The following is a 57671-nucleotide window of genomic DNA, read 5'->3' as shown; positions in this document are numbered from 1 at the left end:
AGCTCTGTTTGCTTTCTCAACATCCCTGTGATGCTGTTATGGCTCATCATTGAAGTGGATAAACGCATGATTTTATCTCCTTACCTTACTGCGGCCAGCAAAGTGTCAAACAGTTGTTTAGCGGTGCTAATCAGTTGTGATGAGGCGTTGTAAGCTTGTTGGAAGCGCACTAAGTTGGCTGCTTCTTCATCTAAGTTCACACCTGACACGCTATCGCGCAGATTTTTGGTTTGAGACAGAATGGCCGCGCCAGACTGTGCTGTAATTTTAGCCTCTGCCGTTGTCGTACCTACCATTTCGGTAGTGTGTGCATAGGCATCTTGATAGCTCATATCACCTTTAAGCGTTGGCTCACCTTGCAACGCTGTTAAACGAAGCGCGTTGCTGTTGTCACCAAAACCGTCTGTATTAAAGTTCACTTTAAAGCTATCACCAACGACAGGATTACCTCCTAGACGGAATTGAATACCCCAGTCAGCAGGCAGCATGTCTTGCTCAACCCCTTGGGTATAAGTTCCCGTATGCAGCACAGTATTTGTGTTAGGGTCACGCACTTCATAAGTTAAAACATCGTTGGTCGCATTAATGGCGGTATAGCTGACCGACAACCCTTGAGGTAAAGACTGGACGCTGCCGCCCTGATACATTTTGAACGTACCATCAAGCTGATCAATAAAAGCGTAGTCGCCTGCAGCTGCGCTATTAGGGCTAAAGGTTGGATCTACTGAGTTAGAGCGGAATGTTTCTGCCGCAACTAAACTACGTAGCTCACCAGAGCCTGTGTTGGCTAGATGTGGTTCAAAGCGTAAAGGTGAAGCAATCGCAAGCTCTTCTGGGCTGGTGATATCTCTCTCTATCTGACCCGCTGCGTAGCGAGCAGGCTGAATCAGAAACTGGTCGCCCTTTGCCACACGCTTTGCTGCATCAGAAGAAAGGTATAGATCAAAACCATCAACCGTGATTTTTAGCTCATCACTCACACCATCGTTTCGGTTCAATTCAGCAAGTGTGACTGTGTTGCTGTAAGTCACCGGTGTGGTATTTTTCTGAAAACGTACAGGGTTACCCTCTGCATCAACAATCGAAAAGGTGTCACCACTGATCGCCTTTAAGACATAATCTTTGTCTGTTAATGCTTTAGTGTCTGTAATTTCTACGCTAAAACGAATATTGGTACTTGGGCTATTATCACGATAAGCGGATACACGCCCCTCCATCAGTTCAAGCTCATTCACATCACGGAAGAAGTCACCGCCGATCTGGTTGTTCAAATCAATGCCCAACTTATGCTGGGCGTTGAAAGTATCACCAATAGTCAGTGCCAAGCGGCCAATTTGGTTTTGGGCATCAGACAGTAGTTTGTCACGAAACTTCAACATACCGCCCAGCTCGCCACCACGGATTAATTTGGTAACATCTTTGTCGCCTTTGACATCGTTAAACACGATGCCAAGTCTCTGGATATCAGAGCTCAGAGGCTCTGCAGAAAGCTCATAGTTTTTGTTGTTAACAACTAGCGGAAAGCCTTCACCGATAAAGACAGAGTAAGTGCCATCAGCAACTTTAGTTAAGCTAACATCCACATACTCACTTAAACTACGCAGCTGCTCATCTCGCGCATCACGCAGGTCATTTGCAGGCAGGCCGTTGCTGCCCTCTGCTTCTATGATTGCAGTGTTAAGCTCTGCAATATTAGAAGAAATACGATTAATTTCAGAAACCGTGCCTTTAAGCTGCACGTTGACACTGGTTTGCATATCATCAAACCGTTCTTGCATCAGGTTAAAACGCTGAGACAGTGCATCACCTTGCGCTAACACCATATTACGCAATGGCATGTTGTTAGGGTCGTCAGCCAAAGATTGCATGGCTGCGAAGAATTCATTCAGCGCATTACCTGGAGAGGAATCAGCATCAGACAGCAAGTTATCAAGCTGTTTGGCATAGCCCAGCATCATCTCACGCTCTTTTGCCAGACTGGTGTCATTACGCAATTGAGTCACCATGAACTCATCTACGATTCGACGAACAGTGTCAGTACGTGCGCCCTGACCAAAGTGACCATTCCCCATTGAGATAGAAGGATTCGTCGCTTGGATAGCGTCTTGGCGGCTATAACCGTCGGTATCAACGTTAGCGATATTGTGGCCGGTTACACCAAGATTGTTTTGGTTAACGCGAACACCTGTGCTACCAATTTTGATCAGTTCTGACATTTTTTGCTCTCCTCTCTCTAAGCATCAGGCTTAACGCCAATCGCTATCCTTGGTTGCCTGAGCTCGACAGCGCCAACTGCATAGTTGGACTGCTGAGAATACGTTGAATTTTCTGGGCATAAGCTGGATCAGTTGCGTATCCAGCATTTTGCAAGCCTTTGGTAAATGCAACAGGGTCTTGTGCCTTATTCAGCGCTTGGGTGTAACGAGGGTTCGACTTTAAAAACGAAGCGTAGTCATTCAGACTTTGTTCGTAATTGTCGTACGCTCGGAAAGCCGCTTTTTCTTTCTTGGCCTCACCACCTCGATACTCTAAGGTTGAAACCACCGCTTTCTCACCCTGCCAACGGCTATCAGCTTTGATGCCGAATAAGTTAAAGCTGTTTTTGCCATCTTCGTTACGAATCATGTAACGTCCCCAGCCTGTTTCCAGTGCTGCTTGCGCTAACATCACTTCAGGCTTAACGCCCAAGGCTTTTGCTGCTTTTTCAGCGGCTGGCAACAAGGTTTGTACAAACTCTTCTGGTGAAGAGAAACCTTGCTCTAACTTTTCAGCTTCGGCTAACGCTTGCCGTTTCTCTGCCCGTTCAGCGGCAAACTTCTCCCGCCACTGCTGCATTACTTCTGGGTCAAATCTTGATGCTGGAAAACGGCTGCCTCGTTGTAGCATCTCCTGTATGGAGGTTGGCGCTACCGCTCTCTTTGTACCCTCAAGATTACCTTCTGTATGACCCTTTACCGTACTTGCCTTTGCACTATCTTCTGCAACATCTATGCCATACTGCTTACTCAATTGACGAACCAATACATCAGCCAAACCAAAGGTGCCACCTTTAGTGATCGACATACTCATCTGCTCATCGAACATTTGCTGATAGAAACGTACTTGTTCGCTGTCAAAAATGCCGTCTTTAGATAACATCTCATTAGATTGACGAGCATTTTTCATAATCATTTGAACCATCATCGCTTCGAACTGACGAGCGACCTCTTTCAGCGCTTCAGGGTCATCGTCACGGGCACCTTTTTTCAAAGACTCAAGCCCCTGTAAATCAGTCGCCACTCGCGCCTGATCATACCTGCCGTTTACCATTGAACTGTTCATCATTATTTGGGTGCCTCGTTTAATCTGTTTTTACTGTTCCCTAAGTTGCATAGTCATAAGTGGGAACGGCAAACAATCCTTAGTGGATTGCTAATTACATTGAGATAAGCAAGATTAATGCCCAAAAACAAAAAAGCGCCCAACGGGCGCTTTCTGTGCGATGAATTTTAGTAGAGAAAAAAGAAACTAGATCACAACCAACTCCGCTTTTAATGCACCTGCTTGCTTTAAGGCTTCTAAGATTGCCATTAAATCGCCAGGTGCAGCACCTACTTGGTTAACAGCCCGTACAATTTCGTCTAAGGTCACGCCAGGCGCAAACTTAAACATCGTAGAATCATCAACCTGAATATCAATGGCCGTGCTTTGCTGAACAGCTGTATCACCGCCTGCTAGAGGATTAGGCTGAACCACTTGCGGCGCTTCTTGGATCGTAACGGTTAAACTACCATGAGTGACCGCAGCTGGCGCAACTCGTACATTTTGCCCAATCACAATAGTGCCTGTGCGTGAGTTAATAATGATTTTGGCCGACTCTTCTCCCGGCTGCACCTCAAGATTCTCTAAAACAGATAAGTAGCTTACACGCTGAGAGGGATCACGCGGCGCACGCACACGAATAGAAACAGCATCATAGGCCTCGGCAATGCCGCCACCTAGCACTTCGTTGATACGCTCGGCAACACGCTTGGCTGTTGTAAAATCAGCTCGGTGCAAATTAAATGTAATACTGTCACCGCCATAAAAGTTATGAGCAACCGTACGTTCAACACTGGCACCGTTAGGAATACGACCAACACTTGGTACGTTAACTTGTACACGCGAACCGTCTGCGCCTTCAGCACCTAAACCACCCACAACCAAGCTACCTTGAGCCACAGCATAAGTGTTGCCATCAGCACCTTTTAACGGTGTCATCAGCAATGTACCACCACGAAGGCTTGATGCATTACCAATCGAAGAAACGGTAATATCAATTTGCTGACCCGGTTTAACAAAGGGTGGCAGCTCTGCATGAACAGTTACCGCTGCGATATTCTTTGACTTAGGATCAACACCCGCTGGCAACGTGATACCGAACTGGTTCATCATGTTGGCAAAAGTTTGGTTGGTGAAAGGTGCTTTGTCACCAGTACCACTTAAACCTACGATCAAGCCATAACCAATTAATTGATTCGAACGTACACCATCAACATTGGTAATATCTTTTAGGCGCTCTGCACTGGCAAAAGTTGACCAAAAAACGGCAACGACTAGTAAAATTCTGCGCAACATACTTTACACTCCTGCGGACAAGCGCCTAAAAAGGCCACCAACCACTGTTGAAGAATCGGGTTAACCAACCTTGACTGGTTGTATCCGCTAGATCACCTGTACCACTGTAAGTTAAACGAGCATCAGCTAACTTGGTAGATAGTGCAGTATTCTCTGGTGAAACATCCTCAGGGCGTAACAAACCACTCACTCGAATCACTTCAGAGCCATTGGTTAGGTTCAGCCACTTTTCACCTTTTACAAACATCAAACCATTAGGGTAAAGCTGATGCACAGTTACTGTGATGCTGCCTTGTAAGCTATTACTTTGCCCTGTTGAACCTTTACCAGAAAATGCAGTGTCATTTTCAATAGAAGTCTCTAAATTAAATGGCTGCTGCCCCAAAATAGTAGGGTTAGCTATGGTCGCTGAGTTTGACTTTGACAGCGCCGCATTAGTCGACTTTTTCGACTTTGTGGTTTCCGTCAGCATGATGGTGATCACGTCACCTACTCGGTAAGCTTTACGATCACCATACAGCGTCATACTGTAATTCTGTTGATACAGTGAACCATTTGCTGCAGGTGGCGGTGCAATATGGCTAGGCTGCACCGGAGCATAAAAAGGGTCATCCGGTTTAACCATTGATTCTTTCTGACATCCCGCCAATGCCAAAAATAGTCCCAAAACCATAACGCGTTTAAACTGCAACATAATCTGTTCCTACCCTATCGCAGTTAAGCCTAAGCAGGCTTAACTTAGATGAAGTTCAAATTAAATCAAGACTTAAAGTGTCTGCGTCAAGTTACGCAACATAGAGTCTGCTGTGGACACAACCTTCGAGTTCATCTCATACGCACGCTGAGTTGAAATCATATTCACCAACTCTTCTACCGCGTTAACGTTTGAGTTTTCAAGCATACCTTGCTCGGTTGTACCAATACCTTCATTTCCCGGCACATCAACAATCGGCTCACCTGAGGCGCCTGTTTGGCGATACAAGTTACCACCAAAAGATTCTAAACCCGCAGGGTTTACAAAGTCTGCCACTGTGATTTGACCAATTTCATTTTCTGCCGTTTCACCCGGCAAGCGTACCGACACAATACCATCACGACTGATACTGACCGACTGGGCATTCGCTGGCACCTGAATTTCCGGCTCTAACAAGAAGCCCTGTGCGTTGACGATTTGCCCTTCAGAGTTCAATTGAAACTGACCATTTCGGCTATAAGCCAAAGTACCGTCTGGCATCTGAATTTGGAAAAAACCACGACCATCAATCGCCATATCCAAAGGCTGCTCAGTAACCTGCAAACTGCTATCGGTATGCATTTTTTGCGTGGCAACTGTACGCACACCCGTACCCAGTTGCAAACCGGATGGTAGCTGAGTATTCAAAGATGATTGAGAGCCTGGCTGGCGCACTTGCTGATATAGCAAGTCTTGGAAAATTGCCCGCTCTTTTTTGAAGCCAACGGTACTCACGTTTGCTAAGTTGTTTGAAACAACTCGTAGCTGAGTATCCTGTGCACTCAAACCCGTTTTACTTACCCACAATGCTGCATGCATGATCTTATCCCCTAATACCTATCATTATTCGACTGACTCAAGGCGCTAGCGATTAGCCCATACGCATAATGGAAGCTGCTGCGGCTGAGTTTTCATCAATGGTTTTCATCATTTTGGTTTGCATTTCGTACTGACGTGTTAACGACAAAATGTGTATCAGCTCTTCTGCGCCATTCACATTACTGGCTTCTAAAAAGCCTGACTCAACCCGCACATTGGCATCCGCAGGTGCAGGCTGGCCATCTCGCAAACGCATCAAGCCATCTAAACTCTTTTCTAAAGTGGCTTTTTCAGGGTTAACCAACTTAATTCGGTCAACTTGTGCCAGCTCATTCGGTGCAGCGCCTAAAGGCTGAACCGTGATGACGCCGTCAACACCGATTTCAACATGTGCCGCTGGTGGAATAACAATAGGGCCGCCCTCGCCCATCACAGCTAAACCTTTGCCGGTTCTTAATACACCGTTGGCATCCATTAACAGCTCTCCCGATCGGGTATAAGCTTCATCACCTGTCGGCGACTGAACCGCAATCCAGCCATCGCCCTGAATGGCAATATCCAGAGAGCGGCCTGTTTCAATAAAGGCACCACCATCCATATTAGTAGCGGGGCGCTCACTTAAAGAAAAAGCTCGAGTGGGAAAGGATTCGCCAAAAACAGGCATCGCACGAGCCTGTTCATAATCAGCTTTAAAACCCGTGGTATTAGCATTCGCCAAGTTATTGGCACGAGCCGTTTGCGCCAGCATGTTATTTTTGGCGCCGGTCATCGCGATATAAAGCGCTTTATCCATAATATTGACCTCAATTTGCCTTAAGCAGGTTTCCGGTTGCCGCTTTTTCACGACAAAACGGAAAAGGGCTTGCATCTACCTAAGTAAATGCAAGCCCTATGCCAAAACAAAAAATAGTCAATAATTATCGTAGATTAATGATCGTTTGAGTGACTGTATCTGCGGTTTGAATAGTCTTAGCGTTCGCTTGATAATCACGCTGCGCCAGAATCATTTTCACAAGCTCTTGAGACAAGTCGACGTTCGAATCCTCTAAAGCTTTAGACTGGATATTACCAGCCACACTCACACCTGGTGCATTCACAACAGGGTCGCCTGAATCATTTGATTGACGCCATGCTGTACCACCAATTGGCGTTAAGCCCTGCTCATTACGGAAGGTCGCAATAGCCACTTGACCAACTAGGCGCGTGGTGCCGTTAGTGTAACGGGCATTCATTACACCTGTTTTATCAACGTCAATACCTGCTAGCTCACCTGTAGCATAACCATCTTGCTTCAGTGCTGTTGCACCAAATGCACCAGCAAACTGAGTAGTGCCTGCTAAGTCAATTGTAAACTCTTGTGGATCTTTAGAACCGTTCTGGTTCAAACCAGTATCCCGTGGCGTCCAATCTTTAATGGTAATTTTCGGCAGAGGCTCTGCTAAAGCACCAAACTCTGTAAAGTTGAAAGAGAAGTAATCAGGGCTATTAGTATTGCCATCCGTTACGCGCTCACCATCAACAAAGGCGTGCATCTGCCAGCGGTTATCAGAGCTTTCAGATTCTAAAGCAGACAAAGTATCCACAACGGCAGACGCACTGACCGCACCGCCTTCGTCATAGTTCACTGTCAGCTCATTCAAGGCATCTAATGCCAATTTATAAGTGCCTTGCTCTTCTGCAGTTGGATTCGGATTAATGAAGAAGTCTGAATTATTATCCCATAAGGTACTGGTCGCAGCTGGCATTACAGTGCCATTCATCAACGCGGTTAATGCCGACTTCATATCCGCCACAAAAGCTTCCACATCCGCAGGGCCACCTGTAAAGCCAGCAGGGTCTACATTATTGGCTTTAATTGATTCTTTTAGTGGATCTGTAACAGTAGCTGCATTCAACAGTTTGCTTCTGGCAATACCAGATATTGCATCAATATTGCCATAGGCAATATTCTTACCACTAAGAGATGAACTGCCCTCAAGAGCCGCGATAGCGCCGTCGAATACCTCCTTGTCAGCACCACCAACAGAGTTTGATGTCAGGCTTGGCAGGTAGTCTGTGAGTGAATCATAAGCCGCTTGGTAATACTCTTTAGTACGTCCAGATTCAGAGCTGATTAAGTTTTTCAGTGTATCGTGAATGTTCTGTAACTGAGCCGCTCGCTGAGCATCTGTAGCACTTAAATCATCGTAGTCAGCATTGGCAATAGGGTCATTTGTTGCCGCATTGCCATCTGTGTCGCCATATACTGATGTGTTAAAAGAACCACTACCATCAGCGTTCACGGTCACACCATTAAAGCCGCCTTTACTTAAGATCGCTGTAATGTCGCTATCAAGTGTCAGCGCTGCATTCTGGTTGGAATCACCAACAAAGCCTTTGCCACCTTGCGTATCGTCTAGCACATTATTGCCAAAGCGAGCAAAACCAATCATCGCTTGTAAGGCGCGAGATTGATCACCGTACTCTGGCTGATAAGGTGGTTGCTTAACAAAATACTGTGTCAGCGTATGCGAGTTACCTAGCGAATCATAAATAACCGCTGGGTAAAGATGAGTGTATGTATCTGAGTCATTTTCATCAAACACATAATTACTTGGTGGCTCTTTGCGCGAATCCAAATTAAATGAAATATCAACAGCAGAGGTCGCTTTAGGCTCAATATTCGCCACAGGAATATAAAGATCACTAATGGCACCAACTTGAATAGAATCACCGTTCACGGATGCCGGAAAACCTTGTACTCGATTACCTTCATTGGTAACAACGTAACCACTTTTATCCATGCCAAAAGTACCAGCACGGGTATAAGTATCCATGCCGTTATTTTTAACAATGAAGAAACCGTTGCCATCAATCGCCATATCAAGGCTATTTTGCGTAAACGAAGTGCCGCCTTGGGTAAATTGCTGCGAAATATCAGCAACTTTTACCCCGTGACCGGGCTGAGCCTGACCAGACATTAAGCCACCCTTGGCATAGATATCCGCAAACTCAACCCGAGATTGTTTAAAGCCAACAGTACTGGCGTTTGCCACGTTGTTACCGATTGTTTCAAGGCTTCTATTTGCCGCTTGCAGACCTGAAACACCTACGCTAAATGCTGCCATTATCTATCTCCTTGAAACCTTAATCAGTGAAACTCTTGTACATCAGCTAAGCCGATAGAACCGTGACCGGCTAGATTTAATGTAATCTGACCACCTGTCCCCATTGTCACGCTATCAACATTGACGTTAACACTTGAAGCTAAGCCTGTTGCGTTACCATTAACCGCCGCAGAGGCTGAAATAGAGTAAGTACCTGCTGCTGCTGGCTGCCCCTGCGCATCTAGCCCATTCCACTCGAAAGGTACTTTTCCTGCAGGATAGCGGCCATCAGAAGTCTGATAGTCACTCAAATCCAACGTCTTAACGACTTGCCCTGTCGAATCTAAAATATGCGCCACAACATCACGGCTGCCTTCAGGCAAAGACAGGGAGCCCGACATACCCTCACCTTCTTTAGCCATAGCGGCACTGCCTTCAATTTGAACTTTGCGCCCAACCAAAGCTGAGGCTTGCAGTGCTTGACTCGACTTAAACGAGTTCACCAGGCTGTCATTTGACTGATTAAGGTTTTGAATACCTTCAACCATAGAAAACTGCGCCATCTGCGCGATAAATTCAGTATTACCTTGTGGACTAATTGGGTCTTGGTTTTTAAGCTGTGCCATCATCAACTCTAAAAACTCTGTTTTACCCATTGCGCCTGGGTCACTGGTCGCTTTGGCCGTTGCCTTCTTAGCATCAACGCCATACTTAGCCCAAAAGTCACCGCTAGTATTAATATCTGTCATGATCTGCCACCTCGCCTATTACTGACCCAACGTCAATACACGCTGCATCATCTGCTTAGCGGTATTCATGACTTCAACGTTAGTCTGAAATGAACGTGAAGCAGACAACATATCTGTCATCTCTTCCACGACGTTCACATTCGGGTAAAACACATAGCCTTCTTCATTTGCCATTGGGTGATCAGGCTGGTAACGGCGCTGTAACGGCGCATCACTCTCAACAATACCCAGCACCTGAACACCTTCGCCCGCGGTATCACGTGGGTCAAAGCTGGTTACAGGGGTGCCCGGCTCGCCTGACTTATAGTTCTCTAGCATAGGTGCAAATACCGCCTTACGTGCTCGGTAGGTTTGATCCACACTACTGCTCACACTTTCAGCATTTGCCATGTTACTGGCGGTGGTGTTCAAACGCAGGGTTTGAGCACTCATACCACTACCAGCGATATTAAAAACTTTACCCAATGACATAATTATTCACTCCTCAGCGCTTTAGTTAGACCTTTGAACTTGCTGTTCAAAAAGGTAAAACTAGACTGAAATTCAAGAGCGTTACGGGCATATTGTGCCTGCTCAATATCGGTTTCGACGGTATTGCCATCAATGGAAGGTTGTAATGGCACTCGATACTTCAAGCCACTTTCCATGCTGACAGCTTCTGCCGGAATATGCCGATGGCTGGTACGATTCAATTCCATACGATCACGTTTCTCATACTCACCACGTAAGATCCCCTGAAAATCCAGATCACGAGCTTTAAAACCCGGTGTATCTGAGTTTGCGATATTGTTCGCCAATATCTCTGAACGCTGACTGCGAACATTTAAGGCCTCAGGATGAATACCTAGTGCATTTTTGAAACTGATTGCGGTCATGATCTGCCCCACCATTAACTTTAGACTTATATATACAAAATACATGCCAATATAAAAAAGCCTTTAAAATCAAGGTAGATAGAAACATGAGATCTAGATAAAAAGCTCAAGCGGAAGGGGATTGCCGCTTTTACCAAGGCTTTCGTTTAGGCATAAAAAAAGCGCTGCAAAAGCAGCGCCAAAGTCTATCAGGCACAATAGAGGAAAACGTTTAGTCCAGTTCGCGCAAAATCTCACGGGCGATGATCACACGTTGAATTTCGCTAGTACCTTCATAAATAGAAGTCACACGTACATCGCGCGCAAAACGCTCTAGCGGATACTCCTTCACATAACCATTACCACCCATCAGCTGTAATGCGCTGTAACAGGCGGTGTTAGCTTTTTCAGAGGCGTAAAGCTTTGCCATTGAAGCTTCTTTGGCAAAAGGTAAACCTTGTTCTTTTTTCCAAGCAGCATTCATCAGCAGTAAGCGCGCAGCTTCAAGCTCAGTGTAATGGTCTGCCATCATCCACTGTAAACCTTGGAAGTTCGATAACGGCTGATTAAACTGCTGACGCTCTTTGGTGTAACGCGCAGCATAGTCCATTGCAGCACTACCAATACCCAGTGCCAATGAACCAATACCAATGCGGCCACCAGCCAGCTCGGCAACTGCGATACGGAAGCCATCGTTCAGCTTGCCCATTACCGCTGAATCCGGCACTCGGCAGTTATCAAACAGTACTTCATTGGTGGCAGAGGCTTTTTGCCCCATTTTATCTTCGGCCTTGCTGATTTTAACGCCAGGATTATCAGCATCCACTAAGAAGCAGCTAATGCCTTTACCTTTAGGTGCATTTTTATCAGTTACAGCCCAAACCACAAAAACACCAGCGTATTCTGCACTGCTGATCCACTGCTTCGCACCATTGATGATCCAGTCATCACCGTCACGAACCGCGCTGGTACGCATAGCAGAGGGATCTGAGCCTGCGTTCGCTTCACTCAAACAGAAGCTACCTGCGGCATATTCACCACTGCAAATTTTTGGAATATATTTCTGGCGCTGTGCTTCGTTGCCAACCACCTGAATCACTTCCGCCACCATATTGGTGACTGACATGGTGACAGCAGTAGAGGCACAAGCACGGGCAATTTCAGTCATTGCTAAGCTGAAGGCTACGACACCTGCTTCGGTGCCACCATACTCTGCTTTTACGTTTAACCCCATAAAACCCAACTCAGCGAGTTTTTTGAGGTTCTCTAATAGGATTTCTCGACCACCAGTGTGATCAAGTTCAGCGGCAACAGGCTCTAATTCAGTTTGGGCGAACTTACGCGCCATATCCTGAATCATCTGTTGTTCTTCGGTCAGTGCCATATGCATTGTTGATATCCTCAAGAACCGCTGATTAAGCCATGCGAATCGCGCCATCAAGGCGGATTACTTCACCATTAAGCATCGTGTTTTCGATAATATGACAAGCCATTGCTGCAAACTCAGCAGGTTTGCCTAGGCGTTTAGGGAAAGGTACGGCTGCACCTAAAGCCGCTACAGCTTCATCAGGAATGTCACTCATCATTGGGGTTTCAAATACACCCGGCGCTAGTGTCATCACACGGATACCGTGACGTGACAATTCACGCGCCAATGGCAGTGCCATACCCGCAACACCTGCTTTAGACGCGGTGTAAGAGGCTTGGCCCACTTGGCCATCAAAAGCCGCAATTGAAGCGGTATTGATAATAACGCCACGCTCGTTATCCGGTGCTTCTGGTGTGTTTTTCGCCATCGCTTGTGCTGCTAGGCGGTTCACGTTGAAAGTACCAATCAGGTTAATATTGATACCTTTTGTGAAAAGCTCTAAAGACGCTGGATTTAGATCACGGTCTAAAAGCTTCTGTACCACCACAATGCCTGCACAATGTACAACACCGTTTAATGCACCAAAGGTATCAACAGCAAGATTTACGGCACTTTGTACATCTTCTTCTGAAGTAATATCAGTGACGATAAAGCTGGCTTGAGCACCCAGTTCAGCTGCTAATTTAATGCCCGCCTTGTTGATGTCAGCGATCACAACATTAGCACCTTGCTCGATTAAACGACGCGCTGTCGCTTCACCTAGACCTGAACTACCGCCTGTCACTAGAAAGGTTTTACCTGAAATTTGCATGCTTATCTCTCAACTTTATCGTCAAATCATGAAGGGCGAAGGCAGGGGTGAGTATGCTTAAAATAACCACCCTGCCGTTCAAAGATCACCTTAAGCTTGTCTATGCCAGATCAGATCAAATCTAAACAAAGCAAGCTCAAGTTTTGCTTATGCGCTTGCGACTTCTTGCTCTGCTTGTTTACGCAAGATAAAGCGCTGAATTTTACCACTTGGTGTTTTAGGCAGCTGATCAACAAACTCAATTTCACGAGGGAAAGCGTGTGTTGATAGACGCTCACGCACCAGCTCTTGAATCTCTTTAACCAGTGCGTCAGAAGCTTCATACCCCTTACGCAATACCACGTAAGATTTGATGATATGGCCACGTTTCGCATCAGGTTTACCCACTGCGCCACTTTCAGCAACCGCTTCATGCTCTAGCACTGTGCTTTCAACATCAGCAGGGCCAACACGATAGCCTGCGGTTGTGATGATATCGTCATCACGACCACTGAATTGGAAGCAACCATCTTTATGTTCAAACACCATATCCCCTGTCAGATAATACTTACCGTGGAATGGTTTTTTCTCTTGCCAAGTGTAGCCTTGGAAGAAGAAGGCCGGAGAGTTTTCCATATCAATGGCAAACTGCCCCTCTTCACCTGCACTCACTTCATTAAAGTTTTCATCAAGTGCCACTACACGATAGCCCGGTAACGCGTACCCCATTGCACCAATGTGTACATTGTGGCCAAGCGCATGATGGTTACAGCAGGTCATACCTGTTTCGGTTTGACCGTAGTGATCCATTACCGGACAACCCATCACATCGCTGATCCAGTTCACCACTTCAGGGTTTAAAGGTTCACCCGCTGAGCTGGCACGACGTAGAACTAAATTGGGTTTCAACTCTTCATGAGCATCACTGGCCATCATCATGCGATAAGCCGTTGGTGCAGCAGCCAAGTTGGTGATTTTATATTTCTCCAACATGGCATAAGTATTCTCAGGCGTAAAACCTGCCTCGTTAAAGTGGGTTGCAACCCCCATGCACAGAGGACCTGTGATGGCGTAATACAGACCATAAGCCCAACCTGGGTCCGCGACATTCCAGTAGCGATCACTTTGCTCAAGGCCAACGGCATAACGCATATACATATAGAAAGCGGGTAGCGCTTTCAAAGGCACGGCAACCCCTTTGGATTTGCCCACTGTGCCTGAGGTAAACATCTGTAAGAAAGGCTGTTCTGCATCAACAATAACAGGCTCAAACGTTTCTGATTGCTCAGCCATAATGCTAGCAAAGTGTAAATCACCTTTAGCCGCTGCATTGGCTTGATCAGCGCAAACCTGTACCACTGTTGGCAGGTTGTTTACTTGATCAAATTTGCTACGGTTGTCAGCATCAGTGATGACAACTTTAGCGCTGCACTGGCTGATACGATACTCAATGGCTTCATAACCAAATGCTGTGAATAGCGGCTGATACACCGCACCAATGCGCCATGTGCCCAGCACAACCACCAGTAATTCAGGGGTACGCGGTAACATACAAGAGATACGATCTCCTGCCTGTACTCCCTGTGATTTTAGAAAATTAGCAAACTGCGCTGATTTTTTCTGTAGCTCTGCCCAGCTATGAGTTGAGCTTTTTCCGTTCAAACCTTCGTAATAAAGTGCAATCTCATCGCCTTTTCCGGCTAGCACTTGCTTGTCACAACACTCGATACAGGCGTTGTAACCATCGGTGGTATTGCCGATAAAGTTGGCATCCACTTGATCCATTGAAAACTCAGCTACAAATGCAGCATAGTGATTTGTTGTTATCATATAAGGTCTCCGAAAGCCCACTGCCTGAATTATTATTTTTAAACCGGCCTAAAGACGTTTACGTTAACGTCATTATCAATCCTTAAAAAAAGCCCTTGCTAAAATAACTAGCAAGCGCTTGGTTTTATCACAATTTAGCCATCCTCAACGATCTGTGCAAGCCCTTGAGGCGAGTTTTTACAGAAATAAAAAAGGCCTACCGATTAGATAAGCCTTTAAATATTTGCGATTGGTTGATTTATTTCAATTTAATCCGATCAGCGCAGACAGTGCATTCGCAAGATCGTCAGGTGTTTTTTCGCCCTCTGCGTCATACCACTGAACAGTCCAGTTCAAGGCACCAAGCGTAAAACGGCGAATCAGAGGGGTATCTCCTTTAAGTACGCCTTCTTTGACACATTCATCGATCACTTGCTGCCAAAGTTGCTCGTAATGGTCACGCATACCAATCAATACTGAGAGCGAACTCTCTGACAGACTGCGCCACTCATATAAGGCCACCACATGGGCATTTCTATCATTGAGCAAAGTACTTAAGTGCGCGCGTGCCAAGGCTCTAAAACGTGCTTTTGCCCCTTGAACATCTGCCAGTGCAGCGTCTGCAATCTCGATGGCACTTTCCATACCATCTTGAATAACGGCACACAGAATTTCTTGTTTGTCATTAAAGTGATGGAAAAGGCTGCCAGACTTAATGCCCATAGCATCTGCCAGCATACGTACCGTTGTACGTTCGTATCCCTGCTCGAAAAACAGCCGCGCAGCAATAGCTACCAGTTCCTTGCGTCGTTTTGAATTATTGGGTAGAGTCATCTTAAATCTAGCGCTTGCTCGGTTTTTGAATTAATTGTAACAAATTAACCATATTCTACCTTTGGGGGTCAAATAGAATGACTACCCGTTCAGGTAACTTGCCAAGTACTTGCGCATTAAACCTTAATAAAAGTTGCAAAAATCAACTGAAAAAACCAATGGTAAACCGATAGCTTAATCACTTTTGCAAAGGGTCATGATCATGAAAGAAGATGCTGTAGTTATTGTTTCTGGTGCACGTACGCCAATGGGCGGCATGATGGGTAGCCTAAGCACCCTAACCGCACCTGAGCTAGGCGGCGTAGCAATTGCTGATGCCATTCGTCGTGCTAACCTAACCCCAAGTGACATTCAAGAAGTGATCATGGGCTGTGTATTGCCGGGTGGTTTAGGCCAAGGCCCTGCGCGTCAAGCAATGATGAATGCCGAAATTCCTGTTTCAACAGGTGCAACCACCATCAACAAGCTGTGCGGCTCAGGCATGAAAGCAGCGATGCTGGCACACGATCTGATTAAAGCAGGCACCAATGACATTATGATCGCTGGTGGTATGGAAAGCATGAGCAATGCACCGTACCTAATGACTAAGGCGCGCGCAGGCTTCCGCTTAGGCCACGGTGAAGTGAAAGATCACATGTTCCTTGATGGTCTAGAAGACGCACGCACAGGCAAACTGATGGGCATTTTTGCTCAAGAAATTGCTGACGAGCGCGGCTATACCCGTGAAGCAATGGATAACTTTGCTATTGGCTCTCTACGCAAAGCAATGGCGGCAATTGACGCGGGTAAACTGAAAGCAGAAACAGCACCTGTTACTGTTAAAGGCCGCAGTGGCGATACGGTGGTAGTAGATGATGAGCAGCCACACAACGCCAATATCGACAAAATCCCAACCTTACGCCCTGCCTTCAAAAAAGATGGTACCGTAACTGCCGCAAACTCTAGCTCTATCTCTGATGGTGCATCTGCGTTAGTCCTGATGCGCGAATCAGAAGCAGAGAAACGCGGCCTAAAACCAATGGCACGTTTTGTGGCACATGCCACTAACTCTATGCAGCCATCAGAATTCACTTTAGCGCCCATTGGCTCTATTGAAAAAGTATTGGCTAAAGCAGGCTGGAGCATTGACGAAGTTGATCTATTTGAGATCAACGAAGCCTTTGCAATCGTGACTATGCTGGCCATTGATGGCCTGAATATTCCTGCAGAGAAAGTAAACATTTACGGTGGTGCTTGCGCACAAGGTCACCCGATTGGCTCAACAGGCTCTCGCGTATTGGTTACGCTGTTGCATGCCCTGCAACAAGAAGGCAAAAAACGCGGTATCGCGTCGCTCTGCATTGGTGGCGGTGAAGCCACAGCCGTTGCGGTTGAGCTGATCTAAAGTTCAAGCGCACAACCTACATCAAGGCCAGCATTGTGCTTCAATGCTGGCCTTTTTTATATCTGCTTTGTACAGTGTCAAGACTTGAGCTCCCATAATACGGCGTTGATATGAATATTGTTTTTCGTGCAGATGCATCAATAGAGATTGGTTCTGGCCATGTGATGCGCTGCCTGACTTTAGCCGAGGCACTGCGCCAACAAGGGCATCAGTGTCATTTTATTTGTCGCGCACACTTAGGCCACCTAGGTGCTGTTATTGAAGGTAAAGGTTTTCCACTTTCTCTGTTACCTATTGCTGCCTCGCCCTTCTCCGTTGACCCTAAGATTGAGCATAATGCCCATGCAAACTGGTTAGGTGCCTCTTGGCAACAAGATGCCGAGCAATGCTCAGCCACTTTGATCCAACTATTTGAAGGAGAAAAACCAGATTGGTTAGTCGTAGATCACTACGCACTGGATTATCGTTGGCAACAGACTTGTAAGCCCTACTATCAGAAGCTGATGGTGATTGATGATCTGGCTGATCGGAAACATCTCTGCCAACTGCTGTTAGATCAAACCTATGGCCGTAACCCAGTCGACTATCAAACCTATGTACCGAGCGACTGCAAGCTATTAATAGGGGCTGAATACGCTGTCTTACGTCCAGAGTTTACACAATGGCGCAACTACAGTTTGCAACGTCGCCAGCAGCAATATCAACAGGCTCAGCCTATCCAACAACTGTTGATCAACCTTGGTGGTGTGGATAAAGACAATATAACAGGTCAAGTCTTAAAGGCATTGGAAAACAGTACCTTAGATCAAGCCTGTAAAATAACCGTAGTAATGGGCAAAACAGCGCCCCACCTTTTACAAGTACAGCAGTTTGCTGCATCTTCAAAGTACTCAATTACCGTATTAAGTGCGGTAAGCAACATGGCAGAACTGATGGCGAATGCCGACTTCGCTATTGGAGCAGCAGGTAGTACTGCTTGGGAGCGCTGTACTTTAGGATTACCTACACTAATGATTATTTTGGCCGATAATCAAAAGTTAATCGCAGCACAATTGCAAGCAGCTCAAGCCGCATGGAGTATTGAAGCACAAGATTGTCATCAGTTGACTCACTTTTGGTCATCAATTGATGGTCAGGTGTTGATCAACACAAGTTTGTCCGCTCAAACCGTAGCCGATGGTTTGGGTGTGGATAAAATAGTCGAAGAGATCGATCCATCAATACTGAAGAGTTAAAAGACAGGGCGCCCATGATAGAGAAACAAGCAGTAACCGTTCGCCCATTAGAGCAAGAGGATTTGGCTTTAATATTGGATTGGCGTAATCACCCTGAAGTGCGTCGCTATATGTATAGCCAGCACCCTATAAAACCAGAAGAGCACCAACAATGGTTTTTGAGCTGCCAAAATAATCCAGAGCGCCACCCTCTGATTGTTGAACAAGAAGGTAAGCCATTTGGCTTTGTTAATTTTACCGAACATAAGAATCGAAAAATTGCTGACTGGGGTTTTTACTTAGCCCCTGATGCAAAAAAAGGCGTGGGCAGCCTGCTGGGCCAATCGGCTTTGAACTATGCCTTTAACACTTTAAAACTACATAAAATCTGTGGTGAGGCATTGGGTTTTAATGACAAATCAATTCGCTTTCATTTAAAAATGGGCTTTCGACAAGAAGGCTTGTTAAAAGATCAGTTTTTTGATGCACAACAATCCCAGTTCCACGACATTGCTTGTTTTGGCTTATTAGCCTCAGAGTGGTCGTCACAGTACTCAACACCGGAGCACCCTATTTAATGTCTAAGCAGCCTGCAATTACCATCGCCAATCGACGTATTTCAGCGGCAGATACGCCTTATGTCATCGCAGAACTATCCGCCAATCATAACGGCTCTATCGAAACCGCTTTTAAAATTATTGAGCAAGCCAAACTCGCAGGCGCGGATGCCGTTAAATTGCAAACCTACACTGCCGATACCATCACGTTAAATTGTGATCGACCTGAGTTCAAAATTGAAGGTGGGCTTTGGGATGGCCGCAGCCTATATGAGCTTTATCAAGAAGCACACACACCTTGGGATTGGCACAAGCCCCTGTTTGACCATGCGGCTAAACTAGGCATCACAATGTTTAGCTCGCCCTTTGATCACACAGCGGTTGATCTGCTAGAAGATCTTAATGCGCCCGCGTATAAAATAGCCAGTTTTGAGGCGATTGACCTACCCTTGATTCGCTACGTTGCGCAAACGGGCAAACCCATGATCATCTCCACAGGTATGGCAAACTTAGAGGAAATTGCGGAGGCAGTAGACACGGCTAAAAGCGCAGGCTGTCAGGAGCTAGCAATATTGCATTGCGTCAGCGGTTATCCGGCACCCGCAGAAGACTACAATTTGCGTACCATTCCTGACATGATCAAGCAGTTTGGTTTGGTCACAGGCTTATCCGATCATACTCTTGATAACACCACTGCAATTACCAGCGTTGCTCTTGGAGCCTCTATTATAGAAAAGCACTTCACGCTTGACCGTAATGGCGGAGGCCCTGACGACAGTTTCTCTTTAGAGCCTGCTGAGTTAAAAGCACTTTGCCAGAATAGCAAAACAGCTTGGCAAGCTTTGGGACAAGTGGATTATGGGCGCAAATCAAGTGAAGTCGGCAACGTACAGTTCAGACGCTCGCTCTATTTTGTGGCAGCATTGAAAGCAGGTGAAATCATTCAGCCGCATCATATTCGCAGTGTACGCCCAGGGTATGGCGCTGCACCTAAATACCTTGATCAACTGATAGGCAAAAGAGTCTGTGCCAATATCGAAACTAACAGCCCTGTCAATTTAGACCTGATAGAAAACTAAGCTTTAAAGCCAAAATAAAAGCCCCGTTGTTGGTCTTAATCAACAACGGGGCTCAAACCACAGATCTATTATCAGACTTACTCTAAACTTTAAAGCGACCTACTTTCTGGCCTAACTCATGGGCAAGCTGTTCTAAAGTTTGGCTAGTTTGAGCAGCTTTACCTACCGCATCCGAGGTAATATGAGACTCGGTAAAAATTTGCTCTAAGCTTGCAGTCATACTCTCTGTACGCTGTGCTTGCTCTTGTGTCATCCGCGTCATATCACTCGACATCGCGTGTAGGTCTGCAACTGACTCATTTACATTAGCAAGGCGCTCATCTGACTGACGAATAGCTGCAATACTGCGCTTCGCCATCTCTCCGGCATCATTAATAGCCTGTACTGCTTGCTTAGCCCCTGCTTGTAATTGATCAATTTTCAACTCAATCTCTTCTGTTGATTGCTGAGTTCTACTCGCTAAAGTTCTGACCTCATCCGCAACTACAGCAAAGCCTCGACCACTTTCACCTGCTCGTGCCGCCTCAATTGCAGCATTCAATGCCAGTAAATTGGTTTGTTCAGCAATGGCTTTGATCATGTCCAAAACATCGCCAATTTGATCACTTTGGCTTGCTAAGGTATTGATCACCTCTGCTGTTGTTTGCACATCTTTTACTAAGGCTTCAATATCGTGACGCACTTGCCTAGAAATAGAAGCGCTTTGACCTGTTTCGGTACGAATCTTGTCCACATTTTGCAGGGTATGCGTAATACTGCTACCAACTTCGGCAACACTATCGGCAATATGAGCCACTGCGGCAGTTGCCAGTTCAACGGCCTGTTGCTGGCGGCTAGAAGCATCTGAGGCTTGTAAATTACTGTGATGCATCGCATCAACTACCCCCGTTGTATGCTTAGCAACAGATTGCACATCGCCAACAATTACTTGAATGGCATGTACAAAGTGATTCACTTTCTCCGCCATTAAAGCGATTTCATCACTACCTTTCACACTGATACGACGCGTCAGGTCACCCTCACCCTCTGATAGATCAGACAATGCATCCGTTAAGATATTCACACGGTTCAAAATACGAACCGATAAAACAAATACTAATACAACGGTTAAGACTAGAGCACTGACCAGAGATACTATAGTCATCTGTTCAACCATATCGGTTGAAGCATTTTCAATATGATTCTCAGTGGCTTGGCGTGCGCCATCATTGTGAGACTGAATAGCATCTAAACGGGTTTGCAGGTCAGCAACGGTTTTACTAGCACCTTCAGTCAAACTGGTTTTAACTGAGTCAATGCTGTTTTTCGTCAGCGTATTAAAGCCTGACTCCATTTTTTCAGTATTAGATATTACCGTATCACGGCTAACGCCCAGCACAAAACGGCCAATCTCAGCGCCGCTTGGGCTAATAGGCTGCTCAATTAACATCACACGGGGATGACTTTTTGCCGCGGCAATCACACGATCAAGTGCAGCACCTTCGCCACCTTGTGCCATAAGTTCTTTAACGAGTTCGTTCTTACGATCTAGGTATCGGGTCATGCGCTTGCCAAAGCTATCGTAATAACCGGCAAAAACCACATGTCCACTTTCATGCGCCATCTTTACATACTGAGTAAGCTGTGGTGTATCTCGATCCCAGATTGCTTGAGGAGCTACGGCTGCCAGCAGCACAGCCATATTGCGTGAGGTGTCTAATAATGAGTTTTCAAGCAACTTTACCGTTGCCATTTTCTCTTGATCGAGCTGCTGTTTAAGATTTGCAGCCAGTTTAACCGATACGCCTTCAGCCATTTCATTGATACGGCTGTTTACGCGATCACTGGCATGACTCAATTCTGTTGAAACTTTTCCATTTTCTGCACTTAACTTAGCACTAACTTCTTGTACCAAATTATGGCCACCTGACCGAGTCAGAGAAACAAAAAGTAATGTCTGCACCACGGCCAAGACAACCGTTGTGATAATTACAGGGCGTAGCAACTTGCTACCTAACGCAAAAGTTTGATTCGACATCATGACCTCAACAGCTTTTGGCCGTCAGCATCAAAGCAAGGGTATTTTACTTCGAGCGGTTTATTATTTTTCTCTGATGAGGCAACGCGACACCAGACCTTAGTTGAAGAATAATACTTTCGTCGTGCAATAAAAACTAATCAATAGAGTTTTTATTTCTATTGAGTGTTTTCCTCTAATACAGCTTCTAAAATAGACCAGATAAACCAATGTTGCTTATTTAAAAAGAACATCTTACGGATAGCATAAATAAAAGAGGCTTTCGCACAGGTAAAAGTTGTCATCTGACCGACAGCTCACCATAATTAAGCGCAACAGGATATTTCTCAGCAACAACAGAATGGTTGTTCAGGATGCACTCAAATAGAAAGAATAGCGCTCACTTCTTTATCAATGCCGCCACAGTAGCAGCTGAATTGAGCGTTGTATTAACGGAAGCTAAGAACATTTCTCTTGAAGCCATGAATGCCAAAGCATTAGTAGCAAGAGCGGGAGACAATGTTAGAACCTTCAAACCCATCACAGACTTTATGGTTGAGCTAGCCAATGACACCATTTGGCTTGTAAAAGAGATCAACCGTGAAGCCCTAGTGTTGTCGCGCACCTCACTTGCTGAGCTGCACAGCTCGGATGCACACAATCGTTTTAAGCGCGCACAACAAAAAGCCAGCTTAGCCCCCTATGGCGATACCATTGATACTATTGCTGCCGAGGCATCCAACACTCATCATCAACAAGCGATGCAACTACGCCGGCACATGCGCAAATTATTTGAGTTATTAGATGAAATTGAATCCCGCATGCTTGCCGCCAACGTGGTAACAGCAACCTCAAGATTAGAGGCTGCAACTGCGGCTGACAGCTACCAAGCTAGCCTAGAGGGGATTGTGATCAAGCTCGAAAAAGCCGCTAACCGCATTAAACATATTGCCAGCAAATGCCGCCGCTCTCTTGAGCGTTAATCGGACAAGCAAACTATTCAGCAGCACGGATACGAATGATGAAAGTTGTCAAACTACATGAAAGTCGCAGCCATGAATGGCTGGTGTTTGGTCGAGATGAAGAGCGTCCAAGCAAGATCATTGATACCAACCAATATATGATCAAAACCACCAATCATGCGATCATGCTAGATCCGGGTGGTATTGAGCTATTCTCCGCTATGTTAGCGGCGGTTGTACATCATGTCCCGATTAACCAGATTACCCATCTGTTTGCCTCACACCAAGACCCTGACATTATCTCCTCTCTTGGTTTATGGGATAAAACACTGCCTCATGCTGAACTATATGCCCCTTGGTTATGGGAAGGCTTTCTACGTCATTTCGGCTGTAACAGCATTCGTTATAATCCATTGCCAGACGAAGGCAAAAGTATTCGTTTAGATGAAGTTGAGCTACAGTTTATTCCTGCACACTATATGCACTCTTCTGGTAATTTCAGTGTCTATGACCCACAAGCCAAGATTTTGATGAGTGGAGATATTGGTGCTGCATTGCTGCCTGACAATGCACCTTTATTTGTTGAAGACTTTGATGCCCATGTGGATAAAATGCGTCTATTCCATCAGCGTTGGATGCCATCAAATCGTGCCAAAAAAGACTGGGTACGTCGTGTACGCCAGCTCGAAATTGAGTATTTAGCACCACAGCATGGAGCGATATTCAAGGGTCGAGATGTACAGCGTTTCTTAGATTGGCTAGATGAGCTAGAGGTAGGAACTGGCGTATCAGCCAGATAATCCACAAAATCCATATTGTGTATAAGCTATAAAATTAAGCCCACATCTGTGGGCTTAATCATTTTAAGTGCTCATTAAGCACTGGGATACTTGTTGTTACTATTGGGCTGCGTATTTTGCTGATCAAGCAACCGCACCAAAGAGGTCATGCTCATCGCTTCGTGATAGACAAAGCCTTGAACCAAATCACAACCTGCTGCTTTAAGTAAATCAAGGCTTGGCAAATCTTCTACACCCTCGGCAACAACTTTCATCCCCATCTGGTGTGCCATATCTGCTAAGGCTCTAATCATTGTTTGATCGTCGTGGCTTCGACGAATCTCTTTGATAAAACTACGGTCAAACTTTAGCTCTTTAACAGGGAAGCGCTTAAGATCATTCAAGGTCGCATAGCCAATTCCGAAATCATCAATGGCAATACTCACCCCTAAATCAGCAAGTTTTTGCATCACAACAGAAGTAGCTGCTAGCTCATCAAAGATCAAGCGCTCTGTAATTTCAAGCTCCAAGTATTCTGCGGGGAATCCTGTTTCGTTCAATATCTGCGCTAAACCAGAAACAAAATCAGGCTGCATAAACTGCTTCGGTGAGATGTTGACTGCAACCTTTACAAAGCCAACCTCTGACATCTGTAATACCGCCAGCCTACAAACCTCTCTCAATACCCAGTGACCAATGTGCTGAATCAAGCCACTTTCTTCAGCTATTGGGATAAAAACATCCGGCATGATTTGGCCTTTTTCTGGATGCTGCCAGCGTAATAGTGCCTCCGCACAAACAATACGATTACTTTTCACATCAAACATAGGCTGAAAAATAACCTCAAGCTGTTGATTATCAACGGCGCTATTAAGGTCTTGTTCTAGCTGCATCCGTTGGCTAGCAAGTAATTCCATCTGCTCATCATAAACAGCATAGTTATTTTTATTGGCCGCCTTCACGTAGTACATTGCCGAGTCAGCTTGATGTATCAGTTGCTCTTGGCTTTGCGCAATATCAGGATAAGTACTAATACCAACGCTTGCACCAATATAGATCTGCTTACCTTTAATCTCTATTGGCTGCATTAAATCATGGACAATTTTACCTGCCAGCCCTTCTAACTTGTCCCGATCAAATGCAGGTAGTAGGATCGCAAACTCATCACCACCCAAACGTGCCACCGTGTCAGTATTTTTGACCAATGCCTTCAAATTATCGGCTACATGCTTCAGTAGCAAATCACCATACTCATGACCATAGGTGTCATTTACGGGTTTAAAGCCATCTAAATCAACATACAGTAGCGCCACGCCCTGTTGAGAAGCATCTGACTGTAAAAGCGCCTGAGCCAGTCGATCCCAAAAAAGGCGTCGATTGGGTAGTTCTGTTAGAGCATCATAATTAGCCTGACGATGGATTAACTGTTCTGCTTCCTTACGCTGAGTAATATCACTGAAGACACCTACAAAACGCTCAATCAAGCCATATTCATTATGAATAGCGACTATAGATAACCATTCAGCATAAGCTTCACCAGATTTTCTACGATTCCATATCTCCCCCTGCCAACGTCCATACATCAGCAGCTCGCCCCACATTTTCTTGTAAAAGTCTCGATCCTGCTTACCTGAACTGAGTATATTAGGGTTCTGATTGACCACGTCATCTGCGCTATAACCCGTAATTTGTGTAAAGGCAGGGTTTACCTGCTCGATCACGTTGTGTTTATTTGAAATCACAATGGCATCATTAGAGGTTTCAAATATCTTGGCATACAGATTTAGGCTACGCTGAGCATTTTTAATTGCCGTAATATCGTGCAACGTAATGACCCAATGCTGGCTTTCATTCAATGACAAACGTGCCACATTCATTGCCACTATAAGCCGCTGACCAGACACTAAACGTATTGGTTTCTCTAAACCTAAAAGCTCTCCTTTTTCTCTTAATAAACAACGATCTGGCTCATTTAGTAAGAAAGCGCCTTCGTCAGTTCTACAGTTAAAAATAGAAGCACCAACCTGAGCCTTATTAGGAAAATAAGTGGCTGCTGTCGTATTAATAAACTTCATTTTGAAGTCATCATCCACAACGATAACCGCATGCAAGACTGTATCAAGTACTTGCTGCAAGTAGCTTCTAGAAACTGTAATCGAGCCAAGCCTATCCATCATCTCATTAAAATGATGCGCTAAGCGGGCGACTTCATCGGAAGACTCTATTTCAATTCGGTACGAGAAATCACCTTGCTGTGCAAAACGTGTCGCCTCTAATAGCTGCTCTAACGGCTTTCGAATTCTTGATGCAGTTTGATAGGCCAACAACCCAGCAATAATAATCCCCAAGGGAATCAGTACATATTCAATATGAGTGCTATTTTTTGTAATCGCCTGCAACTGGTTTAATGCCTGAGCACCATTGCTATTTACAACCTTATTGGCTGCCTCTAATAGCTGTTGCATCCTCTGCTGTGCCTGCTCGTATTGATTACGCTTCACATAGAAGGTGTTGAATACATTAATAATACGCGCATAAAGTGTGCGTACTTCACCAAGCCCATACCCCATTTCTGTCATATCAAGTAGGTAGCTCAGCTCAGAATCTGCTTGAATAGCCTTAATACGCCTCACCAATTGATTTTCTAACTGCAATAAACGATTTGCGTCATACAATTCTGAACGATGCAAAGGTGAAGCAATGAACAAGCTCAGCTTAAGTAAATCACGCTGCATTAATAAGGTATCTGGGTAACGCTGACCAGACACGCTACCCAACTGCGCAATTAGAGACTCGACTTGGCCTTCTAAAACACGTTGCTGTTGTATTAGCTCTCGATATTGGTTAACAACCGATAGCCCCAAAAATGAGACCTCATCAAACTGTTGATCAATAGCCTCAATAGAGAAACTTTGTTTAAAGGGTATAAGTTGTGTCAGAGAAGATAGTTGGCCTAGATGCTCATTGAAAAGCTGTATCGACTGAACCATTACCTTGCTCGGGTCGTCAACACTCGGGTTTAAACCAGAAGTAACTCCTGAGTTAAACTGTGAAAAAGCCGTCACCAAACCTTCGGCGGATGCTTGAGCTGGCCTATACAATGTCATTAAGCGTTCGGTTGCTTCGCGTTTCTGACCCTCCTGAGCCAAAATCAAGCCACCTATAATCAGTAAAATACCTAAAATGGCTGTTAAGCCGATGTAAAGCTTGTACTGTAATTTCATTGTTCAGTAGCCGCCCTAATCTTAATATGCAGTAAGATCATCCCTGAGCAATGCGCAATATCCATGCCTTTTATTGTTGACCATCAGTCTAACAACAGTGCCTATAAAGAAGTACAGACCTAAATCAATGTATGGGATTATCAATGTATTACGAATATCACTTTAATTCAGGTTTTGTGAGCTAGTACTCATCGTCTTAGCTGAGTTTTTCTTATTCATAGTTGTATCAGTTTAATTACAGCCATCCTCTTTGAAAGCAGCAATAATCAAGCCATTCACCACCTGTCAGATTTTATTTACAGACAAACTCTCTTCATTCAAGCCGTTAACACTTAATTTTTAGGTTTAGCTGCCTCAATTAGGGCTAGTATTGAGCACTATTTTGTGGCGAAAAGCGCGCATTTGATTTTATTAACAGGAGCAGATGCATCATGTTTGAGCAAGTTAAAGCGATTCCGGGCGATGCACTATTGGCTTTAATGGTAGCCTTTAAAAACGACCCTAATCCAAACAAAATCGACTTAGGGGTTGGTGTCTACAAAGATGACACAGGTAACACGCCAATATTAAAGGTTGTTAAACAAGCTGAATCATACTTACTGGCCCATGAACTCAGCAAAGGCTATATTGGCGCAACGGGATCACCAGAGCTGGCTCCTTTATTACAAAAACTGATGTTAGGTGAAAATCATCCGCTTATTGGTTCCGGACGTATCGCTACCGCTCAAACACCAGGAGGCACAGGTGCACTACGAGTTGCAGGTGATCTAATCAACGCGGTTAAACCTGAAGCCAAGATCTGGGTTAGCGACCCTACCTGGTCTAACCACTTTCATGTTTTTGCAGGCTCAGGTGTAGAGGTACGTACTTACCCTTATTACGATGCTCAGCGTAACGCTCTAGCAATAGACCAAATGTTAGCCTGTATAACCCAGATGACTGCTGGCGATGTTATTCTATTGCATGCAAGCTGCCACAATCCTACTGGGATTGACCCAAGCTTTAGCCAGTGGCAACAAATTAGCAAAGCAGTTGCTGAGCGTGGTGTTGTTCCTTTAATTGACTGTGCTTATCAGGGCTTTGGCGAAGGCTTAGAAGAAGACGTACAAGGTCTGCGTTTATTGGTTGAGCAATGTCCAGAGGCTTTGATTACTACCTCTTGCTCAAAGAATTTTGGCCTATATAACGAACGCGTAGGTGCGTTAAGTGTTATAACTGAGACATCAGAAGCCAATCAAAAAACCATGAGCCAAGTGGCCAACTGTATTAGAGCGAACTACTCAAATCCTCCCGCTCATGGTGCAGCAATTGTATGCACTATATTATCTGACAATACCTTGCGCCAGCAGTGGGAGGCTGAATTAGCAGAGATGCGTGACCGTATTCGTTTAATGCGTACGACACTGGTTAAGCATCTAAAAGAGATCAACTGTAGCAGAGACTTCAGCTTTATTGCTGAGCAAAAAGGCATGTTCTCATATTCAGGTTTAAGCAAGGAAGAGGTGCTTTTCCTACGCGAGCAGCATGGCATCTATGCCGTTGATACTGGTCGTATCAATGTTGCGGGTATCAATGCGAATAATATTGAGCGGCTAGGTTTCGCAATCAATCAAGCGATTCAGCTTTAGCCTAAAACATTTAAATACCTGAACAAAAGTACTGCGATATTTTCCGGCCAATGGCCGGAAGGCATGAAACGCTTTTAAGTGTCGAGCTCAAGCTCTTTACATAGCCTCAATGAAAGAGCTTGAGTTGATGTCAGTTTAGCTGACCATCAGCTGAGCAGCTGATGCTTCTGGTATCACACCTTTAAGCTCACTAACCTGCACAAATTGCTTGAAGTCTGCGGGCAACATCGGTTTGGCAAACAGATACCCCTGCCCCTCATCACAACCCTGCCCACGTAGTAGAGCAAACTGATCCAGCGTTTCAATACCCTCAGCAATTACCGGAATATTCAAGTTACGACCCAGCTGTAATGCCGCCGAAATCACAGCCACTTCTTCATCTGGGCTTAAATCTCGCACAAACTCTTGAGCCAACTTCAAGCGCTCAATTGGTAGCCGATGCAGATAACGTAACGACGAGTAACCCGTACCAAAGTCATCAATTGAAAAGGTGATGCCCAAACGATTTAAAGCGCGCATGGCATCTTCTGCCAAAGAGATATCCTGCATCAGTACTGTTTCGGTAATTTCAAGTTCTATATAACAGGCAGGAACAGCGCTTTCCTCTAATACACGGGCAACACGTTCAACAAACCCTGTATCTAACAGCTGTAATGACGAAACATTTACACCAATCTGACCAAAAGCCACACCCTCATCCAACCAACGTTTTGCTTGTTTACAAGCTTGCACTAAAACCCAGTCACCCATTTCATGAATAATACCCCGCTCCTCTGCAACGGGAATAAACTGTGCAGGTGATACCATACCTCTTGTAGGGTGATGCCAGCGCAACAACGCTTCACAACCGATGACTCGCTCTGTTAACAAACTGACTTGCGGTTGAAATACCAAAAATAGCTCGTTATTCGCTTGCGCATGTTCTAAATCTTGCGCCAGAGCATTCGCCTCTGCGACACGCTCTGTCATCTCTTGTGTATGGAAGCAATAGCGCCCACGCTGTGTTTTCTTCACCTCAGACAAAGCAACATCAGCATGCTCCATCACCTCATCCACCTGACAAGAAGGTGCTGTATTCCAACTAATCCCTATACTAGCAGAGGAGTGAATGTCATTGCCCTCAATGCGCAAGGGAGTAGCAATTGCATCTAATATTTCTTGTGCCAGTGCCGCCAAATCTGAGCGGTCATAAGGCTGCTCCAACAGAACAGCAAACTCATCACCATCCAAGCGACCCAACACACTAGAGGGTGGTAACAAAGTGCGTAGCTTTTGCGCAATATGGCGCAATAGCTGATCACCAATACGGTGTCCAAGCGTATCGTTAATTGTTTTGAAGCGATCTAAGTCAATAAAAAATAAAGCGAATGACTGCGATGCGCTATTCAGATTATTCACTGCACCTTGTAGGCTAATTTTAAAGCGTTCTCGGTTAGCAATACCGGTTAAATTATCGAAGTAAGCAAGCCTAAGCACTTCATCTTCTGCTCGTTTGCGCTGCGTAATGTCCATGATAGAACCACAAAAACGAATAGGTTCATTGCGCTCGTTCCATAAGGCCTGACCACGCATACGCACCCAAATCCATTCATTTAGGTCATTTTTTAACCGATACTCAATATCCAAAGGTTGTTTAAAGGCCAGATGTTGATCAATGGCCTGCTGTACTTTTTCTTGCTCACTAGCATTAATGCGGTCTATCCAGTGATTAATACCTTTATGCACAAGCCCATCTGAACTGATGGCATAAGAGGACAGTATTTCTTGAACCCTAGGTGCAAGATAAATCTCATCAGACAACAGATCCCAGTCCCAAATACCATCGTTGGTTCCTCGAATAGCCAGCTCAAACCTCTGCTCACTGTTACGCAGTGCTTGTTCGACCTTTTCGCGATGTTTGACCTCTAAACGCAGACGACGAATCCAGTACATACCAAACAGCATCATACATAATGCAATAATACCCCCAGTAATAGAGGCATATCTGACCACCAGATCTAGGCTTACACCATCTGTTCGATCAGGATAAAGCCAACGTCGATGGATTTGATCCCTTTCCGCTTCCGTAATCTGTAGCAGCCCTTTCTCAAGCACAGTAGCCAAAATAGGCCAATCTTTCCGGCTACCAAAGCTCACTGCATAATGAAAGTGAGTATCGCCAACCACTTCTATATTGCTGATACCCTCTGCCTTGATATGGGGCCAAGCACTGGCAACAACTGAGATACCAGCATCAACATTACCCGCCGCAAGTGCAATGACAACATCTCTTGAGCTTTTTAGTTCAACAAGCTGAATATCAGGATAATTATTTTTAAGGTGTGCATTCATCGCTGTGCCGCGAATCACCGCAACACTTTTCCCAGACAATTGATCTAAGCTGTCATACCGAGGTGATGTTTTTTGCACCAGTATTTTATTTGCAAGAAAGGTATAAGGCTGGGTAAAAGACAAGTAATTTGCACGCTCATCTGTATAGGAAACCGCAAATACAACATCAATTTGCTTATTTTTCGCCGCCTGCAATACCGCACTATATGATGGGAAATAGACTGGCTCGAAATGAATGCCAATTCTAGACTCTAGTAGGTGTAAAAAATCCATTGCTACGCCACGATAGCGACCCGACTCATCCTTTTCCATCGTATGGGGCGGTACATAAGCAACACCTAAGCGCAAAGTGCCACCTTGCTGTAAAACCCACTTAGCCTCATCGGTTGTCAGTGTATTAGTTTGCAGGTTATCCGCAAAAGACAACGAGCTAAATGTACTTAACAGCACTAGCTGCATCACTATTTGTAGAACTTTGAACATCAAACACACACCTGTAAACCAGCACTTCGCAACGAAATAACACATTTAGCCACAGAGTATTACAAATCTACTAGTGCCAAGGCTATGCGGCAGGTCAAACATAGAAGCAAAAAACTGCATTCCACTCAGCAAGCAGTCTCACACTTACAGTATTAGCATGGAAAAATGATGACATTTATCATGCAAAATGACATTAATCTTCATTAGCTCAGAAAAAAACTAGCCTTTACGATTATTTTGACTAGGCTCTATTGACAATAAATATGGACATCAACAAGGATTGAGGTGGCTGAAGTGCATCAGAACAATGACCGTACCCGTGCAAAAAATCAATTTATCCGTGGCGACCAGCTTTTAGCAGAACTAGGCAACCTACTTAAACAGTTAGAGAACAGCCGTTTGTCTGTACGCAGAAAGATGGATTGCGCCCTTAATGCCACCTCTAAAAAACGCTCTAATCCAACATTTATATCTCAACACCACTACTAAAAAGACATTGTGTTACATGATTAGCATTTGGCTACAAAAATGCTTCAGAAAGCTCATATATAGAGCTCATCTTATCCTGTATTTTTTAAACTACTTTATACATGGATACGGATAGCAGCGTTATGGCACTTGATATTTTTTACAAAATGGTTGAGCTAAACAATAAAATTAACAGCGGTAACGATCAGTTGCTTGACGAGTTTCAAGCCATTGTCGCACGCATGGAAAGTAGGCGTACGACCATGATGCGTAGTGCCGAAAAAATAAAGCGCATGAAACGAGGTCACATAGGTTAGCATTAAGCTTCATAGCATAAGTATCAGCCATTGCTTGCATTCACTGATTTGCGAACTATGATGCCCTGCACACCACAAGGGTAATCATATGAACTTAGTTTTACTTTTTAACACCGACTTTATCGCTGATGACCAAGTTCAGTTAACTGACCGTCGCTTTGAACATATTCAGCAAGTACACCGTGCCCAAGTTGGAGATCAGCTAACCGTTGGACTATTGAATGGGCAAGTTGGTACAGGACTTATTTTAAGTCTTGAGGATCATGCCATTGTTATGAGCGTGTCCTTTCATAAAGCACCTCCCGCACCTTTACCCCTCACACTTATTTTGGCACTTCCTCGTCCAAGGATGCTAGGAAGAACCCTGCAACATATCAGCACGTTAGGTGTGAAAAAGCTTATTTTGCTGAATACCCAACGAGTTGAAAAAAGCTACTGGATGTCTCCCGTATTAAAGCCAGAGAAAGTAGAAGAGCACTTGATACTAGGCTTAGAACAAGCAAAAGATACGCTGATGCCAGAGCTAATTCTAGAAAAGAATTTTCAGGCTTTTGTAGAACAGCGCCTCCCTGATCTATGCCAAAATAGCCTTGGCTTAGTTGCACATCCTGGTGTTCCCGATGCCTGTCCAAGAGCAGTTACAGAGCAAACAACCTTAGCCATTGGTCCAGAGGGCGGCTTCATTCCTACAGAGATTCAGCAATTAACTGCTGCTGGACTAAAGCCTGTACATATGGGTGATCGCATTATGCGTGTCGAAACAGCCGTAACCGCTTTACTTGCACGCATTTTCTAACAAGTTAAAATCTCTAGGGGCGCTGGTGAAGCTTTGCCATCACCAGCTTTACCATCATATCAATATGTGCAGGCTGACAGTTCAACGCAGGGATATAATTAAATACCTTTCCACCTGACTCTAGAAAATAATCTTTATTTTCAACCTGAATTTCCTCCAAAGTTTCAAGGCAGTCGGCAGCAAAAGCCGGACAAATCACATCCAACTGTGCGATCTCTTGCCCCCACTGTTCAATCACTTTATCGGTATAAGGCTTAATCCACTCCTCTTTACCAAAACGAGATTGAAAGCTGCACAACCACTCAGACTCTCTTAATCCTAAGCGTTGCGCTAAAGCTTGCGCAGTTTGCTTACAATGCTCTGGATAAGGGTCTCCGTTATCAGCATAACGTTGAGGGATACCATGAAAAGAGATCAACAAGCGCTCCCCACGGCCTTTCTCCAGCCAATGTTGCTCTACTGAGCATGCAAGCGCCTCAATATAGTATTGCGACTGATAATAGTCTCGGATGAAAGTTAATGAAGGAAATTCAACCCTTTTAGCAACGGCACGTGCCAGCTGATCAAAAACAGCCCCCGTTGTGGTTGCAGAATATTGAGGATACAGTGGTAGGACAATGACCTCCTCAACCCCTTTTGCCATTAAAACATCCAAAGCTCTTGCAATTGAAGGGTTACCATAGGTCATACCTACTTCAACAGGTATGTCTATTCCTAGACAACTATTCAGTTGAGCAGCTAATGCCTGAGCTTGTTGTTGTGTAATTGCCAATAGAGGAGAGCCTTGCTCTGTCCAAATACTCTGATATGCCTTCGCAACTCGCTTTGGACGAGTCTGTAAAATGATACCATGTAGAATTGGACACCAAAGCCAGCGAGTCAAATCAACAACTCGGTGATCGTGCAAAAACTCAGCTAAATAGCGCTTAACTGCTTCAGGTGTCGGTGCATCGGGAGTGCCCAAGTTGACTAGCAGCACACCCTGCTTACCGAGGTGATCTACAACAGTTTGACTGCTTGCAGAAGATAACTCTTGTGATTGCGACATTCTGATCGACCTTTACGTTTTTTACATCCGTCTAAGGCCGACAATGATAACCTGTATCAAAATATAAGAAAGCAAACACAGCAATTGTTGATATGACGTAATGATAAAGCTGGCAAATTAAGCCAAACGAGTACTGAAATTCGAGTTAAACGTCTTATGTACTATGCTATTAAAACATGAGTTCACACGACGGGATTGCACTTGATGTATACCTGCTTGCTGCAATAAATTTCTGGCCGATTCTTCATCCCGAAAAACAATAGGCTTACCATTATGGCCTTGCAGCTGATGCTTCTGTTCATCCATCATCACTTGAACTGTAAAGTACACACCTTCATGATGAGACTGGATATGAATTTCTGGTTGATGTGAACCATCGGAATGGCTTACAAGATCATGCATTTTCATTTTTGTTATCCTATCTTAATTCTTACTTGGCGCTTACCCTTCATGGTAAGCAATCTATTTAATTGATTTCACCCCTACTTTTATAACGTTCTCAGGCGACATATCTGTGTCACTTAAATGACAGTTCCGTGACACAGACTACAATCACCAAATCGACTAAGCAGCACAACCTTCTGTAAACAAGTTCACAACAGAACCCGCTAGCTGAGCAACCAAGCTATTACCTTTCGCATGCTTTGCTTCATGTTTAATATGGCTTAAGCGACTTGCAAGCTCTTTAGCAGAGCTGAAATTGGCAGAGTCTGAATCAATCGCAGCAACTGAAATGCTCATTAAGCCAAAGAAGCGCTTTTCACCAAAGCGATCTTCGGCCCAAATGCCGCCATCACTGATATGGCTGTCGTTATAAAAGTCTTTCCGCGCACGGCTGAAATCGTTCAGCATACTTTGTACTTGGGCTTGCCAATCTGGGTTCTGAAAGACCACAACGAAATCATCACCGCCAACGTGACCAACGAAGTCCAAGCTATTACGACAATGCGTTTGTAAGAGCTTAGACACCGCCAACAGAATTTCATCCCCTTTCGCATAGCCATATTGATCATTGTATGGCTTAAAATTATCCAAATCGAAATAACAGGTGACAAAATCACTCTTACTAGCAATCAGGTGATCAATGTGTTCTTGAATTAGTACATTACCCGGCAATCCTGTTAGAGGATTAGAGTTTTGGGCGCTTTTCAGCTGCATCTCTGTGATCATTTTCAACAAATCGATTACTTGGCCTATACCACTGTAATAACCATTTTCAACAATTACAAAGTCTTCTTCTAGGCGGCTACGATTACGTTGTGTGACTTGTTGGCTCACTTTCTCCATACGGATATGATGCTCAACAGCCATAAACTCAACATCCATAATTTGGCTCACAGGCTTTTTACTGTACAAGTCACGACCAAACGCTTTACTCAGCTTTTGTAACAGCTTACTACGCTTGATCATTCCTACAGGAATGCCTGCAGACACAACAGGCAGTGAAAACCAGTGTTCATTTTTATCGAAAATATCGACTACTTCGTCAACTAAAGTGTCGGGCTGTACAGGTGGGATCTCAATCTTTAAGCGACCAATTTGTCCATCATCCTTACACATATCTTTACTTTCCTTGATCTGTTTCCATACTAGTTGTGTCGACTTACTGAGCTCTCGAACTGGCTGAGGATGAGGACGCGCAAAGTAGTACCCTTGCAGAAAATCAACACCTATATCAGACAACACTTCAAACTCTTGTCGCGTTTCAATACCCTCTGCTATCACTTGGCTGTTAACTGCCTTGGCAATTTCCATAATGGAGCGTACAAAGTCACGTTTTACTTTATCGCTCTCAATACCCGAAACAAAATGTCGGTCAATTTTGACATACTCTGGCTTTAGCTCTGACCACAAACGCAAACTTGAATACCCTGCACCCAAGTCATCAATAGCAATAGAGAAGCCTTCACCTTGATAATGCTCAACGGCATGGCGCATCAAAGCATAATCATGTGTTGGTGAGTGTTCGGTAATCTCTATCACCACTTGCTCTGGACGTAAGTTATTATGTTGTAGCAACTCTAAGGTAAGCCCACGCTGATGGTCTGACTGTAGTAAGGTTTCAGGGGAAACATTTAAAAATAGCTTGCCCTCTAGCTTCTGACGGGTGAAGTTCTCGATAGCACGACCTCTACAGACTGCCTCTAAAGCAAAAAGCTGCTGTTGGCGTTTTGCCTCTTCAAACAGGTGAACAGGACTGCAATATAAACTATCGGCAGGGCCTCGGCTTAGCGCTTCATAGGCATAAATCGACTGTCCATGAGCGCCTACAATCGGCTGAAAAAAGGTGTTTATTTTCTGCTGTTCAATGATACTTAACAGATCGGTTGATTGAACCATTGCGATAACCTCTGAAAATAGCGCCTTTGACCCCCTGACGCATTGGCAGACATTACAGCAAGCTAAAATGACAAAATTGCTACAAGCTCATAAAATTTGAGTAATTATTCCGTAACCACTTCGAAACAGTATTTTGTTAAACGCAAAAAGGTAGCACTCGGCTACCTTTTTGGCTCTAGCATGAAAAATACTTATGCGTTGTAAGGATCACGCAACACAATAGTTTCTTCACGATCAGGACCTGTAGAAATAATATCTACCGGCGCACCAACCTGCTCTTCTAGGAACTTAACATAATCACGTGCAGCTTTCGGCAACTCTTCTAGAGTTTTCGCACCTACTGTTGATTCTGTCCAGCCTGGCAGCTCAACATAAACTGGCTCAACGTCACCAAATGCAGTCGCATCAGCAGGCATGTCAATCAAAGTACCGTCTTTCAGTTTATAGTGAGTACAAACTTTGATAGTTTCTAAACCATCCAGTACATCCAGTTTGGTCAAACACATTCCAGAGATTGAGTTCACCTGAATAGAGTAACGTAGAGCTACCGCATCAAACCAACCACAGCGACGCGCACGACCTGTTGTTGTACCAAACTCATGACCTTTTTGGCTTAAATGTTCACCACAAGCATCGAATAGCTCTGTTGGGAATGGGCCTGAACCAACACGTGTGGTGTAAGCCTTAGTGATGCCCAAAATATAGTCAAGGTACATCGGACCAAAACCAGAGCCTGTGGCCGCGCCACCTGCAGTAGTATTTGAACTGGTCACAAATGGATAAGTACCATGGTCAATATCTAGCAAAGAGCCTTGGGCACCTTCAAACATAATATTGTCGCCATTGCGACGATAGTTATGTAGCAGACTAGTCGCATCGCATACCATTGGACGTAGCTCTTCTGCCATTTTCAGGCAGTCCGCTAGTACAACATCTGCATTAACAGGCTCTTCTTTATAATAGTTTTCTAGCATGAAATTATGATAAGCAACAACTTCTCGCAGCTTAGGCTCAAAAACTTCTACGTTCATCATGTCGCCTAAACGCAGGCCACGACGCGCTACTTTATCTTCATAGGCAGGGCCAATGCCACGACCTGTCGTACCAATCTTATTAGCACCACGGGCAGTTTCACGCGCCTGATCTAAACGCACGTGATAAGGCAGAATTAATGGGCAAGCTGCACTTAAACGTAGGTTGGAGCGCACTTGAACGCCACGCTCTTCTAGTTTAGCAATCTCTTTCAACAGTGCGTCTGGTGCTAGCACAACACCATTACCGATGATGCAGGTCACATTAGGACGCAAAATGCCTGATGGAATCAGGTGTAAGGCTGTTTTTTCACCGTTAACAACCAGCGTATGACCCGCGTTATGACCACCTTGGAAACGCACCACTGCCGCAGCTGATTCTGTTAACAAATCAACAACTTTACCCTTGCCTTCATCACCCCATTGGGTGCCTAGTACTACAACGTTTTTACCCATTACTGCTTTCTCATCTACTCAAACTGAGGCTGCAAAAGCGCAGCGTTGCCCTTGCAGGCGGTTTTAAAAGATTCGGTTACTTGGCTCTACAACCCATTGGCCATCCTCTTTCCTGACCAGTTCACTGTCACACCCCATTTCTAGAGCGCCGACATCCTGCTCGGGTAGGCCAACAACAACACGTGTGCCTTCACTGCGTAATGCTCTGATCGTAGACAGCAGCTCTTCATCTGTACTAAATCCCGCAGGTACAAATATACCGGATACTGGATCAGTTTTTTGAAGTAGCTTCGCTAAGATTTTTAAGTCTGCACTGAAGCCTGTTGCAGGTCTAGCACGACCAAATACTTTTCCAGTTTCATCATAGCGACCCCCTTGGGCTATCGCATGTGCATAACCTGGAATATAAGCCGCAAACACCATGCCTGTGTGGTAGTTGTAACCCCGTAGTTCAGCTAAATCAAAGTTGATCTCAACATTGGGATATTGGTGCTGAATAATTTTTGCAGTTTGCTCTACACTGTCTAAAGCTTCTTTAACTGAAGCTGGCGCATCAGCCAACTCCAGTTGCGCTTGAGCCAATATTTCTGAGCTACCACTTAAGCGTACAAGACGTGAGATCATACTCCGTACAGGTTCGCTAACAATGTATCGTGCCGCTATTTGGTCTACTTCACTATAAACTTTGTGCAGAATGGCATTGAATAATTGCTTCTCTTGATCTGCATCTAAACCAGCCTCTTGCAATAAGGCTTTATAGATCCCTACATGACCAATATCTAAATGAATTTTCTCAGCACCTGCTGTGGCTAACGCTGATAGCATTAAGCCTAAAATCTCCGTATCGCTTTCAACACCAGCATGACCAAATAATTCAGCACCGACTTGCATTGGGCTACGAGAACCCAGCATGGTGTCTGATTTGGTACGTAACACGTTAGCGCAGTAACAGAAGCGTGCAGGACCTTGACGCTGCATCGAATGCGCATCCATACGCGCTACTTGTGGTGTAATGTCAGCCGCAATACCCATCAATCGACCGGAGTTTCGGTCTGTCACTTTGAAGGTTTGCAGGTCTAAGTCATTACCACTGCCTGTAAGCAACGACTCAAGATATTCTGCTGGTGGTGGAAAAACCAAATCATAGCCCCAGCTATGAAACAGATCTAACAGCTCACGCCGTAATACTTCGATCTGTCGTGCTTGAGGGGGCAGCACTTCTTCCATACCATCCGGTAGTAACCAACGATCTGCAATGGTCATAATCCAGCCTGTTTATCTGTTGGAGTTCACAGTGAAGCTCTATTCTTTAGCAAGCTTCATACATCGTATCAACGATTCTGTTTAATCCTAGTCAAGTTTGACGGCGCTGTACGCTTTACTCTCGCAAATAGCAGGGCACCGTCAAGCAAAGGGTACGACTATTGTTTTAGTGTGTACCGCATAATTTGCACACAAAAAAACCGGGGCTAGCCCGGTTGATCTATTCTAACACGATAAAACTCATCGGCTACGCTTGAATGCAGTTTTGAGTAAAAAAGTCTGACTCAATATCGCTTCTGAGTATTACAAAAAGGCATCTAGTGCAGATGCCTTTTTGCTTTTGCAGCATTATTTCTGTTTAGAAGAGTCTTTCATGTAGTTGAAAAACTCACTATCAGGTTGTAATACCATAATATCGTTTTTGCTGTTAAAGGTATTGCGATACGCTTCTAAACTACGCAAGAATGAGTAAAACTCAGGATCTTGCTGATAGGCTTTGGCATATGTTGCCGCAGCGGTCGCATCGCCCTCACCTTTAATACGCTCTGATTCACGAAATGCTTCTGCCAGTAAAACTTGTTTTTGACGGTCTGCATCTGCACGAATACCTTCGGCCAGCTCTTTACCTTGTGAACGGTGTTCACGAGCTTCACGCTGACGCTCAGTGTTCATACGCTCATAAACGGCATGACTTACCTCTGGAGGTAGGTCAATACGCTTTACACGTATATCAAGCAGCTCAATACCTAGCTCTGCTTTAGTGATCACGTTTAAACGTTCATTCAGCTCAGACATCAACTCATCACGCTCACCAGATACCACTTCGTACATGGTGCGCTCGCCGAACTGGTTCCGTAAACCTTCGTCGACACGAGGAGCCAATAGACGCGCAGCCACAAGCTCATCACCAGAAGTCGCTTGGTAATATTCCTGCACGTTCGCAATGCGCCACTTAACAAAAGAGTCTACCACCACCGCTTTCTTCTCAAGTGTCAAGAAACGCTGTGGACGAGAGTCCAGCGTCATCACACGAGAGTCAAACTTACGAATAGTGTGTAACACTGGCACTTTAAAATGTAAGCCTGGCGGGATGTCAGCATCGACAATTTCACCGAACTTCAATTTAATCGCACGCTCTGTTTCATCAACAATAAACAAACTATTGCTGCCAACCATTGCTACAAGAGCTATAAGGATTAGCGCCGAAAATGATTTAGAATGCATTATCGAGCCTCCCGATTACGAGTTGTAGTACTTTCTTGCTGGCGCTGACGTAGGCGCTCTAAAACACGATCTGCCAAATCTTCAACCTCTGAATCAGTGGTTAGATTTGCACTTGATGGGTTAAAGCGAGCTGCCGTAGTGTTTCGGCTAACATTGTCTGAAGTAGAAGCGTTACCAGTGATCTTATCCAGAGGGATATACATCATGTTATTGCCCCCTTTGACATCTATTAGCACTTTGCTAGAGTTTGCCATCACCTCTTCCATAGTTTGCAGGTACAAACGCTCACGGGTTACATCAGGTGCTTTTTTGTACTCTATTAGCATTTTGCTGAAACGATCTGCCTCACCGTCTGCACGAGCGATCACTTCTTCTTTATAACCATTAGCTTCTTCAATCATACGCTGTGCTTTACCACGCGCTTCAGGAATTACACCGTTGGCATACGATTCTGCTTGGTTTTTAACACGCTGCTCATCTTCACGGGCTTTGATTACATCATCAAATGCCGCTTGAACTTCGTCTGGTGCAGCTGTGCTTTCAACGTTTACCGAACGTACTTCTAAACCTACTCCGTAACGGTCTAGATATTGTTGTAAACGCGCACGCACACGTTGAGCTAGCACCTCACGGCCATCGGTTAAAATATCAGTCATCTCAGATGACCCCACTTCATGACGAAGTGCTGACTCAGTCGCATTCTCTAAGCTTTGCTCAGGATTACGTACATTTAACAGATATTCTCTTGGGCTAGTAACACGATATTGAACTGACAAGTTAACTTGTACGATATTCTCATCTTCTGTCAGCATCAACGCGCGACGACTCAACGAGCGTACTTTAGTTACATTAACCGTCGAAACAGTATCAATTAGTGACGGATTCCAGTTCAGACCCGCACCAAGGGTTTCATGGTATTTACCAAAGCGTAAAACAACGGCCTGCTCTGATTGATCCACTCTGTAGAAGCCTGACACCGCCCAAACAGCTGCAGCCACAACTAAGATTAAACCGAGAATGCCATAACCTGCATTACCAGAGCCTCCATTGTTTCCGCCACCACCGCCATTAGCACCGCCGCCTTTTTTGCCGCCTAAGATGCCAGTTAATCGGTCGTTAAACTTTTTCAGAGCCTCGTCCAGATCTGGCGGCCCTTGGTCTTTTCGACCATCATTATTACCGCCACCCCAAGGGTCGCGGTTATTATCTTTGTTGCCACCCGGCTCATTCCAAGCCATACCTATCTCCACTTTCTGAGAAAAACTGAAAATCAGCTTCCATTAAATGATAGAAACGAAAATCGCTGAGTTGAAAGGTAAAAACGACATAATCGTTTTATTCAGATCAACACTTATAGTCTTAGGAAACTTCTGCGTCTCCTTCAAGCATAAAATCTTCAACGCCGTAATTAGGGAAGTATTGTTTTGGATCTTCCCCAACTTTAAACAACATCTGAATAAAATCAGATTTTGGTAAACGCACATTCACAACAAACTGACCTTGTTCATCGAAGTCTTCATCCAAAATAGCCCCTTGCTGATACAGCATGGCACGTAATTGCCCTTGGGAAGCTTTTAAGGTTAAAGAGCCTTTAAACAGGTCATCGCAAAGACGCTCACCAATTGCTTGCATGACTAGGTCAAGACCTAAGCCATTGACCGCAGAAATCCAGACTCGTTCAGGCTCGCCTTCGCTATTTCGCTCAATGCGAGGCTCATATCCCGATAATAGGTCAATTTTGTTATAAACCAATAATCGAGGTAAGTCGTCAGCGCCAATTTCAGCTAATACATGGTCAACTTGACGGGTATTGTCATCTCTAGCTTCATCTGCGGCATCAACAACATGTACCAGTAAGCTCGCCTCTTGCGCTTCTTGCAGTGTAGCGCGAAAAGCCTCAACTAATTTATGAGGTAAATGACGAATAAAACCTACAGTATCAGCTAGAACCACAGCGCCAATATCCGGCATTGTGACACGGCGTAACGTTGGATCTAAGGTCGCAAAAAGTTGGTCAGCGGCATAAACATCTGACTGTGTCAGCACGTTAAAAAGTGTCGACTTACCCGCGTTGGTATAACCAACTAGGGAAACAGATGGAATTTCAGCTCGACGACGTGAGCGTCTATTTTGCTCACGTTGCGTACGCACTTTTTCCAGACGTTTATGAATAGCTTTAATGCGTTCACGCAATAGACGGCGGTCAGTTTCCAGCTGGGTTTCACCTGGGCCACGTAAACCGATACCACCTTTCTGACGCTCAAGGTGTGTCCAGCCTCGAACCAAACGGGTCGACATGTACTCAAGTTGAGCCAGCTCGACTTGTAACTTTCCTTCGTGTGTTCGCGCACGCTGAGCAAATATATCTAGAATCAGACCTGTACGGTCTAATACCCGACATTGAAGCTCACGTTCAATATTACGCTCTTGCGAGGGTGATAGTGTGTTGTTAAATAAAACAATATCCGCTTCATATAACTGCACCGCTTGACGAATTTCATCAAGTTTGCCATCACCCACAAAAAACTTCGAATTCACACGGGAGCGACTGCCTTTAATAAAGGCAACCGGGCCGGCGCCTGCTGAACGCGCCAACTCCAGAAACTCACCAGGATCTTCCCGGTCCTTCTCATCCTGAAAATGAATATGGACAAGAACAGCAACTTCACCAGAATCAGGGCGCTCGAAAAACAAGTACTACTCCGAAATTATTCAGTTCCCAACTCACCTGGGGCTTTTTCTTGTGCCGGCAGACGAACGTTACGGGAAGGGACGACGGTTGAGATTGCATGCTTGTAAACCATTTGGCTTACTGTATTACGCAGCAGAATTACAAACTGATCAAATGACTCAATCTGGCCTTGTAGCTTGATACCGTTTACCAAAAAAATGGACACTGGCACCCGCTCTTTACGAAGGATGTTCAGATAAGGGTCTTGTAATGATTGCCCTTTTGACATACCGCTCTCCCTTGTTTTCTTTATTGTTTATTAGATTTAATTTTTATGGGTATTCGCAAATAATAGCACGCACTTTAAAAGCGGCTACGCGATTAATCATACCAGTTTAAATAAGGCTTGACTCGACTTTTTTCAAGGCCTTATCGCGTAAATCAGGGTCTTCAGTAGCCAGCCAATTAAGATCTGGCCAGCTTCTCAACCAAGTAATCTGTCGCTTAGCTAGCTGTCTTGTTGCGATAACGCCTTTATTGACCATCTCAGGGTAATCATAGTTCCCCTCAAGATACTCCCAAGCCTGACGATAACCGACAGATCGCATAGAGGGCAACTCAAGATTCAAGTCCCCCCTTGCGCGCAGCCGCTCAACCTCGTCGATGAAGCCCTGTTTAAGCATGATATTAAAACGTTGCTCAATGCGCTGATGGAGCAATTTACGGTCTGTCGGACAAACTGCTAAAGACAATACCTTAAAAGGTAAGCTGTCTCGGGTTTGCTGCTGTTCTTGCCAAAGCTGTGTCATACTTTTACCCGTCAGTTCATACACTTCAAGGGCACGCTGCAAACGCTGAGGGTCGTTAGGATGTATACGTTGCGCTGAGATTGGATCAACTTGCTGTAATCGAGCATGTAAGGCTTCTAAACCTTCGGCGTCGGCCCAAGCCGCAAGGCGTGCTCTTACCTCTGCATCTCCAGAGGGTAGGTCGGCAACCCCCTCATATAAGCACTTGTAATACATCATCGTACCACCCACCAATAGTGGTGTTTTACCTGATTGCTGAATTTCAGCCATCTCTCGCAGCGCATCTTCTCGAAACTCTCCCGCAGAATAGCTTTCAGCTGGATCTCTAATGTCAATCAAACGGTGCGGTGCCTGTGCCAAGGTTTCTGCATCAGGTTTGGCAGTACCAATGTCCATGTCACGATAAATCAAAGCCGAATCAACACTGATAATTTCGCAGTTGAAATGCTGCACAAGGTGCACTGCTAAATCAGTTTTACCTGCGGCGGTAGGCCCCATTAGAAAAATAGCGAGCGGTTTTTCTGAACCGTTTACGTCAGCCGAAACTGATAAAGAATGCTGCATAATCACGCCTAAAATCGTTTAAATTCATTTATTCTTTTGCTTTATTCTTCTTATAACTTAATGGCAACTTGCCGCTTAATAAGCGTTATTGTCCACGCAAGAAGAGCTTATCTAACTCAGCCATGCTCAGTCGGGTCCAAGTAGGGCGGCCATGGTTACACTGCCCGCTGCGCTCAGTTATTTCCATATCCCGCAGCAACGCATTCATTTCAGGCAATGTCACTTTACGGTTTGCGCGCACAGAACCATGACAGGCCATTGTCGCTAGAATCTCATTAATATGTGCCTGAATCCTATCACTTGCGCCATATTGCAATAAGTCTGATAGCATCTCTCTGATTAACAGCTCTACGTCAGACTCCATCAATAAAACAGGGAGCTGGCGTAATAGCAGTGCTTCAGGCCCAATAACAGATAACTCAATACCTAACTGGGAAAACAGCGCCTGATGCTCTTCAACTGCATCCGTTTCTTTACGACTGACCGCAATGTTCATAGGTACGAGCAGTGGCTGCATATTTAAAGACTGATTTTGATAAGCAGTTTTCAAACGCTCATAGGTGATACGCTCATGGGCCGCGTGCATATCCACCAAAATCAAGCCTTCTTGGCTTTCAGACAATATATAGACACCGTGTAACTGAGCGATAGCAAAACCCAAAGGTGGCACCTGATGGTTTTTTGTCTCAGGAAGCGTCATTCTATTGGCTTGCTGATTGAGCTGCTGATAGCCAGAAAGATAGCCTTCTATCTGCTTGGGTTGCAGGCTATTTGATAGAGGCCTTGAAGTTTGCGGGGTATAAGCCCCAGAAAAGCCAGATTCTGCCACTTGATTTGAGTGGTTTTCTATCTCTGTCGGCTGTGCAAAAGCCAGCGCACTTTGCTCTCTCAACTCTGTTTTTAATGCGTCTTCACTTTGATTAATATCACCAGAAGAGGCAAGTTGCATTGGTTCGCCACCCACATGGTCGGGACGTACTTGAGCCAAAGTACGATGCAAGGTACTGAATAGAAAGTCATGCACTAGGCGTCCATCACGAAAACGTACCTCATGCTTTGTCGGGTGCACATTAACGTCAACAACAGCAGGATCAAGCTCAAGATACAGAGCAAAAACCGGATGTCGGCCATGAAATAGCACGTCTCGATAAGCCTGACGCACGGCATGTGCTACCAGCTTATCGCGTACAACACGCTGATTAACAAAGAAATATTGATGATCGGCCTGACTTCTAGAATAAGTTGGTAAGCCCACCCAGCCTCGCAACCTAAGCCCTGTTGCTTCAACATCAATGAACAGCGACTGCTCTAGCAGGTTCTGCCCTAGCAAAGCCGCCAATCTCTTTTCTTGCTCAAATTGGGTCTGCCCTTTTGCAAGGCTGTAAATGGTTTTTTGATTATGGCGTAGACTCAAAGCCACATCAGGGCGACTGAGCGCCAAGCGTCGGAAGGTTTCCTCAATATGATTAAACTCTGTTTTCTCTGTGCGCATAAACTTGCGGCGCGCAGGGGTATTAAAAAACAGGTCTTTCACTTGAACTGTAGTGCCTCTTGGATGTGGTGCAGGACTAACTTGAGTTTGCATCTCTCGGCCTTCTGCTACAACACGCCACCCCGCGCCACTTTCCTCTGTACTAGAAACCAGATCCAAGCGTGCTACAGAGCTGATACTGGCCAAAGCCTCGCCGCGAAACCCTAAGCTCACAACCCCCTCAAGGTCATCAAGTGTTTCAATTTTACTAGTAGCATGACGGCTTAATGCTAGAGGTAAGTCCTCCGGACCAATACCCGAGCCATTATCACGGACTCGAATCAGTTTACTGCCACCCTTTTCAACTTCGATATCAATACGGGTTGCCCCTGCATCAATGGCATTTTCAACCAACTCTTTGATGACAGAAGATGGACGTTCGACCACCTCGCCCGCAGCAATTTGGTTTGCTAATCGAGGACTTAAAACGTGAATTTTAGCCATTAACCACTACCGAGCCTGAAAAGTTTTAACTACCACGACAACACTGCAAGGCCTGTCGTGATAGTAACGATTTATGAGCGAGGAATATGCAAGCGCTGCCCAACAAATAAAGTATCTGAGCGCAAATTATTAGCTTTACGAATTTTATCCACGCTGACTTTTTGACGATAAGCAATAGCAGACAAGGTATCGCCTCGGCTGACCACATAGGCGTTATTTTCAGCTTCTTTACGCTTTTTCTCATAAGCTAGCAAAGAATCAGGTGGTGGATTCTTTTTAAAATGTGCTTGAATCCCTTGCACTATCGAATGCGCCATTTTGCGTTGATAAGCCGTATTTTGTAGGTTCTTAGCTTCCTGAGGGTTAGAGATAAAGCCTGTCTCAATCAAAATAGAGGGAATATCAGGTGATTTCAGCACCATAAAAGCAGCCTGTTCAACCTCTTTTTTATGCAGCTTATTCACATTTCCGATTGAGCCCAATACACTCTGCCCAACCTTTAAGCTGTCAGAAAGTGTTGCTGTCATTGTCAAATCTAACAACACTTCTGCCAGTACACGATCTTTGTCATCAAGGCTAAGCGCACCATCTACGCCGCCAATTAAGTCAGCACTGTTCTCAGAGTCTGCCAACCAACGAGCCGTTTCACTGGTTGCCCCTCGTTGCGATAGTGCAAACACTGACGATCCCATAGGACGATGATCACGATAAGCATCGGCATGAATAGAGATTAAAAGATCCGCACGATATTTACGCGCACGCTCCGTACGGTCTCGCAGACCAATATAGTAATCTCCCGTACGAATCAGCACTGGCTTAAAGCCTCGCTCATTGCGCAGCAACTGCTCTACTTTTTTGGCAATCGCCAACACAACCGTCTTTTCACGCACTCTATTAGGGCCTATGGCACCGGGATCTTCTCCCCCATGCCCAGCATCAATAGCGATAATAATATCCCGCTTTTCCCCTGTAGTACTGGTACTAGGTGTAGCCTTTGGACTGTTTGTACGACTGTTACTCTGGGTTTCTGTCTTGGCGACAACCTTCGGCGCCGTCTTCTGTGCCTCGGCTTCAGCACCTTGATAAACCAAGTCAATTACTAAGCGATCGCCGTATTGTTTATTGGGTTTAAGCAAAAAACTTCTGGGCTGAACAGCACGCTTTAAATCAAGTACGACGCGCAGATCTTGGCCATTTTTCACAGCGGTTCGAATATTACTAATTGGCGTATCTTTAACGGGTAGCGTATCAATATCATACTCTGACTTCATACCATCCAAATCGATCACCAACCGATTAGGGTTACTCAAACTAAACACTTTATGTTCAGTCGGTTTATCTAAGTCGAATACCAAACGCGTATGGTCTGGCGCAGGCCAAATACGAACATTTTTAATGCTCGCAGCCTGTGCGGTCAGTGCTGACAACATGACTCCTGCGAATGCCAAAATCGGCAGCGCACGAGACTTTGATAGAGATGAAAACAGCGCCATGGTGATGAACCTGAATAGAGTCTGTGTCAGAAATCAGTCCATTGTACGGAGCTTGCTCAAAATTGCAGCACCCCGTTGCGTATTTGCTACTAATAAGGCCTGACGCCCATCATCTTTTTTGGTTAATGTCAGTTCCATATCTGACTCAGGTAATATGCCAGTACCTTTGTCAGGCCATTCGATTACACTTAAAGCTGGCGATGAGAAGTAATCGCGAATCCCTATATATTCTAGTTCCTCTGGATCAGCTAAACGATAAAGATCAAAGTGATAGATCTGCGCAGTGTCCAACTGATAAGGCTCAACTAGTGTATAAGTGGGGCTTTTAACAGCTCCTTTATGGCCATAGGCTTGTAAAATACCTCTGGTTAAAGTTGTTTTCCCCATTCCTAATGTACCTTGCAAAAAAATCAATCCTTCACCATTACAGGCTTGCCCTAAACGCTGCCCAAAAGCCACCTGTGCAGACTCATCCGCCAGCTCAATAGTAAAGGTTGCCTGTGATTCTTGATTAAACGGCATTTAACTCACACTCCGGGTTTAGTAATACTCGAATAGGCTGAATAAGATCTGCGGCTAACAATCCCCGCTCACCAAACTGTTTGGCCAGCTGGTCAGCCGCTAGGCCATGCACTTGAGCCGCCAAACAAGTCGCCTCATAGGCTGCTAAGCCCTGTGCTAGAAGTGCAGCAATCAAGCCTGACAATACATCGCCCATGCCACCACTGGCCATTCCGGGGTTACCACTATTGTTAACAGATAATCGATCTGTACAACGGATCAAAGTTCCCGCACCTTTTAATAAAACAACACCGCCATAATGCCGCTGGATATTGGCAACTGCCAATGGCCGATCAGACTCAACCTCTGCAACAGAGCTTTGCAACATGCGCGCAGCCTCTCCTGGGTGAGGAGTTAACACCCAATTATTAAGCCCTTCTGCTTGTAATCGAGCCAGCATTGCCTTTTTACTTGCCATTAAATTAAGCGCATCGGCGTCCAATACCTTTGGGCAATTCGCCTGCATGACCTTGTGCCAAATTTGCTGCCCCCATCCTTTTTGACCAAGCCCAGGCCCTAATACCACCACATCACACCAACTCAGCCATTGATCCAGTTGGTGTACTGACGTAATACCTTCAACCATTAATTCAGGCTGACGTGCCACTAAGGCCGCTACATGTTCAGGTCGCGTCATGACTTTAACCAAGCCTGCACCAGAGCGTGCTGCGCATTGCGCTGCTAATAAAATAGCCCCCGCATAACCATAATCACCACCAACAACTAACACTCTACCATGATCACCTTTGTGTGAAGTTCTAGAGCGAGGCTTTAGCAAACGAGGAATAGATTCAGGGTTGACCATTTGAGCAGTCATTGGAACTAACTGTCGTACTGAGTCTGGCACTAACAGCGGTTCAAAGCGACGTTCACCACATAACGCAGGGCCTTGCCCTGTCCATAAACCCAGTTTTTTCCCAATAAAAGTGACGGTTAAATCCGCTTTTACGGCACAACCCAGAACTGCACCTCGATCTGCACAAAGACCTGAAGGAATATCAACAGATAAAACCGAAGCAGGGTGCTGGTTAATCAGCTCGATCACCTCAGAAAAAGGCGCACGTACCTCACCTGTCAGCCCCGTTCCAAGCAAGGCGTCCACAATAACATCGCCCTCAATAGATTCTGCACTAATAGGCCAGCTTTGAGCACTAAGCCCACAACTTAAAGCCCATTGGTAAGCCTCCTGGGCCTCTCCCTTTAAATATTCAGGATCAGTAACTGCAACCAGCTGTACTTGCAGGCCCTGTTTTTTGGCCAAAACAGCCATCACATAACCATCACCCGCATTATTACCAGAACCGCAGAACAGAGTCACAGATGCACAATTAGGCCACTTACGTAATAAGTGTCTGAAAGCGGTACGGCCAGCCTGTTTCATCAGTTCAAAACCAGCTGTACCAGACTGAATGGTGAGCTGATCAAGCTGTTTCACTTGCGCAGCGCTATATAAACGCTCATGAATAGGCCAAACTTTCATATCAACACCTTTACACTTTGATATTAGAGACAATGCTTGAGTTACGTCTTTAATGCTTTAAGCTTGGCCGCTCTTTTTTTGATTGCGACTCTCGGCATTATATCAGTATGTCAGCAGAAATTTTTACTTCACAAAGCCATCCCTTAAAGGCATTAACCACTGAGCAAGATCGGTTTGCCCTCCGTGAGCAAATTCGAGTTTGGGGGCGTGAGCTAGGCTTTCAACAGATTGGGTTTGCACAGCCTGAGCTGGCAGAACATGAGCAATATCTGCAAGCTTGGATTGACAATGATTATCATGGTGAAATGAGCTATATGGCTGGTCATGGTCATAAGCGTAGCCGCCCAAATGAGTTGGTTGAAGGTACTCAAACAGTCATCACTGCGCGCATGGATTACTTACCTGCTGATATTGAAACCACTACACTTTTAAGCCAAAAAGATAAAGCCTATATCTCACGCTATGCCTTGGGACGTGACTATCACAAACTAATTCGCAAGCGGTTAACCCAATTGGCGAAGCAAATCGAACAGGAAATCAAACCCTTAGGCTATCGTGCCTTTGTAGACAGCGCCCCGTTACTAGAGCGTGCTTTAGCAACGCGCTCAGGGTTGGGTTGGATAGGCAAAAACACCATGCTGATACACCCCAAAGCAGGCTCTTTTTTCTTCTTAGGGGAAATCTTAATTGATTTAGCTCTACCCGTTGACCAACCTTATCCCAAAGATCATTGTGGCTCCTGTCGACAGTGCCATTTAGTCTGCCCAACTCAGGCTTTTGTGGGCGATAAGCTGTTAGATGCTCGACGCTGCATCTCTTATCTCACTATTGAGCTAAAGGGCGCTATACCGGAGCCCCTGAGAAAAGGGATTGGTAATCGTATATTTGGTTGCGATGACTGCCAACTGGCTTGCCCATGGAACCGTTTCAGCCAACATACTCAAGAAACAGACTTTAGCCCTCGTCATAACCTAGACCGTGTAGACCTTGTTGAACTATTTGCGTGGGATGAAGAGACCTTTCTCAGTAAAACTGAAGGCACACCTATTCGCAGAGCAGGTTATGAGCGTTGGCTGCGTAATATCGCCGTGGCACTCGGTAATGCACCGACAAGCAATGAGGTACTATCAGCTCTAAATACACGGCTAGATCATGAATCACCGTTGGTGCAAGAGCATGTCCTCTGGGCACTTCATCAGCATCAATAAAAAAGCCAGAACACTTAATCTGCTCTGGCTTCAATCAACTTAGGGCTAACAACTACACACTTACTTTAGAAGGTTCTCACGGTAATAGCGTAACTCATTAATCGAGTCTCGAATATCATCCATTGCCAAATGGGAGCCGCTCTTTTTCAAGCCCTTTGCCACATCTGGATACCAGCGTTTAGCTAAAATTTTCACTGCACTTACGTCTAAGTGGCGATAGTCAAAAAATTGTTCAAGCTGAGGCATCTCTTTGCATAAAAAACGGCGGTCTTGATGCACACTATTACCACACATAGGTGATTGCCCTTTCCCTACATACTGTTCCAAAAAGGCAATTGTCTGACGCTCAGCATCTTGCATCGTTACAGTACTTTCTAAGACCCGCTGTGTTAAACCTGAAGAGCCATGCTGCTTAGTACACCACTCACCCATTTCATTCATACGCGCTTTTGGTTTACCTATTGCAAAAACTGGCCCTTCTGCAATTATATTCAACTCCGAATCCGTCACTATTGTGGCAATTTCAATGATGGTATCTCGCTCAGGGTCTAAGCCTGTCATTTCAAGATCTATCCATACCAAGTTATTTGCGTTAACCATCTTCTTTATTCTCCTGACACAATAGATCCGTCAGCCTAAGCAAGCCCTGCGGATAGCAATATTAGGTATTAACTGATAATAGATGCTAAGTATAGGGGGATTTGACGGGAATCAGTAGCCTTTGCTGATTTTGACCCCATGATGGGATTTTAAATAAAGGTGCAGGCAAGCAAAACGGAAAACCGTTAGAATCAAGCTTCACTTTTTGGCTGAAACTTAAGCATGAGCAAAAGAAAACTGAATCGCCGCCAGCAATGGCGAATTGAGAAAATTCAAAACGAACGCGCCTCCCGTGTGGGCAAGCGTGACAGTCTGATCGACCAACAGTTAAATGCAGGGGAACTGGGCACCGAGCAAGAAGGGTTGATCATTGCTCACTATGGCCGGCAGGTTGATGTTGAATGTCTGTCTGGGGTGAACAAGGGGCAGATCAGTCGTTGCTATATGCGTGCTAATCTTGAGGTTTTAGTGACTGGGGATAAAGTTGTATGGCGACCCGGCCCTAGTCAAGATGGTGTTGTTGAAGCTCGTATGGAGCGCAGAAACTCCCTATCACGTCCAGATTCTCGTGGCCAGCTTAAGCCCGTCGCAGCCAATATTGACTATATTATTATTGTCTTTGCCCCTGAGCCTTATGCACATGCCAATCTGATCGACCGCTATATTGTCGCAGCGGAGAATACTGGCATCGAACCTGTTTTATTACTAAATAAAACAGATCTGTTAAATGAGGACAATGCACCTAGGCTGATGGAGATGGCAGAACGCTATCAAAACATTGGTTACAAAGTGCTCACAGCCTCAACCCAAGATGAAGATGGCTTAGTATTATTAAAATCACTACTAGACCAGAAAATTAGCGTGTTTGTTGGACAATCTGGTGTAGGTAAATCATCACTGGTCAATACCTTATTACCAGGCATTAATATTCGAGTAGGCGAGCTATCAGAGCAAACCCGAAAAGGGATGCATACTACGACTACAGCGATGCTCTTCCACCTACCTTTTGGCGGTGATTTAATTGACTCTCCCGGTATTCGTGAGTTTGGTTTGTGGCATATGGACGCCCGAGAGGTCGCCAGCGGGTTTAGGGAGTTCGATCCTATTTTAGGCACTTGTAAGTTCAGGGATTGTAGCCATAAACGCGAGCCAGGATGCGCACTCATCAGCGCGCTTGAGGCAGGAGAGATCAGTCAAGAGCGCTTTGAAAGCTATCATCGTATCATTGACTCTCTTGATGAGCTTTAAGTTTCATCTCCCTAAAAAACAAAGCACCACTCAAACGAGTGGTGCTTTGTGAGACTTAGGCCTAAAACCGTTTACCTGACCTCAGGTGGTGGTACATAAGGCGACTCAGGCTTAGATAAAATAGACTCCAACGAGTTAAAAACCTCGTTAGGTTTTACATCTGCTTTTGGTGCGATCGAATTACGCCCTTCGTTTAAATCACCCGCTGTACTTTCTGCTCGTTTACGCTCGGCAGGTTTAGGGTTATCAGTACTATCGTAAGGCTTACTCTCAGGCTTTTTACTATCTAAAAGGAACTGCTCACCCGCTTTCATACGCGCCTCTTGCTCTGGACTCAGCGAGTTGACATCTCCTGTACTTTCATCAATCTCCTCTTGAGTAGGGCGATTCAGCACAACAATCTCAATACGACGATTAATGGCATCTGTGGGCCTTGTGGGATCAAAAAGTTGTGAACTGGCAAAACCTACAACCTGCGCCACATGCTCTTCCGGCAAACCGCCTTCAACCAACATTCTACGTGCAGCGTTGGCACGCTGAGCAGAAAGCTCCCAATTACTAAAGTGATCGCGGTCGCTATAATTACTGGCATCTGTATGCCCACTCACACTGATCTTGTTATTCACTTGTGCAATAACAGGTGCTAGTTGCAACAGAATTTCAGCAAAGTAGAGCTTCAGCTCGTCTTTGCCGGGATCAAACATCGGACGCAACTTACTGTCTACAATTTGGATGTGTAGACCATCGGGGGCAATTTCAATCGACAATTGATCTTTGAATTGCTTTAACGTCTCACTTTCTGCAACCGTCTGAATCAACGTACTCTGCAAGGCATCCAACACTTCAGCATTGGTTTTAATACCTGCGGCCAATTGCTCTGGCTGGTCTTGATTGAGCATCTGTGTTTGTTCAATCATCTCAGAGTCAGCACTAGGATTATTGTTTTGCAGCATCGAAGGAGAGCCACCAAAGTCGATCGCGGTTAAACGCCCAACTTTATCCATATAACCTACTGGGTCAGTGAAGAACTTTTCTAGCTCAATCTTTTGCTCTTTAGTGGTATTAGCCAACAGCCACATCAAGAGAAAAAAGGCCATCATGGCAATGGCAAAGTCGGCCATTGCGATCTTCCAAGAGCCGCCATGATGACCGCCTTGTACCTTTTTCACCCGCTTAATAATGATGTTTTTACTTTCTTCCATGGGTGTCGTAACCGTTAACGTGAGCGAACGTGCTCTTCCAGCTCGTTAAAGCTTGGACGCACAGAGCTGAATAACATTTTACGACCGAACTCTACAGCCATCTGTGGTGGCAGGCCGTTCATGTTGGCAATCAAGCAAGCCTTAACACACTCAAAAGCTTTCACTTTTTCATGGGCTTCATTCTTCATGGCTATCGCGGTTGGCCCCACAAATCCATAAGAAAGTAGAATACCTAGAAATGTACCTACTAGTGCTGCGGCAATATGCATCCCAAGCACTTCTGGTGGAGCAGAAATATCACGCATCGTAATCGTGATGCCTAATACCGCAGCAACGATACCAAAGCCAGGCAAGGCATCTGCAACACTGGTAACAGCATGCGCAGGCTCTTCTAATTCATGCTGTATGGTTTCAATCTCAGCATCCATCAAGCTTTCTAGCTCATGGGGTTGCATATTGCCTGAACTGATCAGACGCATATAGTCACAGACAAACTCTATCAGTACCTTATGCTTAAAAACGGCAGGATAACCTGCAAAAATTGGGCTTTGGTCTGGCTCTTCTATATCTGCCTCAACTGCAATTACCCCCTCTTTACGGATTTTAGTGAATAAGTCATACATCAAACTAAGCAAGTCCATAAACAGAGCCTTGTTCAGCCCTGAGCCCGTGATTAATTTAGGTAACGACTTAAATACTTCAATCAACGTATGCTTGCTATTTGAGATAACAAAACCACCAAGTGCTGCGCCACAAATGATGATCATCTCATATGGTTGCCAAAGCATCGGCAAATAGCCATGTGATAGCACATACCCACCACCCACACTGGCTAACACTATTAATGAACCAATAATCAATAACATCGTGCTAAGTCCTTAAATTCCCTATGAGCCTAATACATACCGATTTACTCTCATCGAGTGTACTGTGCTCAATCATTAGCTGAAAGGGCATTTTGTCTAAAATTGTATTAGAGTGTATCTTCGCCAAAAGCATGCAATGATCTAGTAAGCTTATATGCATTATATTTTTGGCATTTTATCTTTAGTTTGCCAAGGCTTAATAATGAGTCAAAATACAGGCCAGCACATTATTTCATGTATTAGCCACAAACGATGCATCAGCCATCTATAACAGATTTTGATTTTAACCGGAGAAATCTATGCGCTCTGAAGCCAATATTCTGCCGCTATTGGTTGATACCGATCAACTAGAAGCCGCATTGGGGCAGAAAAACCTACTGATTATTGACGTTTCCTGCACTCGTGAGTGTTATGACCAAGGTCATGTAGCAGGGGCTATCTTTCTAGACTTTAAACGCCTTTTTTGTGGCCAAGCACCTGTTGCAAATAAACTACCAAGCATTGATCAACTCAGCGCGCTTTTTTCAGAATTAGGACTCACCCGCGACACTCATGTGGTGGCCTATGATGATGAGGGCGGCGGCTGGGCAGGACGTTTACTCTGGACCTTAGAGGTGATGGGACATAGCCGTTACAGCTACCTAAATGGTGGTATTTTAGCTTGGCGTGCAGATGAGAAAGCTCAGCAAACAGAATCCGTTCAGCCAATCGCCAGCGTATATGAAGCAGCTATTATCAATCCGGTTGAACGCATTGAGTTAGATGAGCTCAAAGACAAGCTAGGCCAAAGTCAATTTGCCGTCTGGGATGCTCGCTCTGCAGGAGAGTATGCAGGCACTGACGTCAAAGCTACTCGTGGAGGGCATATTCCTACAGCCGTTCATTATGAGTGGACAAGAGCGATGGACAAAGATAATGCACTACGCATTCGTGATATGGCAGAAGTAATTACAGAGCTTGAAACGGTTGGACTGAGTATCGATCAAGAGATTGCAACTTACTGCCAGTCTCATCACCGCTCTGGTTTTACTTGGCTATTAGGTAAAATATTCGGCTTCAAACAAGTACGTGCCTACGATGGTTCATGGAATGAATGGGGCAATCACAAAGACACTCCTATTGAATCTTAAGGTTTCTCGGTGAATAAAAAACAACTCTTTGCATGGATTCAATATCCACTGCCACACCACTTAATCTCTCGTTTAGTGGGCTTTCTGGCAGAAACTAAAATAGGTTGGCTGAAAAACAAGCTGATTGGGCAGTTCATTAAAACATTCAAGGTGGATATGTCTGAAGCAGAGCAACCCGATGCTCAGGCCTACGCTAACTTTAATGAGTTTTTTACTCGACCACTAAAAGCTGGCGCTCGTCCAATTTGTGCTCTAGAAAACAGCATTGCCTGCCCTGTTGACGGAACGGTCAGTCAGTTAGGCTGCATTGAATATGGAAGGATCTTCCAAGCCAAAGGGCATAGTTACTCTGTTCAAGAGCTACTGGGTGGCGACATTGATCGTGCAGCGCCTTTCATGGGAGGTCAATTTGCAACAATTTATCTGTCACCGAAAGACTATCATCGTATACATATGCCGATTGCAGGCACTCTGCGCCAGATGATTCATATTCCAGGGCGACTGTTTTCAGTTAACCCTGCGACTACCGAGAATGTAAATGGCCTATTTGCTCGTAACGAGCGTGTGGCAGCTATTTTTGATACTGAGCACGGCCCTATGGCGATGGTATTGGTTGGCGCAATGATCGTAGCCAGTATCGAAACGGTTTGGGCTGGGCAAGTGACGCCTCTCTCACGGCAAGTTGACGTAACCGATTACCCTGAAAATCCTCAACCTCTTCGTTTAGAGAAAGGTGATGAGCTAGGGCGCTTTAAGCTTGGTTCAACAATCGTGATGCTATACGGTGTCGAAATGGCATCATTCCTAGACAGCATTGCACCCGGTACTCCAACCCGTATGGGAGAGTATTTTGGCCAAATTGGTCAAACGACGCCCGTCGAACAGTAACGCTATAACATCACGCCTACCACTCTGAGCACATTTTGACACCTCGTCAATGTGTGCTCTCAATCGACCATCTCTAATACCTTATTCGTCCATCTACCGCCTACTAAACGTAACACACTTCACGGAAGATACCCTTAAACGCAAAAAACCCCAGCCTATCACTAGACTGGGGTTCTATAATAAGGCGCTTGACGATGTCCTACTCTCACATGGGGAGACCCCACACTACCATCGGCGCTGTACCGTTTCACTACTGAGTTCGGGAAGGGATCAGGTGGTTCCAATACGCTATTGTCGTCAAGCAAAACAGGTTCAGACTTTTCCCCCTAATAGCTTAGGGTAAAAAGCACTGACAAAATACTTTGAGAGCCGCTGCAAACAGAAAAATAAAATCTGGCTTCTCTACTTAAAGAAAAAACCCCAGTCTATCGCTAGACTGGGGTTCTATATAAGGCGCTTGACGATGTCCTACTCTCACATGGGGAGACCCCACACTACCATCGGCGCTGTACCGTTTCACTGCTGAGTTCGGGAAGGGATCAGGTGGTTCCAATACGCTATTGTCGTCAAGCAAAAAAGGTGTAGATTGAATGTCTGCCAATTAAGCCTATCTGTTATTAGACTTTCTACTTTGTTCGTATCTTGTATTCTTACGTCCAAGCCTGAGCTTGTCGCTTGTAATCTCTGACGTATCCGTCGATTGTTAAGCAAGTCAAAAACTGCTTTGGTGTTATATGGTCAAGCCTCACGGGCAATT

General features: G+C 45.1%; 49 protein-coding genes and 2 rRNA genes (1 of these 51 running past the window's edge). 14 read left to right on the top strand and 37 right to left on the bottom strand.

Features of this window, described 5'->3' with window-relative positions:
- The 15 genes from flgL to B5D26_RS11935 all read right to left on the bottom strand — a co-directional run.
- Positions 1-68, bottom strand: the 5' end (the start) of a protein-coding gene (gene flgL / locus B5D26_RS12005; RefSeq protein WP_078745973.1) for a flagellar hook-associated protein FlgL. Its footprint begins 1153 nt before the window's first position; 68 of the gene's 1221 nt are visible here — the first part of the coding sequence; it begins with the start codon at positions 66-68; its stop codon lies off the left edge, out of view.
- Between the two features lie 12 nt (positions 69-80).
- Positions 81-2216, bottom strand: a complete 2136-nt coding sequence (gene flgK, locus B5D26_RS12000; protein ID WP_078745972.1) for a flagellar hook-associated protein FlgK — start codon at positions 2214-2216, stop codon at positions 81-83.
- Positions 2217-2259: 43 nt separating this feature from the next.
- The gene (flgJ, locus tag B5D26_RS11995; RefSeq protein ID WP_078745971.1) at positions 2260-3324 is read right to left on the bottom strand and encodes a flagellar assembly peptidoglycan hydrolase FlgJ; all 1065 of its coding nucleotides are present in this window, start codon (positions 3322-3324) and stop codon (positions 2260-2262) included.
- 183 nt (positions 3325-3507) lie between these two features.
- Positions 3508-4596, bottom strand: a complete 1089-nt coding sequence (locus B5D26_RS11990; protein WP_078745970.1) for a flagellar basal body P-ring protein FlgI — start codon at positions 4594-4596, stop codon at positions 3508-3510.
- Between the two features lie 25 nt (positions 4597-4621).
- On the bottom strand, positions 4622-5290 hold the full coding sequence (gene flgH / locus B5D26_RS11985) for a flagellar basal body L-ring protein FlgH (RefSeq protein WP_078745969.1): 669 nt from the start codon (positions 5288-5290) through the stop codon (positions 4622-4624).
- Positions 5291-5362: 72 nt separating this feature from the next.
- On the bottom strand, positions 5363-6148 hold the full coding sequence (gene flgG, locus B5D26_RS11980) for a flagellar basal-body rod protein FlgG (protein ID WP_078745968.1): 786 nt from the start codon (positions 6146-6148) through the stop codon (positions 5363-5365).
- Between the two features lie 52 nt (positions 6149-6200).
- Positions 6201-6941, bottom strand: coding sequence for a flagellar basal body rod protein FlgF (locus tag B5D26_RS11975; protein WP_078745974.1), 741 nt, complete (start codon positions 6939-6941; stop codon positions 6201-6203).
- Between the two features lie 124 nt (positions 6942-7065).
- Entirely contained in the window at positions 7066-9255 is a 2190-nt protein-coding gene (locus B5D26_RS11970) for a flagellar hook-basal body complex protein (protein WP_078745967.1), read from the bottom strand.
- Positions 9256-9278: 23 nt separating this feature from the next.
- Positions 9279-9983, bottom strand: coding sequence for a flagellar hook assembly protein FlgD (locus B5D26_RS11965; RefSeq protein ID WP_078745966.1), 705 nt, complete (start codon positions 9981-9983; stop codon positions 9279-9281).
- An 18-nt stretch (positions 9984-10001) separates the two neighbouring features.
- Entirely contained in the window at positions 10002-10454 is a 453-nt protein-coding gene (gene flgC, locus B5D26_RS11960) for a flagellar basal body rod protein FlgC (RefSeq protein WP_078745965.1), read from the bottom strand.
- Between the two features lie 2 nt (positions 10455-10456).
- On the bottom strand, positions 10457-10858 hold the full coding sequence (flgB, locus tag B5D26_RS11955) for a flagellar basal body rod protein FlgB (RefSeq protein ID WP_078745964.1): 402 nt from the start codon (positions 10856-10858) through the stop codon (positions 10457-10459).
- Positions 10859-11069: 211 nt separating this feature from the next.
- A complete protein-coding gene (locus tag B5D26_RS11950; protein ID WP_078745963.1) occupies positions 11070-12227 on the bottom strand; it encodes an acyl-CoA dehydrogenase family protein in 1158 nt (385 codons plus the stop codon).
- 25 nt (positions 12228-12252) lie between these two features.
- A complete protein-coding gene (locus B5D26_RS11945) occupies positions 12253-13017 on the bottom strand; it encodes a 3-hydroxyacyl-CoA dehydrogenase (RefSeq protein WP_078745962.1) in 765 nt (254 codons plus the stop codon).
- Positions 13018-13164: 147 nt separating this feature from the next.
- Positions 13165-14826 carry an AMP-binding protein gene (locus B5D26_RS11940; RefSeq protein ID WP_078745961.1) on the bottom strand — a complete coding sequence of 554 codons (1662 nt, stop codon included), beginning with the start codon at positions 14824-14826 and terminating at the stop codon, positions 13165-13167.
- A 243-nt stretch (positions 14827-15069) separates the two neighbouring features.
- Positions 15070-15639, bottom strand: a complete 570-nt coding sequence (locus B5D26_RS11935; RefSeq protein WP_078745960.1) for a TetR/AcrR family transcriptional regulator — start codon at positions 15637-15639, stop codon at positions 15070-15072.
- A 202-nt stretch (positions 15640-15841) separates the two neighbouring features.
- Between B5D26_RS11935 and B5D26_RS11930 the strand changes: the two genes are divergently transcribed.
- The 4 genes from B5D26_RS11930 to pseI all read left to right on the top strand — a co-directional run bounded on the left by B5D26_RS11930 (position 15842) and on the right by pseI (position 19873).
- A complete protein-coding gene (locus B5D26_RS11930) occupies positions 15842-17023 on the top strand; it encodes an acetyl-CoA C-acyltransferase (protein ID WP_078745959.1) in 1182 nt (393 codons plus the stop codon).
- A 110-nt stretch (positions 17024-17133) separates the two neighbouring features.
- Positions 17134-18258, top strand: coding sequence for a UDP-2,4-diacetamido-2,4,6-trideoxy-beta-L-altropyranose hydrolase (pseG, locus tag B5D26_RS11925; protein WP_078745958.1), 1125 nt, complete (start codon positions 17134-17136; stop codon positions 18256-18258).
- Positions 18259-18272: 14 nt separating this feature from the next.
- Complete coding sequence (gene pseH, locus B5D26_RS11920) at positions 18273-18815, top strand: UDP-4-amino-4,6-dideoxy-N-acetyl-beta-L-altrosamine N-acetyltransferase (protein ID WP_078745957.1); 543 nt, start codon at positions 18273-18275, stop codon at positions 18813-18815.
- Positions 18815-19873: a pseudaminic acid synthase gene (pseI, locus tag B5D26_RS11915; protein ID WP_078745956.1), complete on the top strand. Its 1059-nt coding sequence runs from the start codon at positions 18815-18817 to the stop codon at positions 19871-19873. Before pseH ends, pseI begins: the two co-directional genes overlap by 1 nt.
- 82 nt (positions 19874-19955) lie before the next feature.
- Here pseI and B5D26_RS11910 read toward each other — a convergent pair whose 3' ends face one another.
- Complete coding sequence (locus tag B5D26_RS11910) at positions 19956-21890, bottom strand: methyl-accepting chemotaxis protein (RefSeq protein WP_159445657.1); 1935 nt, start codon at positions 21888-21890, stop codon at positions 19956-19958.
- Between the two features lie 353 nt (positions 21891-22243).
- Between B5D26_RS11910 and B5D26_RS11905 the strand changes: the two genes are divergently transcribed.
- Together B5D26_RS11905 and B5D26_RS11900 are read left to right on the top strand one after the other, a co-directional pair.
- On the top strand, positions 22244-22852 hold the full coding sequence (locus B5D26_RS11905) for a hypothetical protein (RefSeq protein ID WP_078745954.1): 609 nt from the start codon (positions 22244-22246) through the stop codon (positions 22850-22852).
- 35 nt (positions 22853-22887) lie between these two features.
- Positions 22888-23631, top strand: coding sequence for an oxygen-binding di-iron domain-containing protein (locus B5D26_RS11900; protein ID WP_234985289.1), 744 nt, complete (start codon positions 22888-22890; stop codon positions 23629-23631).
- A 74-nt stretch (positions 23632-23705) separates the two neighbouring features.
- Here the strand turns inward: B5D26_RS11900 and B5D26_RS11895 are convergent, their stop codons facing one another.
- Complete coding sequence (locus B5D26_RS11895; protein WP_078745952.1) at positions 23706-26834, bottom strand: EAL domain-containing protein; 3129 nt, start codon at positions 26832-26834, stop codon at positions 23706-23708.
- Positions 26835-27265: 431 nt separating this feature from the next.
- Between B5D26_RS11895 and B5D26_RS11890 the strand changes: the two genes are divergently transcribed.
- The gene (locus B5D26_RS11890) at positions 27266-28462 is read left to right on the top strand and encodes an amino acid aminotransferase (RefSeq protein ID WP_078745951.1); all 1197 of its coding nucleotides are present in this window, start codon (positions 27266-27268) and stop codon (positions 28460-28462) included.
- 135 nt (positions 28463-28597) lie between these two features.
- Here the strand turns inward: B5D26_RS11890 and B5D26_RS11885 are convergent, their stop codons facing one another.
- A complete protein-coding gene (locus B5D26_RS11885) occupies positions 28598-31276 on the bottom strand; it encodes an EAL domain-containing protein (RefSeq protein WP_159445656.1) in 2679 nt (892 codons plus the stop codon).
- A gap of 285 nt (positions 31277-31561) precedes the next feature.
- Between B5D26_RS11885 and B5D26_RS11880 the strand changes: the two genes are divergently transcribed.
- From B5D26_RS11880 to B5D26_RS11875, 3 genes are all read left to right on the top strand, one after another.
- Positions 31562-31765 (top strand): hypothetical protein, encoded by a 204-nt coding sequence (locus B5D26_RS11880; protein ID WP_078745949.1) that lies wholly within the window; start codon positions 31562-31564, stop codon positions 31763-31765.
- 122 nt (positions 31766-31887) lie between these two features.
- On the top strand, positions 31888-32061 hold the full coding sequence (locus B5D26_RS16195; protein WP_159445655.1) for a hypothetical protein: 174 nt from the start codon (positions 31888-31890) through the stop codon (positions 32059-32061).
- An 88-nt stretch (positions 32062-32149) separates the two neighbouring features.
- Positions 32150-32857: a 16S rRNA (uracil(1498)-N(3))-methyltransferase gene (locus tag B5D26_RS11875; protein WP_078745948.1), complete on the top strand. Its 708-nt coding sequence runs from the start codon at positions 32150-32152 to the stop codon at positions 32855-32857.
- A 13-nt stretch (positions 32858-32870) separates the two neighbouring features.
- Here B5D26_RS11875 and hemH read toward each other — a convergent pair whose 3' ends face one another.
- The 14 genes from hemH to B5D26_RS11805 form a co-directional block, all read right to left on the bottom strand.
- The gene (hemH, locus tag B5D26_RS11870; protein WP_078745947.1) at positions 32871-33905 is read right to left on the bottom strand and encodes a ferrochelatase; all 1035 of its coding nucleotides are present in this window, start codon (positions 33903-33905) and stop codon (positions 32871-32873) included.
- A 117-nt stretch (positions 33906-34022) separates the two neighbouring features.
- Complete coding sequence (locus B5D26_RS11865; protein ID WP_078745946.1) at positions 34023-34313, bottom strand: DUF6482 family protein; 291 nt, start codon at positions 34311-34313, stop codon at positions 34023-34025.
- 156 nt (positions 34314-34469) lie between these two features.
- The gene (locus B5D26_RS11860) at positions 34470-36245 is read right to left on the bottom strand and encodes a GGDEF domain-containing protein (RefSeq protein ID WP_078745945.1); all 1776 of its coding nucleotides are present in this window, start codon (positions 36243-36245) and stop codon (positions 34470-34472) included.
- 191 nt (positions 36246-36436) lie between these two features.
- The gene (locus B5D26_RS11855) at positions 36437-37732 is read right to left on the bottom strand and encodes an adenylosuccinate synthase (RefSeq protein WP_078745944.1); all 1296 of its coding nucleotides are present in this window, start codon (positions 37730-37732) and stop codon (positions 36437-36439) included.
- A 63-nt stretch (positions 37733-37795) separates the two neighbouring features.
- Positions 37796-38995, bottom strand: coding sequence for an ATP phosphoribosyltransferase regulatory subunit (locus B5D26_RS11850; RefSeq protein WP_078745943.1), 1200 nt, complete (start codon positions 38993-38995; stop codon positions 37796-37798).
- Positions 38996-39343: 348 nt separating this feature from the next.
- Positions 39344-40219 carry a protease modulator HflC gene (hflC, locus tag B5D26_RS11845; RefSeq protein WP_078745942.1) on the bottom strand — a complete coding sequence of 292 codons (876 nt, stop codon included), beginning with the start codon at positions 40217-40219 and terminating at the stop codon, positions 39344-39346.
- Complete coding sequence (gene hflK, locus B5D26_RS11840) at positions 40219-41457, bottom strand: FtsH protease activity modulator HflK (protein WP_078745941.1); 1239 nt, start codon at positions 41455-41457, stop codon at positions 40219-40221. The genes hflC and hflK overlap by 1 nt, the downstream gene beginning before the upstream one ends.
- Before the next feature lie 121 nt (positions 41458-41578).
- A complete protein-coding gene (gene hflX, locus B5D26_RS11835; protein ID WP_078745940.1) occupies positions 41579-42913 on the bottom strand; it encodes a ribosome rescue GTPase HflX in 1335 nt (444 codons plus the stop codon).
- Between the two features lie 14 nt (positions 42914-42927).
- Positions 42928-43179, bottom strand: a complete 252-nt coding sequence (hfq, locus tag B5D26_RS11830; protein ID WP_078745939.1) for an RNA chaperone Hfq — start codon at positions 43177-43179, stop codon at positions 42928-42930.
- Positions 43180-43285: 106 nt separating this feature from the next.
- Positions 43286-44263 (bottom strand): tRNA (adenosine(37)-N6)-dimethylallyltransferase MiaA, encoded by a 978-nt coding sequence (gene miaA / locus B5D26_RS11825; RefSeq protein WP_078745938.1) that lies wholly within the window; start codon positions 44261-44263, stop codon positions 43286-43288.
- Between the two features lie 85 nt (positions 44264-44348).
- Positions 44349-46238 carry a DNA mismatch repair endonuclease MutL gene (gene mutL / locus B5D26_RS11820; protein ID WP_078745937.1) on the bottom strand — a complete coding sequence of 630 codons (1890 nt, stop codon included), beginning with the start codon at positions 46236-46238 and terminating at the stop codon, positions 44349-44351.
- Between the two features lie 71 nt (positions 46239-46309).
- Entirely contained in the window at positions 46310-47731 is a 1422-nt protein-coding gene (locus tag B5D26_RS11815; RefSeq protein ID WP_078745936.1) for an N-acetylmuramoyl-L-alanine amidase, read from the bottom strand.
- Positions 47732-47764: 33 nt separating this feature from the next.
- On the bottom strand, positions 47765-48253 hold the full coding sequence (gene tsaE, locus B5D26_RS11810; protein ID WP_078745935.1) for a tRNA (adenosine(37)-N6)-threonylcarbamoyltransferase complex ATPase subunit type 1 TsaE: 489 nt from the start codon (positions 48251-48253) through the stop codon (positions 47765-47767).
- Positions 48243-49772 (bottom strand): NAD(P)H-hydrate dehydratase, encoded by a 1530-nt coding sequence (locus B5D26_RS11805; RefSeq protein WP_078745934.1) that lies wholly within the window; start codon positions 49770-49772, stop codon positions 48243-48245. The genes tsaE and B5D26_RS11805 overlap by 11 nt, the downstream gene beginning before the upstream one ends.
- 107 nt (positions 49773-49879) lie before the next feature.
- Here B5D26_RS11805 and queG point away from each other — a divergent pair, with 107 nt between their 5' ends.
- Positions 49880-50980, top strand: a complete 1101-nt coding sequence (queG, locus tag B5D26_RS11800) for a tRNA epoxyqueuosine(34) reductase QueG (protein WP_078745933.1) — start codon at positions 49880-49882, stop codon at positions 50978-50980.
- Between the two features lie 60 nt (positions 50981-51040).
- Here queG and orn read toward each other — a convergent pair whose 3' ends face one another.
- Positions 51041-51580, bottom strand: a complete 540-nt coding sequence (orn, locus tag B5D26_RS11795; protein ID WP_078745932.1) for an oligoribonuclease — start codon at positions 51578-51580, stop codon at positions 51041-51043.
- Between the two features lie 222 nt (positions 51581-51802).
- Here orn and rsgA point away from each other — a divergent pair, with 222 nt between their 5' ends.
- Entirely contained in the window at positions 51803-52828 is a 1026-nt protein-coding gene (gene rsgA / locus B5D26_RS11790; RefSeq protein WP_078745931.1) for a small ribosomal subunit biogenesis GTPase RsgA, read from the top strand.
- 71 nt (positions 52829-52899) lie between these two features.
- Here rsgA and motB read toward each other — a convergent pair whose 3' ends face one another.
- The gene (motB, locus tag B5D26_RS11785) at positions 52900-54030 is read right to left on the bottom strand and encodes a flagellar motor protein MotB (protein WP_078745930.1); all 1131 of its coding nucleotides are present in this window, start codon (positions 54028-54030) and stop codon (positions 52900-52902) included.
- 14 nt (positions 54031-54044) lie between these two features.
- Entirely contained in the window at positions 54045-54896 is an 852-nt protein-coding gene (motA, locus tag B5D26_RS11780) for a flagellar motor stator protein MotA (RefSeq protein WP_078745929.1), read from the bottom strand.
- Between the two features lie 299 nt (positions 54897-55195).
- Between motA and B5D26_RS11775 the strand changes: the two genes are divergently transcribed.
- Both B5D26_RS11775 and asd read left to right on the top strand, forming a co-directional pair.
- A complete protein-coding gene (locus B5D26_RS11775; protein ID WP_078745928.1) occupies positions 55196-56026 on the top strand; it encodes a sulfurtransferase in 831 nt (276 codons plus the stop codon).
- Between the two features lie 9 nt (positions 56027-56035).
- On the top strand, positions 56036-56914 hold the full coding sequence (gene asd / locus B5D26_RS11770) for an archaetidylserine decarboxylase (RefSeq protein ID WP_078745927.1): 879 nt from the start codon (positions 56036-56038) through the stop codon (positions 56912-56914).
- Between the two features lie 186 nt (positions 56915-57100).
- Here asd and rrf (B5D26_RS11765) read toward each other — a convergent pair.
- Together rrf (B5D26_RS11765) and rrf (B5D26_RS11760) are read right to left on the bottom strand one after the other, a co-directional pair.
- Positions 57101-57216: ribosomal RNA gene (rrf, locus tag B5D26_RS11765) — 5S ribosomal RNA — on the bottom strand.
- A 153-nt stretch (positions 57217-57369) separates the two neighbouring features.
- Positions 57370-57485: ribosomal RNA gene (rrf, locus tag B5D26_RS11760) — 5S ribosomal RNA — on the bottom strand.
- Positions 57486-57671 lie beyond the last annotated feature (186 nt).

Origin of the sequence: Oceanospirillum multiglobuliferum (genome assembly GCF_900167095.1) — a bacterium.
GTDB classification, from domain to species: Bacteria; Pseudomonadota; Gammaproteobacteria; order Pseudomonadales; family Halomonadaceae; genus Oceanospirillum; species Oceanospirillum multiglobuliferum.
Note: the sequence above shows the minus strand (reverse complement) of the source record. Positions and strands in the feature narration are given on the sequence as shown.

Bases quoted from the DNA above. Each gene is read 5' to 3' on its own strand.
- B5D26_RS11885 (WP_159445656.1), bottom strand. From the start codon at position 31,276: ATGTTCAAAGTTCTACAAATAGTGATGCAGCTAGTGCTGTTAAGTACA.
- B5D26_RS11895 (WP_078745952.1), bottom strand. From the start codon at position 26,834: ATGAAATTACAGTACAAGCTTTACATCGGCTTAACAGCCATTTTAGGT.
- B5D26_RS11905 (WP_078745954.1), top strand. From the start codon at position 22,244: ATGCACTCAAATAGAAAGAATAGCGCTCACTTCTTTATCAATGCCGCC.
- pseI (WP_078745956.1), top strand. From the start codon at position 18,815: ATGTCTAAGCAGCCTGCAATTACCATCGCCAATCGACGTATTTCAGCG.
- B5D26_RS11910 (WP_159445657.1), bottom strand. From the start codon at position 21,890: ATGTCGAATCAAACTTTTGCGTTAGGTAGCAAGTTGCTACGCCCTGTA.
- hfq (WP_078745939.1), bottom strand. From the start codon at position 43,179: ATGTCAAAAGGGCAATCATTACAAGACCCTTATCTGAACATCCTTCGT.
- B5D26_RS11890 (WP_078745951.1), top strand. From the start codon at position 27,266: ATGTTTGAGCAAGTTAAAGCGATTCCGGGCGATGCACTATTGGCTTTA.
- B5D26_RS11855 (WP_078745944.1), bottom strand. From the start codon at position 37,732: ATGGGTAAAAACGTTGTAGTACTAGGCACCCAATGGGGTGATGAAGGC.
- tsaE (WP_078745935.1), bottom strand. From the start codon at position 48,253: ATGCCGTTTAATCAAGAATCACAGGCAACCTTTACTATTGAGCTGGCG.
- B5D26_RS11815 (WP_078745936.1), bottom strand. From the start codon at position 47,731: ATGGCGCTGTTTTCATCTCTATCAAAGTCTCGTGCGCTGCCGATTTTG.
- B5D26_RS11940 (WP_078745961.1), bottom strand. From the start codon at position 14,826: ATGATAACAACAAATCACTATGCTGCATTTGTAGCTGAGTTTTCAATG.
- B5D26_RS11975 (WP_078745974.1), bottom strand. From the start codon at position 6,941: ATGGATAAAGCGCTTTATATCGCGATGACCGGCGCCAAAAATAACATG.
- flgH (WP_078745969.1), bottom strand. From the start codon at position 5,290: ATGTTGCAGTTTAAACGCGTTATGGTTTTGGGACTATTTTTGGCATTG.
- queG (WP_078745933.1), top strand. From the start codon at position 49,880: ATGTCAGCAGAAATTTTTACTTCACAAAGCCATCCCTTAAAGGCATTA.
- B5D26_RS11935 (WP_078745960.1), bottom strand. From the start codon at position 15,639: ATGACTCTACCCAATAATTCAAAACGACGCAAGGAACTGGTAGCTATT.
- flgC (WP_078745965.1), bottom strand. From the start codon at position 10,454: ATGTCATTGGGTAAAGTTTTTAATATCGCTGGTAGTGGTATGAGTGCT.
- B5D26_RS11860 (WP_078745945.1), bottom strand. From the start codon at position 36,245: ATGGTTCAATCAACCGATCTGTTAAGTATCATTGAACAGCAGAAAATA.
- B5D26_RS11775 (WP_078745928.1), top strand. From the start codon at position 55,196: ATGCGCTCTGAAGCCAATATTCTGCCGCTATTGGTTGATACCGATCAA.
- motB (WP_078745930.1), bottom strand. From the start codon at position 54,030: ATGGAAGAAAGTAAAAACATCATTATTAAGCGGGTGAAAAAGGTACAA.
- hflK (WP_078745941.1), bottom strand. From the start codon at position 41,457: ATGGCTTGGAATGAGCCGGGTGGCAACAAAGATAATAACCGCGACCCT.
- B5D26_RS11865 (WP_078745946.1), bottom strand. From the start codon at position 34,313: ATGAAAATGCATGATCTTGTAAGCCATTCCGATGGTTCACATCAACCA.
- orn (WP_078745932.1), bottom strand. From the start codon at position 51,580: ATGGTTAACGCAAATAACTTGGTATGGATAGATCTTGAAATGACAGGC.
- pseG (WP_078745958.1), top strand. From the start codon at position 17,134: ATGAATATTGTTTTTCGTGCAGATGCATCAATAGAGATTGGTTCTGGC.
- B5D26_RS11900 (WP_234985289.1), top strand. From the start codon at position 22,888: ATGATGAAAGTTGTCAAACTACATGAAAGTCGCAGCCATGAATGGCTG.
- pseH (WP_078745957.1), top strand. From the start codon at position 18,273: ATGATAGAGAAACAAGCAGTAACCGTTCGCCCATTAGAGCAAGAGGAT.
- B5D26_RS11850 (WP_078745943.1), bottom strand. From the start codon at position 38,995: ATGACCATTGCAGATCGTTGGTTACTACCGGATGGTATGGAAGAAGTG.
- flgG (WP_078745968.1), bottom strand. From the start codon at position 6,148: ATGCATGCAGCATTGTGGGTAAGTAAAACGGGTTTGAGTGCACAGGAT.
- B5D26_RS11950 (WP_078745963.1), bottom strand. From the start codon at position 12,227: ATGCATATGGCACTGACCGAAGAACAACAGATGATTCAGGATATGGCG.
- B5D26_RS11990 (WP_078745970.1), bottom strand. From the start codon at position 4,596: ATGTTGCGCAGAATTTTACTAGTCGTTGCCGTTTTTTGGTCAACTTTT.
- B5D26_RS11965 (WP_078745966.1), bottom strand. From the start codon at position 9,983: ATGACAGATATTAATACTAGCGGTGACTTTTGGGCTAAGTATGGCGTT.
- motA (WP_078745929.1), bottom strand. From the start codon at position 54,896: ATGTTATTGATTATTGGTTCATTAATAGTGTTAGCCAGTGTGGGTGGT.
- mutL (WP_078745937.1), bottom strand. From the start codon at position 46,238: ATGGCTAAAATTCACGTTTTAAGTCCTCGATTAGCAAACCAAATTGCT.
- B5D26_RS16195 (WP_159445655.1), top strand. From the start codon at position 31,888: ATGGCACTTGATATTTTTTACAAAATGGTTGAGCTAAACAATAAAATT.
- flgJ (WP_078745971.1), bottom strand. From the start codon at position 3,324: ATGATGAACAGTTCAATGGTAAACGGCAGGTATGATCAGGCGCGAGTG.
- hflC (WP_078745942.1), bottom strand. From the start codon at position 40,219: ATGCATTCTAAATCATTTTCGGCGCTAATCCTTATAGCTCTTGTAGCA.
- hemH (WP_078745947.1), bottom strand. From the start codon at position 33,905: ATGTCGCAATCACAAGAGTTATCTTCTGCAAGCAGTCAAACTGTTGTA.
- B5D26_RS11945 (WP_078745962.1), bottom strand. From the start codon at position 13,017: ATGCAAATTTCAGGTAAAACCTTTCTAGTGACAGGCGGTAGTTCAGGT.
- B5D26_RS11805 (WP_078745934.1), bottom strand. From the start codon at position 49,772: ATGAAAGTTTGGCCTATTCATGAGCGTTTATATAGCGCTGCGCAAGTG.
- flgB (WP_078745964.1), bottom strand. From the start codon at position 10,858: ATGACCGCAATCAGTTTCAAAAATGCACTAGGTATTCATCCTGAGGCC.
- flgK (WP_078745972.1), bottom strand. From the start codon at position 2,216: ATGTCAGAACTGATCAAAATTGGTAGCACAGGTGTTCGCGTTAACCAA.
- rsgA (WP_078745931.1), top strand. From the start codon at position 51,803: ATGAGCAAAAGAAAACTGAATCGCCGCCAGCAATGGCGAATTGAGAAA.
- B5D26_RS11970 (WP_078745967.1), bottom strand. From the start codon at position 9,255: ATGGCAGCATTTAGCGTAGGTGTTTCAGGTCTGCAAGCGGCAAATAGA.
- B5D26_RS11875 (WP_078745948.1), top strand. From the start codon at position 32,150: ATGAACTTAGTTTTACTTTTTAACACCGACTTTATCGCTGATGACCAA.
- miaA (WP_078745938.1), bottom strand. From the start codon at position 44,263: ATGCAGCATTCTTTATCAGTTTCGGCTGACGTAAACGGTTCAGAAAAA.
- B5D26_RS11930 (WP_078745959.1), top strand. From the start codon at position 15,842: ATGAAAGAAGATGCTGTAGTTATTGTTTCTGGTGCACGTACGCCAATG.